The sequence below is a fragment of the Methylobacterium gnaphalii genome (assembly GCF_007992215.1).
GTDB classification, from domain to species: Bacteria; Pseudomonadota; Alphaproteobacteria; order Rhizobiales; family Beijerinckiaceae; genus Methylobacterium; species Methylobacterium gnaphalii.
Window position 1 is genome coordinate 1 of the sequence record NZ_BJZV01000028.1, and the last position, 49,296, is coordinate 49,296.

The 49,296-nt window shown below is 63.3% G+C and carries 41 protein-coding genes; 23 read left to right on the plus strand and 18 right to left on the minus strand.

Going from position 1 to position 49,296, the window contains the following annotated elements:
* Nucleotides 1-934: universal stress protein (locus MGN01_RS19180; protein ID WP_210246088.1), on the plus strand; the 934-nt coding region annotated here is incomplete at its 5' end.
* A 398-nt stretch (nt 935-1,332) separates the two neighbouring features.
* Here MGN01_RS19180 and MGN01_RS19185 read toward each other — a convergent pair.
* Complete coding sequence (locus MGN01_RS19185) at nt 1,333-2,796, minus strand: carbohydrate porin (RefSeq protein WP_147048442.1); 1,464 nt, start codon at nt 2,794-2,796, stop codon at nt 1,333-1,335.
* Between the two features lie 512 nt (nt 2,797-3,308).
* Here MGN01_RS19185 and MGN01_RS19190 point away from each other — a divergent pair.
* The 5 genes from MGN01_RS19190 to urtE (MGN01_RS19210) all read left to right on the plus strand — a co-directional run bounded on the left by MGN01_RS19190 (nt 3,309) and on the right by urtE (MGN01_RS19210) (nt 8,195).
* On the plus strand, nt 3,309-4,619 hold the full coding sequence (locus MGN01_RS19190) for a transporter substrate-binding domain-containing protein (protein ID WP_147048478.1): 1,311 nt from the start codon (nt 3,309-3,311) through the stop codon (nt 4,617-4,619).
* Between the two features lie 103 nt (nt 4,620-4,722).
* Complete coding sequence (gene urtB, locus MGN01_RS19195; protein WP_373866605.1) at nt 4,723-5,607, plus strand: urea ABC transporter permease subunit UrtB; 885 nt, start codon at nt 4,723-4,725, stop codon at nt 5,605-5,607.
* A 26-nt stretch (nt 5,608-5,633) separates the two neighbouring features.
* Nucleotides 5,634-6,743, plus strand: a complete 1,110-nt coding sequence (gene urtC, locus MGN01_RS19200) for an urea ABC transporter permease subunit UrtC (protein ID WP_147048443.1) — start codon at nt 5,634-5,636, stop codon at nt 6,741-6,743.
* Between the two features lie 10 nt (nt 6,744-6,753).
* Nucleotides 6,754-7,494, plus strand: coding sequence for an urea ABC transporter ATP-binding protein UrtD (gene urtD, locus MGN01_RS19205; RefSeq protein WP_147048444.1), 741 nt, complete (start codon nt 6,754-6,756; stop codon nt 7,492-7,494).
* A 2-nt stretch (nt 7,495-7,496) separates the two neighbouring features.
* On the plus strand, nt 7,497-8,195 hold the full coding sequence (gene urtE / locus MGN01_RS19210; RefSeq protein ID WP_147048445.1) for an urea ABC transporter ATP-binding subunit UrtE: 699 nt from the start codon (nt 7,497-7,499) through the stop codon (nt 8,193-8,195).
* Nucleotides 8,196-8,247: 52 nt separating this feature from the next.
* Here the strand turns inward: urtE (MGN01_RS19210) and MGN01_RS19215 are convergent, their stop codons facing one another.
* The 3 genes from MGN01_RS19215 to MGN01_RS19225 are packed head-to-tail and all read right to left on the minus strand — an operon-like array spanning nt 8,248 to nt 11,784.
* Entirely contained in the window at nt 8,248-9,558 is a 1,311-nt protein-coding gene (locus tag MGN01_RS19215; protein ID WP_147048446.1) for an ABC transporter substrate-binding protein, read from the minus strand.
* On the minus strand, nt 9,555-11,102 hold the full coding sequence (locus MGN01_RS19220; RefSeq protein WP_238258404.1) for a hybrid sensor histidine kinase/response regulator: 1,548 nt from the start codon (nt 11,100-11,102) through the stop codon (nt 9,555-9,557). The genes MGN01_RS19215 and MGN01_RS19220 overlap by 4 nt, the downstream gene beginning before the upstream one ends.
* Entirely contained in the window at nt 11,095-11,784 is a 690-nt protein-coding gene (locus MGN01_RS19225) for a response regulator (protein ID WP_147048448.1), read from the minus strand. Before MGN01_RS19225 ends, MGN01_RS19220 begins: the two co-directional genes overlap by 8 nt.
* A 570-nt stretch (nt 11,785-12,354) precedes the next feature.
* Between MGN01_RS19225 and MGN01_RS19230 the strand changes: the two genes are divergently transcribed.
* The 11 genes from MGN01_RS19230 (at nt 12,355) to MGN01_RS19280 (ending at nt 22,769) form a co-directional block, all read left to right on the plus strand.
* On the plus strand, nt 12,355-12,795 hold the full coding sequence (locus MGN01_RS19230) for a N,N-dimethylformamidase alpha subunit family protein (RefSeq protein WP_147048449.1): 441 nt from the start codon (nt 12,355-12,357) through the stop codon (nt 12,793-12,795).
* A gap of 116 nt (nt 12,796-12,911) precedes the next feature.
* On the plus strand, nt 12,912-15,335 hold the full coding sequence (locus MGN01_RS19235; RefSeq protein WP_238258406.1) for a N,N-dimethylformamidase beta subunit family domain-containing protein: 2,424 nt from the start codon (nt 12,912-12,914) through the stop codon (nt 15,333-15,335).
* 133 nt (nt 15,336-15,468) lie between these two features.
* A complete protein-coding gene (locus MGN01_RS19240; protein ID WP_147048451.1) occupies nt 15,469-16,596 on the plus strand; it encodes a Rieske (2Fe-2S) protein in 1,128 nt (375 codons plus the stop codon).
* Between the two features lie 4 nt (nt 16,597-16,600).
* Nucleotides 16,601-17,299, plus strand: a complete 699-nt coding sequence (locus tag MGN01_RS19245) for a tetratricopeptide repeat protein (RefSeq protein ID WP_306437186.1) — start codon at nt 16,601-16,603, stop codon at nt 17,297-17,299.
* A 4-nt stretch (nt 17,300-17,303) separates the two neighbouring features.
* The gene (locus MGN01_RS19250) at nt 17,304-17,597 is read left to right on the plus strand and encodes a hypothetical protein (RefSeq protein ID WP_147048452.1); all 294 of its coding nucleotides are present in this window, start codon (nt 17,304-17,306) and stop codon (nt 17,595-17,597) included.
* An 85-nt stretch (nt 17,598-17,682) separates the two neighbouring features.
* Nucleotides 17,683-18,147 carry an urease accessory protein UreE gene (gene ureE / locus MGN01_RS19255; protein ID WP_147048453.1) on the plus strand — a complete coding sequence of 155 codons (465 nt, stop codon included), beginning with the start codon at nt 17,683-17,685 and terminating at the stop codon, nt 18,145-18,147.
* Nucleotides 18,147-18,833 carry an urease accessory protein UreF gene (locus MGN01_RS19260; RefSeq protein ID WP_147048454.1) on the plus strand — a complete coding sequence of 229 codons (687 nt, stop codon included), beginning with the start codon at nt 18,147-18,149 and terminating at the stop codon, nt 18,831-18,833. The genes ureE and MGN01_RS19260 overlap by 1 nt, the downstream gene beginning before the upstream one ends.
* A gap of 14 nt (nt 18,834-18,847) precedes the next feature.
* Nucleotides 18,848-19,543, plus strand: a complete 696-nt coding sequence (locus tag MGN01_RS19265) for an urease subunit gamma (protein ID WP_147048455.1) — start codon at nt 18,848-18,850, stop codon at nt 19,541-19,543.
* Between the two features lie 10 nt (nt 19,544-19,553).
* The gene (gene ureC, locus MGN01_RS19270) at nt 19,554-21,266 is read left to right on the plus strand and encodes an urease subunit alpha (RefSeq protein WP_147048456.1); all 1,713 of its coding nucleotides are present in this window, start codon (nt 19,554-19,556) and stop codon (nt 21,264-21,266) included.
* 23 nt (nt 21,267-21,289) lie between these two features.
* The gene (ureG, locus tag MGN01_RS19275) at nt 21,290-21,919 is read left to right on the plus strand and encodes an urease accessory protein UreG (protein WP_238258409.1); all 630 of its coding nucleotides are present in this window, start codon (nt 21,290-21,292) and stop codon (nt 21,917-21,919) included.
* 1 nt (nt 21,920) lies between these two features.
* Nucleotides 21,921-22,769 (plus strand): urease accessory protein UreD, encoded by an 849-nt coding sequence (locus tag MGN01_RS19280; protein WP_147048458.1) that lies wholly within the window; start codon nt 21,921-21,923, stop codon nt 22,767-22,769.
* A 17-nt stretch (nt 22,770-22,786) separates the two neighbouring features.
* Here the strand turns inward: MGN01_RS19280 and MGN01_RS19285 are convergent, their stop codons facing one another.
* From MGN01_RS19285 to urtA, 10 genes are all read right to left on the minus strand, one after another.
* Nucleotides 22,787-23,818, minus strand: coding sequence for an aliphatic amidase (locus MGN01_RS19285; protein ID WP_147048459.1), 1,032 nt, complete (start codon nt 23,816-23,818; stop codon nt 22,787-22,789).
* A gap of 80 nt (nt 23,819-23,898) precedes the next feature.
* The gene (locus MGN01_RS19290; RefSeq protein WP_147048460.1) at nt 23,899-25,347 is read right to left on the minus strand and encodes a carbohydrate porin; all 1,449 of its coding nucleotides are present in this window, start codon (nt 25,345-25,347) and stop codon (nt 23,899-23,901) included.
* A gap of 235 nt (nt 25,348-25,582) precedes the next feature.
* Nucleotides 25,583-25,912, minus strand: coding sequence for an FmdB family zinc ribbon protein (locus MGN01_RS19295; RefSeq protein WP_147048461.1), 330 nt, complete (start codon nt 25,910-25,912; stop codon nt 25,583-25,585).
* Nucleotides 25,913-25,914: 2 nt separating this feature from the next.
* Nucleotides 25,915-27,144 carry a formamidase gene (gene fmdA, locus MGN01_RS19300; protein WP_147048462.1) on the minus strand — a complete coding sequence of 410 codons (1,230 nt, stop codon included), beginning with the start codon at nt 27,142-27,144 and terminating at the stop codon, nt 25,915-25,917.
* Between the two features lie 107 nt (nt 27,145-27,251).
* Nucleotides 27,252-28,307, minus strand: a complete 1,056-nt coding sequence (locus MGN01_RS19305) for an alpha/beta fold hydrolase (protein ID WP_147048463.1) — start codon at nt 28,305-28,307, stop codon at nt 27,252-27,254.
* 11 nt (nt 28,308-28,318) lie between these two features.
* On the minus strand, nt 28,319-29,008 hold the full coding sequence (gene urtE / locus MGN01_RS19310) for an urea ABC transporter ATP-binding subunit UrtE (RefSeq protein WP_170246071.1): 690 nt from the start codon (nt 29,006-29,008) through the stop codon (nt 28,319-28,321).
* Nucleotides 29,009-29,084: 76 nt separating this feature from the next.
* Nucleotides 29,085-29,870, minus strand: coding sequence for an urea ABC transporter ATP-binding protein UrtD (gene urtD, locus MGN01_RS19315; protein WP_147048465.1), 786 nt, complete (start codon nt 29,868-29,870; stop codon nt 29,085-29,087).
* A gap of 10 nt (nt 29,871-29,880) precedes the next feature.
* Nucleotides 29,881-31,050: an urea ABC transporter permease subunit UrtC gene (gene urtC, locus MGN01_RS19320; protein ID WP_147048466.1), complete on the minus strand. Its 1,170-nt coding sequence runs from the start codon at nt 31,048-31,050 to the stop codon at nt 29,881-29,883.
* Between the two features lie 15 nt (nt 31,051-31,065).
* Nucleotides 31,066-31,992 carry an urea ABC transporter permease subunit UrtB gene (gene urtB, locus MGN01_RS19325; protein WP_147048467.1) on the minus strand — a complete coding sequence of 309 codons (927 nt, stop codon included), beginning with the start codon at nt 31,990-31,992 and terminating at the stop codon, nt 31,066-31,068.
* Between the two features lie 93 nt (nt 31,993-32,085).
* A complete protein-coding gene (gene urtA / locus MGN01_RS19330; RefSeq protein ID WP_147048468.1) occupies nt 32,086-33,345 on the minus strand; it encodes an urea ABC transporter substrate-binding protein in 1,260 nt (419 codons plus the stop codon).
* A 353-nt stretch (nt 33,346-33,698) separates the two neighbouring features.
* Here urtA and MGN01_RS19335 point away from each other — a divergent pair, with 353 nt between their 5' ends.
* Nucleotides 33,699-37,070, plus strand: coding sequence for a hybrid sensor histidine kinase/response regulator (locus MGN01_RS19335; protein WP_147048469.1), 3,372 nt, complete (start codon nt 33,699-33,701; stop codon nt 37,068-37,070).
* A complete protein-coding gene (locus MGN01_RS19340; protein ID WP_147048470.1) occupies nt 37,063-37,986 on the plus strand; it encodes a response regulator transcription factor in 924 nt (307 codons plus the stop codon). The genes MGN01_RS19335 and MGN01_RS19340 overlap by 8 nt, the downstream gene beginning before the upstream one ends.
* A gap of 252 nt (nt 37,987-38,238) precedes the next feature.
* Here MGN01_RS19340 and MGN01_RS19345 read toward each other — a convergent pair whose 3' ends face one another.
* The 4 genes from MGN01_RS19345 to MGN01_RS19360 all read right to left on the minus strand — a co-directional run bounded on the left by MGN01_RS19345 (nt 38,239) and on the right by MGN01_RS19360 (nt 45,027).
* The gene (locus MGN01_RS19345) at nt 38,239-39,594 is read right to left on the minus strand and encodes a sensor histidine kinase (protein ID WP_147048471.1); all 1,356 of its coding nucleotides are present in this window, start codon (nt 39,592-39,594) and stop codon (nt 38,239-38,241) included.
* Nucleotides 39,581-40,261 carry a response regulator transcription factor gene (locus tag MGN01_RS19350; RefSeq protein WP_147048472.1) on the minus strand — a complete coding sequence of 227 codons (681 nt, stop codon included), beginning with the start codon at nt 40,259-40,261 and terminating at the stop codon, nt 39,581-39,583. The genes MGN01_RS19345 and MGN01_RS19350 overlap by 14 nt, the downstream gene beginning before the upstream one ends.
* Nucleotides 40,262-40,393: 132 nt before the next feature.
* Nucleotides 40,394-41,761 (minus strand): efflux RND transporter periplasmic adaptor subunit, encoded by a 1,368-nt coding sequence (locus MGN01_RS19355; RefSeq protein ID WP_238258411.1) that lies wholly within the window; start codon nt 41,759-41,761, stop codon nt 40,394-40,396.
* The gene (locus MGN01_RS19360; protein ID WP_147048473.1) at nt 41,758-45,027 is read right to left on the minus strand and encodes an efflux RND transporter permease subunit; all 3,270 of its coding nucleotides are present in this window, start codon (nt 45,025-45,027) and stop codon (nt 41,758-41,760) included. Before MGN01_RS19360 ends, MGN01_RS19355 begins: the two co-directional genes overlap by 4 nt.
* 439 nt (nt 45,028-45,466) lie before the next feature.
* Between MGN01_RS19360 and MGN01_RS19365 the strand changes: the two genes are divergently transcribed.
* From MGN01_RS19365 to MGN01_RS19380, 4 genes are all read left to right on the plus strand, one after another.
* Nucleotides 45,467-45,805: a hypothetical protein gene (locus MGN01_RS19365; RefSeq protein ID WP_147048474.1), complete on the plus strand. Its 339-nt coding sequence runs from the start codon at nt 45,467-45,469 to the stop codon at nt 45,803-45,805.
* Nucleotides 45,806-45,936: 131 nt separating this feature from the next.
* The gene (locus MGN01_RS19370) at nt 45,937-46,221 is read left to right on the plus strand and encodes a hypothetical protein (protein ID WP_147048475.1); all 285 of its coding nucleotides are present in this window, start codon (nt 45,937-45,939) and stop codon (nt 46,219-46,221) included.
* A 305-nt stretch (nt 46,222-46,526) separates the two neighbouring features.
* Nucleotides 46,527-48,017 (plus strand): hypothetical protein, encoded by a 1,491-nt coding sequence (locus MGN01_RS19375; protein ID WP_147048476.1) that lies wholly within the window; start codon nt 46,527-46,529, stop codon nt 48,015-48,017.
* Between the two features lie 711 nt (nt 48,018-48,728).
* Nucleotides 48,729-48,980, plus strand: coding sequence for a hypothetical protein (locus tag MGN01_RS19380; RefSeq protein ID WP_147048477.1), 252 nt, complete (start codon nt 48,729-48,731; stop codon nt 48,978-48,980).
* Nucleotides 48,981-49,296 lie beyond the last annotated feature (316 nt).

Here is a 49,296-nt window from a genome sequence, read left to right on the forward strand (position 1 = left end):
CGGAAAATCGAACTATATTGACAACGTGTCCGTGACTTCTCCGATCGAGAGAGGGTCAGGAACGCATGAACACCGCCATTGCGGACAATGGCACGCTTATAAAAGGCAGATCGCCCGAATGACGTTGGCCAACATTGCAGTCGGCCTGGACCCCAGCGCCGGTACTCCCGATCGGGTACGCCTAGCGAGAAAGCTCGCCGATCGATTCGATGCCAACCTTACCGGGTTGGCAGCACATGACCCTTTGCCGATAGCGCTATATGGCAGAGGCTCCCATCTCGACGGACGGATTGCAGCGCTGGCGTCGAACAACGCGTTGGCCGAACTCGAAAAGTTGCGGTCGGTCTTTCACGCGATCACATGCGACCGAGCAAGAGTGCACTGGCGTTCGGCGCAGAAGGATCCGCTTTCGTGGTTGCTGGCCGAGAGCGCGGCGTTCGACCTTCTGGTCATGCGCAGCCAGGAAGGCGACGACCCCCAAGAGACGTGCGCGCCCCTGGATCTGGCGGAGTTGATCCTGCGATCGGGACGGCCCGTCCTAGTGACGCCTCCGCATGTCGACGATCTCCCACTGCGATGCACTGTCGTCGCCTGGAAGGACACACGCGAAGCGCGCCGAGCCGTGACGGACGCAATACCGCTATTGAAGTGCAGCGAGCGGGTGCTGCTCGTCTCGGTCGATCTAGCCGGGACCGCTTCCGACTTCGAGGCTGTTAGTGCGCATCTTCATAGTCACGGCATCAACCACGACGCGATCAGACTTAGAACCTCTCCGCACATCGCTGCTACGATATCCGAGTTCGCCCGCAAGGAAGGCGCAGACCTCGTCGTGGCCGGAGCCTACGGACATTCGAGAATGAGAGAACTGGTCTTTGGGAGCGTGACCTATGGTCTCCTGACCTCACTCAGATTGCCGAGTTTGTTCAGCCATTGACCATGATCCGTGTGTTGCTCTCGCGCCTATTCCCGAGCCCGCCCTGATGGGCAAATTTTGGGAAGTATATCGTTCGCACGCAGGCCTCGTCAGGCTCGAGCGCTTGACGGCTCGGCGATGAGAACGAGGCCCGGCCCCTTCATGCGGTGCCGCAGACAGAGACACCACGCCGAAGCCAAAGGAGCTATCCCATATCCGAGACCCCGCAAGAAGAATTGCCGGGAGGAGATGAGACCAAGCCGCCGAGCTTCAACGTCATGCTCATTGATACGTCGATTGCGTCCTGCGGAATGATCGCTTCCATCGGGATGAAGGCGATGGAAACGGCATCGATCGGGCAAACCGTCTCGATGCCGAATGTCTCAGGGTAGGGGCCAGGTTGCCCTTCGAAAGCGGACTCAGCCTGGTGCGAGGCCGAGGAGTGTTCCGAGCGGCACGATGAGTGTGAATCCGCCGTACCAGCCGTCCTTGGGGCGGCGTGCGGTATAGGGATCGAAGTAGCTGTTGCCGTTGACGAGGTACTGGACGGCCGGTTCGAGAGCGATGCCGCGGCCGAAGTCGAAGTGGGCATTGGCCTCGAAGATGAACTTGTCGCGGGAGAAGCCCCGGCCCGAACCGCCGGCTGTGAGGTTTGCCTGGGACAGGAAGGTCGCGTAGTCGTCGGCGATCCGCTGGTAGTTCATCTTCAGGCCGTAGGTGTCGTTCGGCCGGCTCTGGTCGGGCGCCTGCAGCATGACGCCGAAGAACGAGTTGAACTGGATTGGGATCGTCGAGTCGAGTGCGCCACCCGTGCCGGTATAGAGCACCAGCGCGGTGGGGTGCGGGTTGAGCTCGAGGCCGCCATCGGCCCGCCAGACCGTCTGGCTAGCGGTCAGGACGATGCCCGAGGTGCCCTGCCGCTGCAGGACCGGGGCGCCGGGGTTGAGGCCCTTGGCCGTGCCGAAGATCGTGCGGTAGTTATCGTCGTGATCGGCGCTATTGTAGAAGCCGGTCAGCGAGATCCGGGTCGGATAGGCTTCCTGGGTGTAGTCGGTCTTGTAGCCGATCTCGGACATGACCAGCACGCCGGCAAGCTTCTCGTAGCCCCAATCGTATCCGGATAGGTAGTTGGTGCCGGGGTTCACGCTGAAGGCGCCGGCCTGGATGTATGTATTCTCGGAGAGCTTGTAAGCGACGTTGCCGCCCCAGACGCCGAAGAGCGGCGAGGTGAAGCCGGCATTGAAGTAGAACAGGTCCTGGAAGCAGGTATTGATCGAGTTGCAGTTCGGGAGCCCGTAATAGCGGCCCGGATGCGTGCGGCCGACCTCGACCACGAGACGGTCCTCGAGCAGCTTCTGCTGATAGGTGAACAGCGATAGGCGGGTGTCGTTCGGTGTGAAGGGCGGCTGGTAGCCCATCGTGGTGTCGCCGATGGCGCCGGCGAGGTTGGTGTTGCGCACCAATCCAAAGAAGGTCTCGGTAAAATTGATCGAGCCGCCCGCGATGCCGGCGAGCTTCTGCATGTCGGCGGTCATGCTCAGCACGAAATAGGCCGAGTTCGACTGGTTTCCGGGTCGCAGGCCGGCAGAAGGATTGGCCTGATAAAAGTCGTACATGTTGATATCGAAGGTGAAGCCGGCGGCGGCCATGGCGCTCGCCCAATCGGCTAGCGGGCCGACCCTCACCGGCGATACGGCTTTCTCGGCGATGGCCGGATCCGTACGCGCCTGTGTCCTGCCCACGAACCTACCCACCGCAGACGCCGTCTGCGCCGAAGCGTTGCTTGCGCCGAGCGCACTGAGGAGCAAGGCGGCGGAACAGATCAGAGTCTTCTTCCGCAGTAAATGCCGCGAGCGATGATCGATTTTTCGACTAAACTTCATTGTCTCATGCCCTCCAGAAGATCACCGGACAGCCGTGATCAGTCCTCGATGCCGCGCAGCGCAGCATCGGGCCGATCCGTCTCCCCATTGGTCGCTTGGTGCTTCGCTGGATGGCTGCCCCGTCACATCTGACTTCGCGGGCTGCGCAAAATCAGATGTGAACACACATCCGAGTTGATTCCACCTGTGGCTGCAAGACCCAGGTACACATTGCGTCAAGCAATGCGCCACCCGGCCAGCATGACTTTAAAGCTTGCTTGCAGAGCTTGAGCGGTCAACTACCAACCTTCGCTTTCCAAAGGCCACGGCGTCATTCTTGTAAATATGCCACGCTCTATTTGATGCTGCCTTCTTTTCGCGCAGCGAAAGCATAGAGATTCTCCAGGCGATGCGTTGACGCCCCCAGGCCGCCGTGTCAGCCTTTCTCGTCAGGACAAAATAGTGCCGGAAGCGCAACAACTTCGTCGCTCGCATTGCGCGAGCAGCGGACGGCTGTCTTGCAGGAGACCATGATGGACATCACGCGTCGTAGAATATTGAAAGGGTCGACGCTGGCCGCGGCGGCCGTTGCGGCACCGCATTTGTGGTTGCCGACATCGCGTGAGGCCTGGGGCGCCACACTGAAGAAGGGCGAGCCGATCAAAGTCGGCCTGCTGTTCTCCCTGACCGGTCAACTTGCCGTACCGGAAGAAGACTCAACCCTCGTGATGCAATACGCGATCGAGGAAATTAACAAGAACGGCGGCATTGCCGGCCACGAGATCAAGCCGATCATTATCGACGCGAAGTCAGACTTCAATGTCTATTCGGAGAAGGCAAAAGAACTGATCCTGCGCGAGAAAGTGATAGCGCTGTTCGGCTGCTACACGTCGGCGAGCCGCAAGGCGATCCTGCCGATCGTCATGCAGCAGAACAACCTGCTCTACTACCCGACCTGCTACGAGGGCGCCGAATGCACCCAGAACACGATCTGCACAGGTCCGCTTGCAAACCAGCATTCGAAAGACCTGATCCCGTTCATGGTCAAGAACTTCGGCAAGAAGTGTTTCTTCGTCGGCTCGAACTATGTCTGGCCGAAGGAGTCAAACAAGAATGCCAAGCTCTGGCTCCAGAACGCGGGCGGTGAGCTTCTCGGAGAGGAGTACATCCCCCTCGGCAGCTCCGAGTTCGGACCTGTCCTCAACAAGATCCGCGACGCCAAGCCGAACTTCATCTTCTCGACCGTCGTCGGCGCCTCCGACATCGCCTTCCACAAGCAGTTCAAGCAGGAAGGCTTCAAGGTCGACTCGATGCCGATCGCTTCGCTGACCACCGGCGAGATCGAGACCAAGGCGATGGGCGCCGATGTCGGCGCGGGCCACTTCCTGTCGGCGCCGTACTTCCAGACGCTTGAAAACGCGACGAACGCGACGTTCGTCGAGAACTTCCTCAAGAGCAAATACGGGAAGAACGGCAGCACGCACTACAACATGGAAGAGACGTATCTCTCCGCCTACGTCTTCAAGTACGGCCTGGAAAAGGCTCTCAAGAAGACCGGCAACATCGAAGAGGTCACGTCTCGGATGATCCGCGACGTTAGCGGCGGCATTCGGGTCGAGGACGACGTCTCGCCGGAAGGTCTGATCTGGATCGACGGCGACAACTTCAACACCTGGCTGAAGCCCAAGATTGGTCAGTGCCAACCCGATGGCAGCTTCAAGACCGTCTACCAGGCTGCCGAACACGTCGCTCCAGACCCCTATTCGATCTACCCGAATTCCGGGAAGTGCACGGCCGACGGGCTCGTCGCGCCCGACGGTAAAGCACGCAAGAACGTGATTTGACCGCAGACCGACGGCCTCGCGGGAAGCTCTCCCGCGAGGATGGCGCAGACCCGACCGGCATCATTCTTGCCGGCCAAACTCAAGATGAAACTGCGGAGGCATCGTGCCCCACATCGAATTCGCGTCCGTCGTGAATGCGCTGATCCTCGGTCTGAGCATCGCCAGTATTTGGCTGATCGCAGCGATCGGACTGACGATCATTTACGGAACCGTAGGTGTCATTAACATGGCCCACGGCGAGTTCCTCATGCTCGGCGCCTACACATCGTACGTGCTGCAAAGCTTCTTCGGATTGCCGTTTCTGCTCTGCATCCCGGCCTCGTTCTTCGTCGTGGCGGCAGTCGGACTGGTGATCGAAAGGGGCCTGATCCGATACCTCTACAACCGCCCACTCGATACGCTTCTGGCGACCTGGGGCGTGTCGCTCATCCTGATGCAGGGCGTGCGCATCCTCTTCGGCAGCGATCCGAAATACGTCTCCGTTCCCGACATCTTCCAGAGCAATGTCGAGATCGGCTTCGTGAGCCTGTCAGTGTTCCGGATCTTCGTCTTCGGTTTCACTGCGACGGTCGTCGCCGGCACCGTCTATCTCTTCTACCGTACCCGGTTCGGCATGCAGGTGCGTGCCGTGATGCAGAACAAGGAGATGGCAGCCTCCTTCGGCATCAACGCGGATCGCGTCTACATGACAACCTTCGCCATCGGGGCTGGCCTCGCAGGCATGGCCGGTTGCCTGTTCGGCGTACTGGCAATCGTCCTCCCGACGATGGGCACAGCCTATGTGGTTCAAGCCTTCCTCGTAGTTGTCGTCGGCGGCGGAACCCTGATCGGAAGTGTCGCGGCCTCTGGCTTGACCGGTGAATTGCAGTCCATCTTCGCGATGGTCTCGAACGACACCTTCGCGCGCTTCCTCCTCTACGTGCTCATCGTCGTCTTCCTGCGGTTTCGTCCGCGCGGCCTCTTCGCCGTCGCCAAAGCGCGTCGCTGAGTTCTCGGAAAGATCAGTATAGATCGATGACAAAGAACCTCTTCCACAACAGGTCGGCTCAGTGGACGGTCTACGCCGTCTTCTTCCTCGGCCTCGCCATCATCCCGACCTTCGTCAGCGATGGCTTCCTGCTCAATCAGTTCGCGACCTACGGCGTCTACGCGATGCTGGCCCTCTCGATCAGCCTGTGCTGGGGCTTCGGCGGCATCCTGAACCTCGGTCAAGGCATCGCCTTCGGCTTGGCCGCCTACGGCATGGCGATGACCATGCAGATGCAATCTCAGGATGCTTCGAACCCGCTGCCTCCCTTCATGGCGAACAACAGCCTCGAACATCTGCCGTTCTTCTGGGAGCCGTTCTGGAGCACGGGCTTCGGTATCTTCCTGGCGTTGTTCGTGCCGACGCTGTTCTACGTGATCTTCGGAAGCTTGATGTTTCGCGCCCGCGTCTCGGGCCCGTTCATCGCGATCATGACGCTCGCGATGCTCAGCGCTCTCAATACGCTGATCCTCGACATGCAGCCCTACACCAACGGTGTGAACGGCATCTCGCCGCCGGCCGCCCTGCAGATCTTCGGCACCGAGATCGATCCGTATAGCCCCAAGGCATATTGGATCGTCCTCATCCTGCTCATCCTGACGACCGTCGCCTCGAAACTGCTGACGCACAGCAAGTTCGGGCTCGTCGTCCAGGCCCTGCGAGGAGACCCGGAGCGCGTGCGCTTCCTCGGCTACAACGTCGCCCTCTACGAGACGGTCATCTACACCATCTCCGGATTGATCGCGGCGATTGCGGGCTGCCTCTGGGTGATGCTGGTCCAGTACGTGTCGCCTGCGCAGCTCGACGTCACCTTCAGCATCACCATGGTGATCTGGGCCGGGATCGGCGGACGGCTGTCGCTGCTCGGCTCCATCTTCGGTGCGCTGATGATCCAGGGCGGCCAAAGTTATCTGGGCGACCAGTTCCTCAATACCTGGCTCCTGCTGCTCGGCGGCTTCTTCATCCTGGTCGTCCGCTTCCTGCCGCGCGGGCTGGCCGGGTTGCTCGAAAAGGTTCTCGGCATGGTGGCCAACCGCCAACTCAGGGCCTCCGATCCCATTGCGCCCCCCCACGCCGTCGGCGCTCCAGCCAAGTGAGGACAAGACAATGGGCGTTCTCGAAATCCACAATCTGCACAAGAGTTTCGGTGGCACGCACGTCATCAACGACTTCAGCCTCGACGTGACGGAATTGACCCTGTGCTGCCTCGTCGGTCCGAACGGTGCCGGCAAGACGACGACGATGGACCTGATTACCGGGCGCCAGAAGCCCACCTCGGGGAAGATTGTCCTGCGCAACGACGACATCACAGGTCTGGGCGAACACGAAATCGCCCAGCGCGGAATCGGGAGGAAGTTCCAGGTTCCGGCCGTGTTCCGTGAGCTGAGCGTGCGCCAGAACTTCGAGGTCTCGTATTCGCAGGAGGTCAATCCCTTCCGAAACATGCTCCGCCGCCAGCCGGCGGGCTTTAAGTCGCGGCTCGACGAGGTCGCGACGTTGACCGGGTTGAAGGACCGACTCGACGTGGAGGCAGGCTTTCTTTCCCACGGCGAAACGCAATGGCTCGAGATCGGCATGGTGCTGATGCAGAACCCAGCCATCCTGCTGCTGGACGAACCCGTTGCCGGGATGACCGAGTCCGAGATCGAGAAGACGATCGTCTTCCTCAACCAGCTCAAGAAGAACCACACCCTCATCGTCGTCGAGCACGACATGGGTTTCGTGCGCGAAATCGCCGACGTCGTGACGGTGATGCACATGGGAAGCTTCCTCGCCCAGGGGAAGCTCAGTGAAATCGAGAACAACCCGAAGGTGCGGGAAGTCTATCTTGGCGAACCGGAGATCTGACCGTGCTGCTCTCTCTCGGAAACGTCACCTCCTATTACGGCAAGACGCCCATCCTGAAGGATATCGGCTTCGATCTGCCGGAAGGCCAGTGCCTGTGTGTGCTCGGTCGCAACGGCGTCGGCAAGACGACTCTGTTGCGCACCATTATGGGCCTCACGGACCGCTCGAACGGCGAGATTAGAATCTCCGGCGATGCGATCGGCGACGCGCCGACTTACAAGCGCGCGAAATACGGCCTCGGCTACATCCCGCAGGGCCGCCAGATCCTGCCGCACTTCACGGTGAAGGAGAACATCCTGCTCGGCACGTTCGCGCGCACCGACGGCAAGGAGGAAGTGCCGGAGCTCTGCCTGAGCCTCTTCCCCTATCTCGCCCAGAACCTGCATCGGAAGGCAGGTCTACTGTCGGGCGGCCAGCAGCAGCAACTTGCGATTGCGCGTGCCCTCGCGACGAACCCACGCATCCTTCTGCTGGATGAGCCAACGGAAGGCATTCAGCCGAACATTGTTGCCGAAATCGGCCATACGCTCGGGCGCCTGAACAAAGAATTCGGCATCACGCTGATCCTGACCGAGCAGCACATCAAGGTTGCGCGAAAGCTCGGCGATGCCTTCCTGATGATGGAGAACGGTCGCATCGTCGCGCGTGGTCCCATCGGAGACATGACGGACGAGCTGATCGATCGACACATGACGATTTGAGCGGGGTTGCCGTCCTGTCGGGACGGCGAGTGCCAGGGACCAGCGGCGTCGATCACGCGCTGCTGGTCGGTCTTCCCGTCTTGGGGCTACTCGCAGGAGCGGGCTTTTGTGGGCCGCGGCGTCGGCTCATCCAAGGCGGCAGGATGAACCGCTCGGTGTTGTAGGGTTCCGGCGCGATCATCGAGAGCGGTTTCCGGTGATCGTGGATCTGATAGAAGATGTGCGGCATGCCGAGCGACGGGTCGTGGGTCACGACCGGGTATGGAACGGCGGCCTGCCAGTCGGGATGATAGCGGATCGTGCCGTGCACGCTCCTATAGATCATGCCCTTGAGTGCCTTTGCGACCTTGCGGTTCTGTTCGAAATCGCCGGGCGGCCCAGATCCCCCGGCCATGGCGGCGGCTACGGCGTAGTGGTGCATGTTGCTGTACGATTGGCATCCGATCGTCGCGCTGGCGCCCTCACCGAAGCGGGCATTGTAGCGAGCCTCGAAGCTCTTCCCGACCTCGTCGCGCAAGAGGCCAATGACGGAGGAGACGATGATGCCGACGCTCGATTCCTGGGCAATGTCGGCGAAGGTGCGGTGCATCGCGCCGTATTGCAGGTAGACGAGGCAGTCGATCGGGTTCTCCATGAACTGCCGCTGGAAATAAGCGAGATCTGCCGCGTAGAAATGCGTGTTGGCAACGACAGCCGGATTTGTTGCGCGAACCTCTTCGATGACCTCGCGCCACTGCGTCGTCGGCGTCTGCACGATCCTCGGGCCGAAGCAGAGGCGCCAGCCGTAATCGGCTGCTGCGGCCGCCATCGATTGGGCAATGACGATGCTGTACGGCTTCGACCCGGCGATGATGGCCAGCCGGTCTGAACTCGGCGTCCATTGCCCGGTATCGCGCAGCCAGGAGAGGAACTTGATGAAGCCCGGCCCGTACCAATAATCCGCCGGGTCGGCCATGAAACACCCGAAGTAGCGCTCCGGATCGCTCATCACGGTGTCGTGGTGCTGCAGCAGCGTGTTGGCGTGGACGTAAATTATCCCCGCATCGGCGATCGGCTCGTATTCGGAATTCTGCGGACCAATGTTGTAGCCGCAGACAATCGCATGGACCTGATGCTTCTCGATCAGCATGCGTGCCGCGGCTACGACCTCTTCGGCCGTCTGCCGGCAGGTATCGGCGAAGATCGGCCGGAACCTGCGACCGAGCAAGCCGCCTTGGGCGTTCAGTTCCTCGACCGCGAGGATCATCCCATTGCGGAACTCTGCGCCGTCGGCGGCGGAGGGCCCTGTCAGCGGGATCATGCTCCCGATCGGAATCGGCGGCAGTTCGACGGACACTCGCTTAAACCTACCTTGATTATTCATTCCGGCCGGCGCACTTGCCCCGGCTCGAACAGGAGATTGTGCATCAAGACGCGCAGACGCGGCGGGCTCGCCGGCTTGATCAGGACCGGCAGACCCGCCTCGCGGATACCCTGGAGAACCTTAGGCTCGGCATCGGCGGTGACGATGAAGGCGGGCGTCTCCGCGCCAAACGCCTTTCGCAACTCGCGCACCACGTCGACGCCGGTCCGGCTGGTCAGGTTGTAGTCGGCCACGATCAGGCGGACCTGCGTTCCGGAGCGCGCCAGTCGCAAGGCCTCTTCCTCGTTGGCGGCGGCGTGAACCTCGATGCCCCATCGTTGAAGGAGCTGCGTCATGCTCCGGCGCAGGATGTCGTCATCTTCCACGAGCAGAACCGGAATCCCGACAAACTCACCGGCGACGGTCTCGCTGATCTCAGCGTCCCCGCCTTCACTGTGCCAGATGTTGCCGAACGGGACCGTCACGGAAAAGATCGAGCCGCGCTTCGGCCAGGATCTCAACCTCACGGGAAGTTCGAGCAGATCGGCGAGCCGTTTGACGATGTTCAGGCCGAGGCCAAGCCCGTTCTTCTCGCTGCGCCGCTCGTCTGTGACACGATAGAACTCATCGAAGACACGCTCGTGATCCGCGTCTTTAATGCCGCGACCGGTATCGACGACCTCGATGCGCAGGAATTTTCCCTCCTTGCGGCAGCCGATCAAGACCCCTCCGACCTCGGTGAATCGGATGGCGTTGGCGACGAAGTTGCTCAGGATACGCTCAAGCAAAGCCCGATCGGTGGCAATCGTGTCGCGCGGAGTGACGAAGCGCAGCCGCAGGCCTTTCGCCTCAGCCTGGTGCCGGAACTGGATGTCGAGCCGCTCGAAAAGTTGGGAGAGCTGGAAACTCGTAATGCGCGGCTTGATCCGACCCGCATCGAGCTGCCCGATCTGGAGGAGCGCGCCGAGCAGGTCCTCCATGATCAGCGCCGCCACGCTCATCGCGTGCAACATTTCGGCGCGCGCATCCTGGTCGGTTTCGCGGAGGCAACTGTAGATAAGAATCTTGAGAGAGGCGAGCGGCTGGCGCAGATCGTGGTTGGCAGCTCTCAGGAAGCGCGACTTCGCCTCGTCGGTCGCCTCCGCGGCTTCCTTCGCCTCGCGCAGAGCCTGCTCGTTGCGCTTCATCGCGGTGACGTCGGAGTAAGTCGCCGATAGGCCGCCGTCGCGCGTCGGACGCTGCGTCACGTTCATGACGAGGCCGGCGGCGAGGATGTAGTCGGCCGACTTCTCGAGCCCGAAATTCGCGATTTCCTCCCGAACCCAGAGATCCGGATCTGCAAGCACGACTTCCCGGGAATGGGCGAGGCGACCTACAAAATCGTCGAAGAGTTCGCCTGCCGTCGGTGTGACGCCAAGCGTGCGCCGTAGGGTTTCGTTGGCATAGGCGAGGCGGCGATCGGAGCGCCAGATCGCGATTCCGCTCGGCAGCGCATCCAGTCCCGCCAGAACCGTCGGATCTAGGGCAGGCCGGATTTCCGCTGTGAGATCTGGCTCGTCAGCCACGTTCCGTCGCCGCCAGCGGGCCGAAATACTTGATCGCATAATGCACGGCTTCGGCACGATCGCGCATGTTCAAGCTCTTCATGACGTTGCCGAGGTGGACACGGACCGTATGGCTGCTGAGATCGAGTTCCGATGCGATCCGCTTCACGGAGTAGCCCTGGCCCAGCAACAGGAGGATGTCCCTCTGACGCTCCGTCAGCACGCCGACGTCGCGTTCGGCTGCCGCCCCTTCGTTCAGATGCTGGCCGTTCTGCAGCGGCACGGACGGTGCGACGGCACCGCCCGACCGCTCGATGATGCGACGAGGAAATGAAACCTCGCCCTCCAGCACGCGTTCGAGCGCGCGCTCGATCTCCTGACCGCCGGATGATTTCGGGATGTAGCCGATCACCCCATGTCCGAGCGATCGCATGACGTGGTCGACGTCTTCGTGAACCGAGATTACGACGACTGGAACGTCGGGAAAAGAGGCGCGAAGACGACGAAGGCCGTCGAAATCCGAGAAACCGGGCATGACGAGATCGACGAGCATCAAGTCGACATCGGGATGACCTTCGAGGATTGCTTGAGCCTCGTCGAACGTCTCCGCCTCAAACAAATCGAGAGATTGCCGCAAGCCTCGCAATACTTGCTTGAGGGATTCTCGCACGACCCAGTGATCGTCGGCGATGAGGATCTTCATGCGAGCAGGACCGCCCCTGTCATGCGCTGCGCCCAATGTGACGACGGCACCTCCCCGGAACCGCCAATCCAACAGCCTTACCCGTCATGACGGTAAGCTGCCAAGGGGCGCTGAGCGCTATCCGGATGAATTGGGTCGCAATATGCGAGCCAGATTACCAATGCGTCTAGTCATATTTGTTAGACGTATCGGCGTAGAGCAGGATCCTTGTTTTGCGCGCACCCGCGCCGACTGATCTCACCAAGAGAAAGCCGGATATAGGTGGCATCACCGCGTATCAGATCGGATCGAAGCCGTCGCAGGAAGCTCGGCCAACCGGTCGATATCATGTCACGCAGCGAAGCTGCTCGCGCATCGAGCCTGCTGCACACATTCTAAGCATGATGTGCCGACAAATAGGTCTAGACGAAACATCTAGACGTATTGACGCCCAATCGGAACGGAGCGTAGCTTTTACGTCGCAGAGATAAACAGAAGGAATCATCTCCTCTGCAAGCAACGGCCGCGCTTTGCCAAGTCGTCCGATGATTGCGCCTCGTATTGGGGGGCGCCTCAGCCAAGAGGATTGTAATGGAACCGATTCCGAAGAAGGGCACCCCGGAGCGCCAGCGTCTGATCGACGAGCACAAGGCGTGCATGGATTCCATGAAGGGGGTGGCCGGAAACTCTGTCCTGCTCTGCGAAACGCCCGGCGACACCACAGTAGTGACCGGTGGCGTGCACGCCGACCCTGTCCTCAAGCGGGTTCTGCTCCGCATGCGGGGCGAGAACCCGAAGGGCAAACTAATCGTGATCTGCACGAAGATCGATGCGGAATGGCGGATCGGTCGGTTGTCGGGAATTCGGGGTGTTCCGCCCGAATTCGTCAACGACAAGATCTATACCGATGAGCAGGAGATTCAGCACGACATCTTCCTGATGCGTCTGGATGAACTCTCGGACAGCTACGGCTTTCCGGAAGATTTCCACGAAGGCTGGAAACGCAAGGACGACAACTGGCCGGTCACCTGATCCGCCGCCCGTCTTCACCTCCGCCACCTTAACCGAATTCGGCCGCGCTCAAGGCCGGCGAAGGCGCGCCCGCGAGGCAAGTCCGCGCTTCATCGAGGATTGGTCAGATGAGTTACATGAGGTTGACCGGATACGCTGACAAATTCGGCGTCCATCCCGGTGATACGATCAAGTTCTACGTCAACTGCGATGGCCCGGCCGAGTACAAGGTCGAAATCGTCCAGATCATCAATGGCGACACCAACCCACGTGGCCCAGGCTACATCGACAAGCCGATCGAGGCGTCGGTGAATGGCACCTACAAGGGCCGGAAGCAGATCATCCACGGTGGCTCGTACGGCTATGTGCCGGATGCCAAGGCCTTTCACGTCGAGAGCTTCACGCTCCAGTGCTGGATCTGGCCGACTGCACCCAAGACCCACCCGCGCTACTGGAAGCACGGTGCCCAGGGCCTTGTTACCAAGTGGTCGGACGATTGCGGCTACGGCCTGTTCATCAACGAGGATGGCTGCCTCGAGCTTCGCATCAACGAGCACCGGATCACCACTGGCGTCCCGATCCGCGATCACGCCTGGCACTTCTGTGCGGCCACCTTCGATGCCGAGACCGGCGACGTCGTTCTCTATCACGAGGCGCAGGTCGTCTATGCGCTCGACCCGGAGATTGCGCCGGTCAAGACGAACCTGAAGCTCGCCATAGCTCATGCGCCGGTCCCCGTCGCCCTCGCGGCATATGTCGAAAAGCTGGCGCCGGACGATCCGCTTACGCAGTCTTCGAAGCCCGCCGGCGTGGTCTTCGCGGGCAAATACAATGGCAAGATCGACAGCCCTCGCATCTGTAATCGTGCACTTTCGCGTGCCGAGATCGAGATGATGAAGGCCGGTGCCCAGCCGGGCCTGACCGAGCGCCGTAACTGCGGCCCGACAGGCAAGCTCTCCGAGTGCATCGTCGCCGCCTGGAACTTCTCCGTCGGCATCGACACGCTGTTCTGCAAGGACGAGGGTCCATACCGCTTCGACGCGACCCTGGTGAACTGCCCGAACCGGGCCATGACCGGCTACAACTGGTCGGGCCAGAATTTCGATTGGAAGCACGCTCCGCAGGAATACGGCGCGATCAGCTTCCACGACGACGATGTCGACGACGCGCGCTGGGTGTCCGACTTCGAATGGACGGTGCCCGAGACCGGCGTGAAGAGTCGCTTCTACGGTGCCAAGTTGACCACCGCTGAGGGTGACGAGGACTTCATCCCGTTTTGGGTGGTCCCGCGCGTCGGCCAGGAGACGGCCAAGATCGCCGTCATGGTCCCGACCATCAGCTACATGGCCTATGCGAACGAACACGTGGCCTGCAACGCCGGTGGCGCAGAACTGTTCGTCTATCGCGTGCCGATCATGCAGGAGCAAAACATGTTCCTGTCTGAGCACCGCGAATACGGCGGCTCGATCTACGACACCCACACCGACGGCACCGGCATCTCGATCTCGTCGCGCCTGCGGCCGATCCTGTCGATCCGGCCGAAATACGATCACTTCCTCGCACAGGCGCCGTGGCAATACCCTGCCGATCTACACCTCATCTACTGGCTCGAGACGATGGGCTACGATTATGATGTCTTCACTGACGAAGACATCACCTATGACGGGCTTGCTCGGATCGAGAATTACAACGTCATCATCACGGGCTCGCATCCGGAGCACAACTCCGGCGCACAGCTCGATGCGCTCCACAACTATACGCAGCGCGGCGGTCGCCTGATGTATATGGGCGCGGACGCCTGGTACTGGGTCCACTCCTACCACCCCGGCTATGCCGACAAGGGCCGCGGCGTCGTCACCGAGATGCGCCGCTGCGAATCCGGCATCCGGACCTGGCGGGCCGATCCCGGCGAGTACTATCACCAAGGCACCGGTGAACTCGGTGGCATGTGGCGCTTCCGCGGCCGCTACCTGCATTCCGTCGCGGGTGTTGGCATGTCCTCGGAAGGCTTCGACGTCTCGTCCTACTTCTCGCGGACGCCGGACAGCCTCGACGAGCGAGTGGCCTGGGCCTTCGAGGGCATCGGCTACGATGAGAAGCTCGGCAATTTCGGTCTCGTCGGCGGCGGCGCTGCTGGCCTCGAGTTGGACATCGTCGACACCATGCTCGGCTCGCCGCCCCACACTCTGGCGGTGGCGACCTCGGCCGGCCGGCACACCGAAGCCTACCTCCTCGTCATGGAGGATTTCGGCTTCAACCAGCAGGGTCTCGATGGCACCACGCATCCGCGTGTGCGGGGCGACATTGCCTTCCACGAGACCCCGAACGGCGGTGGCTGCTTCGCCTTCTCGTCGATCGCGTTCTGCGGTTCGCTGCCCTGGAACAATTGCGACAACAACATCTCGCGGCTCGTGAAGAACGTGCTCGACCGCTTCTCTATGGACGGGCCGCTGCCCGCTCCACCGGCAGGCGCCATCAAGCATCGTGGCCGGGCGGATTACGATCCGAACCCGATCGAGCACCAGAGCCGTAGGGCCCGCGGCGAGCCTCTCCCGGCCTGACCCCCTCACGATCGATCTCCGGACCCTCTTTGGAGGGCCCGGAGTGAGGACGAGGGGTGTGCAAGCCCCGCACGCCTCTCGTCCAATTCCATGCGCCAGCGATGTCCTCCGGATAGCTCCTCCAGGATCGCCGATGTCTGTCAGATCATACCCCGCTGTCTCTCACGCTATGCCCGCGGCAGGCTTCATCACGGATCGCCCCGATCTCGGCCACGCCGCGGATGGACGGGATCTCTCCGATGCTTCCTTCTTCGCCGAGGCGCTGGATCCTTTAGAGCCACGCTATCTTCCGCCGACGGCCTATCGCTCCCTCGCCTTCGCCAACCTCGAGGACGATGCTGTCTGGACACGCAACTGGGTGTGCATCGGGACGCTGGAAGAAATCCCGAAGACGAACGACCTTCTGCCCTTCACGGTCGGGCATCACGGTGTCCACGTTCAGCGGCGCGCTGACGGCGGCCTCGTCGGACGGTTCAACAAGGCTCAGCATGGAGGTTGCCGAGCCGTACCGCTTCAATGCCAGACGGGCACCAAGACGCGGTGCTCCTTTACCGCCTGCGGCTACAGCCGCGACGGCCTGCCCATCCCGGCCACGCCGGATGGCGGCCCGACACCCGCCATGCATCAGTATCTCGGTTTGCGACCGGAGCGGCTATTGCCGGTCGCGGTGCGAACCTCGGGCTCGATGATCTTCGTCAATCTGGACGTCGGCGCGACCTTCGAACCGATCCAAAACCTCGCCTTCGAGGACGAGACGTCCGGCCCCGTCGGCACGACCCAGACCTTTCGCCGTGATTATGCGGCCAACTGGAAACTGCTGCTGGGAGCGCTGGCAGCTGGCGAGGTCGCGTTGCCGACCAGCGACAGCCTCTGGCTTACGACGAAGCTGAAGGATGGCACGGCGGCCGAGGCCCGGATCCTGTTTCCCAATCTGATTCTGTTTTCAGCGCGCGGCGAGACCTGCGCCGTCATCGTCCAGCCGACCGCTCTCGGCGAGACTCTGTGCCGGATCGCCCTGTTCGGAAACCGGACGCGCAGCGCGGTCGACTGGCTTGCCGAACTCGATGCGCGTTCTCGTCGCGCGACCGAGCTGCAACGAGACATATCGGAGGCTTGGGACACGAGCGTGGCACCCCATCACACGCCTCCGAATGCGGCCGAGCGCTGGCTGTACAAGCGGCTCGCCGCCGCGGTCCGAGCACGGCCGCAGGTCGAGATAACCGAACCCCTCTACGCGACAGCTTTAGGCAGGAGACGCTAATTCCATGAGCATGTCACCCGTACGGGCAGGTCCGGCACGATCCGCCGTCGAAGAACTCGCGGCCGCCATCGAAGCCTTTCGCGCCGGCTCCTACGCCGAGTCCATCGCGCGATTGCGGCCTCTCGCCGAGGCCGGTGTCGCCGAAGCGCAGGCATGGCTCGGAGCGCATTACGCCAATGGCTTCGGCGTCGAGTCGTCCCTAACCGAGGCGTTCACCTGGTATCGGCGCGCTGCAGAGCAAGGCAACGTGGCGGCTGCGACCAATGTCGGTGCCATGCTGGCGATGGGGCAGGGGGTCTCGCAGGATCGCGGAGAGGGCGCGCGCTGGCTCGATCGCGCCGCCTCAGGCGGGGATGTGATGGCTCAGTACAACCTCGCGACGATGCTGGCGAAGGGCGACGGCCTCCCGGCTGACCCGGTGCGCGCTGCCGCGCTCTATCGGTCCGCGGCCGAGGCCGGGCACTATCCCGCTCAGGCACGTCTCGGGCATCTCTATGCAAACGGCATCGGTGTCGAGAAGGACAGGGTCGAGGCCTTCGCTTGGCTTTGGCTGGCTGCGCAGCACGGTGTCGGCACGGCGCTCAACGCCCTCGAGGCCATCATCAAGGAGATGTCGGCGGATGAGAAGCGCGCTGGCATGACGCGTGCACAAAGCCGCCGCATCGGTCCGGTCGATGCCCGCATCAATCCAATCCCGGGCTGAGCCGATGGTCTACAGCGTCCAACAGATCAAGTTCGAGTTCGTCAGCTATGTCAAAGAGTTCGGCGCCGATTTTCGCGAGTGGTCTGTCGGCGTCGCGGACGATGCCCGTCGGGCACTCTTCGTCGAGAACGGCGTCGATGAAACTGGCGACGTCTGGCTCTGGAAGCCGGCGCTCACGCCGGCAGCCGCCGCCATGATCCGTTCGTGGCTGGTCGATCGCCACGGGGTTGCGAATGTCTCCGCCGACGCTTCGGGCCCCGAAATCTATCTATTCAAGCGGCGCAGCGCAGAATCTTGACAAGCATTCTACGAGGTGCGTGCCTTTGGGCTCGCTTTGCGGACAACGCCGCATCCCACTCGATCAAGCGAAGAAGAGGCTATCGATGCGGTTGATCGACCGGATCTTGGGAAGGCGGGACGACACCGAAATTGCCCACCGACTGCATCATCTTGAACACCACCATGCGGTCGATATCCTCACGATCCCGAGCGGCGATGTCGCCCGTCGACGGCTACGGGCAACGACACTCGGTGGCGAGGAGGTCGCAGTCGCTCTTCCGCGAGATCAAACGCTATTCGACGGGGCCGTCCTCGTCCTCGATGAGGCCCATGCCCTGGTGGTCCGGGTCGGAGAACAGCACTGGCTTCGTCTGGTCGCACGCGACAAAGCCGATGCGCTAGAACTCGGATACCACGCGGGCAACCTCCACTGGCGCGTGCGTTTCGACGGAGAGGCGCTGCTCGTCGCCCTCGACGGCCCAGTTGATGACTACCTTGTCAGACTGGGGGCGCTCGCGACGGAGGGCCGGGTGAGCCATTCCATTGTCGATCCAGTTCAGGCGCATTGATGCTGGCAGGTTTGCTCGCACTTCAGCATGCGGATTCGGCTTTTCCGAGTGGGAGCTTCGCGTTCTCGAACGGCATCGAAGGGCTCGCCGCCGTCGACCCGAATTTCGGCGCGGACGGGCTGATCCGGGCCGTCTCCGCAATTCTGCACCATCGATGGGCGGGCAGCGAGCGCGTCGCCCTGACTCTCGCTCACCGTGCCGCCGGCGACCTCGCCCAGCTCGCAGAGATCGATCACGCCATTGAAGCCGCTACCCTGGCGGAGACGATGCGCCAGGGCAGCCGGCGAAACGGGGCCTCACTCCTCGTCACGCATGTGCGTCTCGGGACACCGGGTGCCGCCGAACTACGTTCAGCCCTAACGGCCGGCACGGTCCTCGGTCATCTGCCGGTGGTCCAAGGCGTCCTTTGGCGCGGGTTGGGGCTCGACGAGGTCGCGGCAGCTCAGATGTCCGGCTACCAGACCGTGGCAGGGCTGGTGACTGCCGCGATCCGCCTCGGCGGGGTCGGAGCCATCGAAGCGCAGCGCATCGTCGGTGCCGTATTACCCGTGCTCGCCGAAACACTTGCCGAGCCCGTCGAAAGCCCGACTAGGCCGGATGCAATCCGGCTAGAATCCTTCACGCCCCTCGTCGAGATCGCAGCCGCACGTCATGCGCGGGCCGATCTGCGCCTGTTCGCAAACTAGGAGCACCGTCAGCGATGCTGCTCACGCCGACCGAATTGGAACGCCTGACCATCTTCACGGCGGCCGAACTCGCGCGGAAACGCCGCGCACGTGGCCTGAAGCTCAACTACCCCGAGGCCGTGGCAATCATCACTGACGAGATCCTCGAAGGCGCAAGGGACGGCCGCAGCGTCGCCGACCTGATTGGCTGGGGCTCGACCATCCTGACGACCGACGATGTCATGCCCGGCATCGCTGCGATGATGCACATCCTGCAGGTCGAGTGCGTTTTTCCCGACGGCACCAAGCTCGTAACCGTGCACGAGCCGATCCGGGCTTCGGAGGGCGCCGAAGCGGACAGCCTGCATCCGGGCGAGATCCTGCCGATGGACGGCGACATCGAGCTCGCCGCGGGCCGGCCCCGTACGGAGATCGAGGTCGTCAATACGGGGGACCGGCCGGTCCAGATCGGCTCGCATTACCATTTCTTCGAGGTGAATCGCGCGCTCGATTTCGACCGCGCGAAGGCGCTCGGCTTTCGCCTCGATATTCCGGCCGGCACCGCCGTGCGCTTCGAGCCGGGACAGCGAAAGACCGTTCCGCTCGTCGGCTTCGGCGGGGAGAGGGAGCTCACCGGGCTCAACAACCTGACGCAGGGTCGTGTCGACGGCGATCCAGCACGCGCCGCCGCTCTGGCGCGCGCGAAGGCCCGCGGCTTCAAAGGCGCCTGAGGAGGACGCGATGGTTTCGATCCCACGGCGCGACTACGCGGCCCTCTACGGCCCGACCACCGGCGACGGCGTCCGCCTCGGCGACACCTCGCTCGTCGCCGTCGTGGAGAAGGACTACGCGGTGTACGGCGACGAATGCCTCCACGGCGGCGGCAAGACATTGCGCGACGGGATCGGGCTGGCGCCCGGCGTGACGAGCGCCGAAGGCGCGCTCGATTTCCTGCTCTGCAACGTCATGGTGATCGACCCCGTCATCGGTATCGTGAAGGGCGATCTCGGCATCAAGGACGGGAAAATCGTCGGCATCGGCAAGGCCGGCAATCCGGCGATCATGGATGGCGTCGATCCGCGCCTGATCGTGTCCGCAGGCACCACGGTCCGGGACTGCGAGGGACTGATCGCCACCGCCGGCGCCATCGACGTCCACGTCCATTTCGACTCCGCCGGCCTGCCGGACCACGCCATCGCCTCGGGCATCACGACGCTGCTCGGCGGCTCGCTGGGCCCGATCACCGTCGGCATCGATTCCGGCGGCCCCTTCAACACTGGCAAGATGCTTCAGGCGGCCGAGGCCTGGCCCGTGAATTTCGGCTTCCTGGGGCGTGGCAATACGCACCGGCCGGTCGCGCTGAAGGAGCAGCTCGAAACCGGCGTGCTCGGCCTGAAAATCCACGAGGACTGGGGCGCGATGCCCGCGGCAATCGATGCCTGCCTCGGCTTTGCCGACGAGTACGACTTCCAGGTCCAGCTGCACACCGACACTCTGAACGAGTCCGGCTTCGTCGAGGACACGCTAGCGGCCATCGGCGGCCGCACCATTCACATGTACCATACGGAGGGCGCCGGAGGAGGGCACGCGCCGGACATCATCCGGGTCGCGGGCCTGCCGCACTGCCTGCCCTCGTCGACGAATCCGACCAATCCCTACACGGTCAACACCTTCGACGAGCACCTCGACATGACGATGGTGTGCCACCACCTCAATCCGGCCCTACCGGAGGACGTGGCCTTCGCCGAGAGTCGGATCCGCGCGCAGACGATCGCAGCCGAGGATGTCCTCCACGATATCGGCGCTATCGCGATGCTCGGCTCGGACAGCCAAGGCATGGGACGGATCCATGAGGTGATCTGCCGGACCTGGCAGCTCGCCTCCAAGATGAAGGACCAGCGCGGCCAGCTGCCCGAAGACAAGCCCGGCTTCGGCGACAATGCCCGGATCAAGCGATACATCGCGAAATACACGATCAACGCCGCTCGGACCTTCGGCATCGCCGACCACATCGGCTCGCTGGAAGATGGCAAGATGGCCGACATCGTCGTGTGGCAGCCTGCCTTCTTTGGCATCAAGCCGGAGTTGGTGATCAAGGGCGGCTTCATCGCGTGGGGCGCGATGGGCGATTCGGCCGCCTCCCTGATGACCTGCGAGCCGATTCTGATGCGCCCGCAATGGGGCGCCTTTGGACTCGCCAAGCAGGGCCTGTCCGCCTGTTTCGTGCATCCCCTGGCGGTCGAGGGTGGCCTGAACGGCAGGCTCGGCCTGCGCAAGGCGCTGCTTCCGGCGCGCGGCACCCGCACGCTGACCAAGGCCGACATGCTCTGGAACGATCTCTGCCCCGACATCCGGGTGGACCCACAGACCTTCGATGTCTTCGTCGATGGGCAACTCGCGACCTGCGAGCCGGCCCGAGAGCTTCCTCTCGCCCAGCGCTACATGTTGCGATGAATCAGATCCGGACAATCGAAGCCGTGCCGTCCTCGAAGGGGACGGCCACGGCCGCCCGCATCGGCATCGGTGGCCCGGTCGGCTCGGGCAAGACCGCGTTGATCGAGCGCCTCATCCCAGTGCTCGCCGGACGCGGCGTCGATCTCGCCGTGGTGACGAACGATCTCGTTACCAAGGAGGATGCCGAGCGTCTGCGCCGGTCCGGTCTGATCGACCCCGAGCGCGTCTCTGCCGTCGAGGCCGGAGCCTGCCCGCACACCGTAATCCGCGAGGATCCGACGCTCAATATCGCCGCCGGGGATGTACTTGAGAGCCGCTTCCCAGGCCTCGAATTGCTGATCTTAGAATCCGGCGGCGACAACCTCGCCTCGACCTTCTCCCTCGACCTCGTCGATTGGTGGATGTTCGTCATTGACGTCGCTGGCGGCGACGACATCCCGCGCAAGCGCGGCCCCGGCGTTCTGCGCTGCGATCTGCTCGTCGTGAACAAAACCGACCTCGCGCCGCATGTCGGCGTTGATCTGGACTCCATGCTCTTTGAGGCGAGGAGCGTGCGAGGCGATAAGCCGGTGCTCGCCACGAACGCGCGATCCGGACAAGGCGTCGAGGCCGTCGTGGACGCGATCTGCCGCGCTGTGCTCTTCGCGCCCTGAGATGCTTCATACCTCACCGGCTGTGGCGGGAACGGGTCGACGCTCGCAGGCGAGCCTCGTCTTCGCGAAGGGCGGCGGCAAGACAGTGCTAACGGGCCAGGTCGTGCCATATCCGTTTCACATCACACGGCTTTTCCAGTTGCATCCACAGAAGCCGGATCTGGCGACGCTTTTCCTGCAATCGGCTTCGGGCGGCCTCTATCGCGCGGATCGGCTCGGCCTCGACATCGAAATGCGAGGCGAGGCCCGTGCACACGTCACCACCCAGTCGGCCACCGTCGTCCACGACACCGGCGCATCACCGGCGCGGCAAGAGACGCGGCTCGACCTCGCATCGGGGAGCCTTCTGGCCCTCCAGCCCGATCCTCTTGTTCTGTTTCCGGGTGCTGCTCTCGAACTCGACACGCGGATCGTGCTGGACCACGGAGCCCGTGCGGTCGTCACGGAAAGCTTCGCGAGCCATGATCCCCGCGCCGAAGGACGACCCTTTGAGAGTGTCTCGATCGCGCTCGATATCACCGACCGTTTGGGCCAGCGGCTGATGACTGAGAACGCATTCCTGAGCGGCGAGAAATTCGCCGGGCCATTTTCGCCCCTTGGGGCCTATCGTGCCTACGGATCGATGCTGATCTTGGCACCCGAGGATGTTTTGCCAGACATCAACGCCCTTCACGAGGCAACGAGCGTGGCGGAATGTCTCGGCGGTGCCAGCCGATTGCCGAACGGTGTCGGCCTCTCGCTGCGGCTTCTCGCTTCCGATGGTGGCCGCCTCGCAAGGGGACTTGAGGCGGCCTTCGTGGTGGCGTATGCGGCGCTAGCGGGTGTTGTGCCCGGCCGGCGCCGGAAATGACGACTTAACCGGCACGCTCAGTCCACTGAGACGTTGGGAATGCCCTCGATCGGGCATTCCGCCGTCCCGACGCTCGTGCGGGTGATCTCACGGACCTGCTGTTGCACGGCATCGGGATCCTCGATCCAGCGACGATAGAAGTCGTAGGGGCATTCCGCCTTGCCGTGCCGGTTCTCCTTCGAGTTGATCATGCCCGTGTAGCCGCGGTGCAGCAGCTTGAAGAGGTGGTTCTCAGACTGGCCATGGGCACGGAAGTCGCGGATCAGGAATTTTGAAAGGGCAGCATACTGGATGCCCATCTCCTCCTCGCCGCATTCGCCAAGCGTGCGCCCATCGAAGCCGATGATCGCGGAGTGACCGAAGTAGGTGTAGACGCCATCGAACCCAGCAGCATTCGCCACCGCGACGTAGGTGTTGTTAGCGAAGGCCATCGCCTTCGAGATGACGATCTGCTGCTCCTTGGCCGGATACATGTAACCCTGACAGCGGATGATGAGCTCGGCGCCCCGCATGGCGCAGTCTCGCCAGATCTCGGGATAGTTGCCGTCATCGCAAATGATCAGGCTGATCTTGAGACCCTTCGGGCCGTCCGAGACGTAGGTGCGGTCACCCGGATACCAGCCCTCAATCGGCGTCCACGGCATGATCTTGCGGTATTTCTGTACGATCTCGCCCTGGTCGTTCATCAGGATGAGCGTGTTGTAGGGAGCCTTGCGCGGGTGATCCTCGTGCCGCTCGCCGGTGAGCGAGAACACGCCCCAGACTCCGGCCTTGCGGCAGGCCTCGGCGAAGATCTCGGTCTCGGCGCCGGGAATGGCGGAAGCCGTCTCGTACATCTCCGCGGTGTCGTACATGATGCCGTGCGTCGAGTATTCTGGGAAGATCACCAGGTCGAGCCCTGGCAAGCCGGCCTTCATGCCGATGATCATGTCGCCGATCTTCTTGGCGTTCTCCAAGACTTCGGCCTTCGTGTGCAGGCGGGGCATCTTGTAGTTGACCACCGCCACGCCGACGCTGTCGTTACTCGACGAGATGTCACCGTGCATCATGGCATTTCTCCCTGAGTCCTATCGATGGGAGCGGGCCGCGGAGCGTCCGCGGCCCGCCTCTGGTGCCTTGCCTGTTGTCCTCAGCCCGGCGCGAGACCGAGCAGCGTGCCGAGGGGCACGACGAGGGTGAAGCCGCCATAGACGCCATCCTTCGCGCGGCGGGCCGTGTAGGGGTTCCAGAACGAGTTGGGGTTCACGACGTACTGGACGACAGGCTCCAGGATTACGCCCGCGCCGACGTCGAGATGAGCGTTGGCCTCGAAAATGAACTTGTCGCGCGAATAGGGTGCACCCGACCCGCCCGAGAAGCGGTTCGCGTCCGCGAGGAACTGCGTGAAGCTGTCGTTGAGCCTCTGCCAGTTGACCTTGAGCCCGAAGGTGTCGTTCGGGCGGCTCTGATCGGGCGCTTCCAGCAGGACGCCGAAGAACGAGTCGAACCGGATCGGGATGGTCGAATCGAAGGCGTAGCCGGTTCCGGTGTAGAGCGAGATCGCCGTGGGATGCAGGTTCGGCGAGGTCAAACCTGCGCCACCGTCATCCGCGCGCCAGACGGTCTGCTTCGCCGTGAGTACGACGCCCGAGGTGCCCGAGCGCTGCTGGACCGGTAGCCCGGGATTGAGCCCCTTCGACGCGCCAGTGATGGTGCGGAAGTTGTCGTCGTGATCGGCCGTATTGACGAAGCCGGTGAGCGAGACGCGACCCGGATACGCGGTCATGCCGTAATCGGTCTTTGTACCGATCTCGGTCATAATCAGCGCACCGGCGATCTTCTCGTAGCCCCAATCGTAGCCGGAGAGATAGTTCGTCGCCGGGTTCACTGTGAAGGCGCCAGCCTGGATGTAGGTCGTCGGCGACATCTGGTAGGCGACATTGCCGCCCCAGACGCCGAAAAGCGGCGAGGTGAAGCCAGCATTGAAATAGAACATGTCCTGGAAACAGGAATTGATCGAGTTGCACGGCGGCAGCCCGTAGTAACGGTTCGGATGCGTCCGCCCGAATTCGACGACCAGCCGATCGTCGAGCAGCTTCTGCTGGTAGGTCAGCAGCGACAGACGGTTATCGTTCGGCGTGAAGGGCGGCTGGTAGCCGACAGTGGTGTCGCCTATGTCAGCGGCGAGGTTGGTGTTCCGCACTAGGCCGAAGAAGGTCTCGGTGAAGTTGATCGAGCCGCCCGAAATGTTGGCGAGCTTCTGCATGTCGGCCGTCATGCTGAGCACGAAATAGGTGGAGTTGGATTGATTGCCGGGCCGAAGGCCCATGCTCGGGTTTGCCTGGTAAAAGTCGTAGATGTTCACGTCGAAGGTCAGTCCGCGCGCGGCCATCTCGGTGGCCCAGGCCGCGAGCGGTCCGGTTCGGACAGGGCTTAGCGGCTTGGCCGCGATCTTGGGATCGGTGCGCGGCTGGGTCTGCTCGTTGAATTCTCCCACGGGGGATGCCGTCTGCGCCTGAGCGCTGGTCGCACCCAGAACGAGGCCGACTGCCAGCAGCGCCGAGCCGGCCTTGTTACCTCGGCTCGTCTCCGCCTTCATGCCGGCACGCTCACCGGCCTCGCCACATCGTCTGCTCACCATCATCGTCAGCCCCCAACCTCGTTCTCTGCGTCGGCTCGCCATGGGCTGCTTGCCCCTTGTTCTGTGGCGGTCGACGGCTCCCTCGCGGAGCGATGTCTTCGGATTGCCCCTCCCGATCGAGATCGACGGACATTCGTGAGCCCGTCGTTGGAGGACGGCCGGATCGCCTGGCCGTCCCCGTTTGCGCCGCGCGTCAGTGGCTGATCATCCAGGGACGCGCGTTCGGGAAACTTTTGGCCGCGGCAGCCGCGCCACCCGTTCCGGCCACCGTCTTGCCGGGCGAGCAGCACCCGCAGCCGGCACCGTGGCCGCCGGAGCGCCGCGGCTCGTGCCGGCTGCGCTCGTTGGTGGCGTGGGCCGCCTTCAGGCCGGCATCCATCCCCGCGATGCGCGGCGCGGTAAGGAAGGCGCGGCGGCAGGTGCCGCCGCAACTGGGGCAATCGTGCGGGTCGGCGAACTGCGCCATCGGGCGCAACACCGTGAACGGACCACAGGACTCGCAGGAGTAATCGTAGACCGGCATGGTCAGAGATCCGGCGAGAGCGGCATCTGGACGGAGCCGTCCAGGAATTTCGTCGGGCCGGCCGCTGACGGGTTGATGTCGAAGTCGAAGATCCCGGTCGGAATCCAGAGCGTTGCACAGGCGTTCGGGATGTCGACGACGCCCGAGATGTGGCCCTGCACGGGTGCCGTGCCGAGAATCGTGTAGGCCTGTGCGCCCGAATAGCCGAACTTCTTCAGGTACTCGATCGCGTTGAGGCAGGCCTGCCGGTAGGCGACGGTAACGTCGAGATAATGCTGCTTGCCGTACTCGTCGACCGAGACGCCCTCGAAGATCAGATGATCGTCGTATTTCGGCGTGATCGGCGACGGCTTGAAGATCGGATTCTTGATCCCGTACTTCGCCATGCCGTCCTTGATGACCTCGACCTTGAGGTGCACCCAGCCGGCCATCTCGATGGCGCCGCAGAAGGTGATCTCGCCGTCGCCCTGGCTGAAATGCAGGTCGCCCATGGAGAGGCCGCCGCCCGGCACGTAGACTGGGAAGTAAATCTTCGAACCGCGCGACAGATCCTTGATGTCGCAATTGCCGCCGTGCTCGCGGCCCGGCACCGTGCGGGCGCCCGTGGCAGCCGCCGCGTCCTTCGCATCGCCCTTGAGCCGGCCCATATGCGCCGTCGGGCCGAAGGGCAGGGTGGCGAGCGCCGGCACGCGGGACGGATTGGTGTCGTAGAGCGCCTTCTCGCGGGTGTTCCAGGTCTCCAGCATCTTCGGATCGGGCAGGCAGCCGATTAGGCCGGGATGGATCAGGCCGGGGAAGCGCACGCCGGGGACGTGGCGCGACTTGGTGAACATGCCCTCGAAGTCCCAGATCGACTTCTGGGCCAGGGGGAAGTGCTCGTCGAGGAAGCCGCCGCCGTTCTTCTTCGAGAAGAAGCCGTTGAAGCCCCACTGGCTCTCGGCCTTGGCGCCGATGTCGAGGAGGTCGACCAAGAGCAGGTCGCCCGGCTCGGCGCCCTCGACGCCGATCGGGCCCGACAGGAAGTGCACGATCGACAGGTCGATGTCGCGCACGTCGTCGGCGGAATCGTTGTTCTTGATAAAGCCGCCTGTCCAGTCATAGGTCTCGACGATGAAGTCGGACCCCGGCTTCACATAGGCGACCATCGGGATGTCGGGGTGCCAGCGGTTGTGCACCATGTCGTTGTCGTAGGCCGACTGCGTGAGATCGACCTTGATCAGCGTCTCGGGCATCGTTCTGGCTCCCTTTACTTGGACGAAGACGTGTTTTGCCGTTCACGCGAAGGGTGGCTTCCCTTCGCGCGTGAGGTGTGGTCGGACGTGGCGCGCGGCCGGGCCGGCTAGCTGGCAAGCAGTTCCTTGAGCGCGGCGTCGACGAAGGCGATGTCGGGGCTGGTTCCGCGCGGGTCGCCCGCGAAATGGCCCCAGTCGCTCACGCAGACGCGCAACTCGGCGTTCGGCATGTGGGCGACCTCGTATTCGCTGTCTTCCGGCGGGAAGTAGAGATCGGTCGAGCCCGGCATCACGATCGCCTTGGCCTTGATGCCGGCCAGCGCTTTCTCGAAGTCCCCGCCATATTGCGGGTCGCCTGAAATGTCGGCGTGCTGCCAGGTCCAGAGTAGCGAGAGCAGGTCGTTCGCGTCCTTGGGCAGGAAGAAGCCTTCCCAGAAGTAGACGAGGAAGTCTTCGAGCGACGAGTAATTCCAGGGCACGTCCGCCGGCCGTCCGCCGAAGGGCCGCTCGGGCAGCTTCAGGTCGAGCTCCTTGCGGTAGAAGGTCTGCGAGAAACCCCAGCCGGCATAGACGCGGGCCATGGCGCGCAGGCCCCGGCGCGGCGGCTCGTCGTAGAAGCCGTCCTTGAAGGCGGCATCCGCGGTCAGCGCCGCCTTGACGCCTTCGAGGAAGACGAAGTTGTGCCGCGAGCAGCGCGCTGCGCCCATGAAGGGCAGGATGCGCTCGACCATGTCGGGATAGGACGCGCCCCACTGGAAGGACTGGGCCGAGCCCATCGACCAGCCGGTGACGAGCCTGATCTTCTCGATGCCGAACTTTTCCGTGACCAGCCGATGCTGGAGCCGGACCTGGTCGTAGACCGTGACCCGCGGGAAGCGGCCGCGATCATACGGCTCCGGCGTGTTGCTCGGCGACGACGAGACGCCGTTGCCGAGCATGTTCGGGATGATGATGAAGTATTTGGTCGGGTCGAGGGCCATGCCCTCGCCGATCAGCCACTCGTTATCCTTGTGGTTGGCCGAATACCAGGTCGGGTAGACAATCACGTTGTCCTTGGCCGCGTTCAGCGTGCCGTAGGTCTTGTAGGCGAGCCGGGCATCCCGGATCGTCAGCCCTGACTGCAGGACGATGTTGCCGAGCTCGAAGATCTCGTAATCCGCCACGATCGCCATCCTCAGACCGACAGGAAGCGCGAGACTTTCGCCTCGTCGACATCCGCACGCAGGGCTTCGTGGACGATCGAGCCGTTCTCGATCACCAGGACGCGGTCGGCGACGTCGAGAGCGAAGCTCAGCACCTGCTCCGAGACGACGATCGACAATCCCCGCTCGTCGCGGATCTTCTTCAGGGTGCGGCCCATCTCGCGGATGATGGAGGGTTGGATGCCCTCGGTCGGCTCGTCGAGGAGCAGCACCTTCGGCTTGCTGGCGAGCGCCCGGGCGATGGCGAGCTGCTGCTGCTGGCCGCCCGAGAGGTTGCCGCCGCGCCGTCCCTTCATCTCCAGGAGCACCGGGAACATCGTGTAGAGGTCCTGCGGCACCCGACGTGAGCCGGTGACCGTCAGCCCCGTCTCGATGTTCTCCTGGGCCGTCATGGTCGAGAAGATCATCCGGCCCTGCGGCACGTAGGCGAGCCCGGCGGCCACACGGGCGTGGCTCTTCATCGTCGTAACGTCAGTGCCGTCCACGGAGATGGTGCCCGACTTCGTCGGCACGATGCCCATGAGCGTCTTCATGAGCGTCGACTTGCCCATGCCGTTGCGTCCCATCACGGCAACGATCTCGCCGGGCGCCACGGAGATGTTGATGCCATGCAGCACCTCGCTCTGGCCGTAGGCGGCGTGCAGATCGGAGATTGCGAGCATCGGCTGCGCGCCGGCCACAATCGGCGGAACAAGCGGGGAGGGGGAGGCGGCTGTCTGGAGCATGATCGGTTCGCCCTCAGTGGCCCAGATAGACTTCGATGACCTTGGGGTCGTTCTTGACCCGATCCATCGATCCTTCAGAGAGCACCTTGCCCTGATGGAGCACGGTGACCCGGTGAGCGATGTCCTCGACGAACTTCATGTCGTGCTCGATCACGAGCACCGAGCGGCCCTTGATGATCTGGTTGAGCAACTCTGCGGTCTTGATGCGCTCGCCGACGCTCATGCCGGCGACCGGCTCGTCGAGCATCAGCAATTCCGGGTCCTGGATCAGCAGCATGCCGATTTCCAGCCACTGCTTCTGCCCGTGGCTCAGGAACTCGGCGCGCTCATCGAGCTGGTCCTTGAGAAAGATGGTCTGCGCGATCTCGTGGATGCGGTCGCGCACCTCGGCATCGCGCTTGAAGGTTAGCGCGCCGAAGACCGAGCGGCCGCGAGGGAACGAGATCTCCAAGTTCTCGAACACCGTCAAATCGTCGTAGATCGACGGGGTCTGGAACTTGCGGCCAACCCCGGCCTGGACGATGGCGCTCTCGGAGAGCTTGGTGAGCTCCTGGCCCTTGTACTTGATCGAGCCGCCGCTGGCCTTGGTGCGTCCGCAGATCAGGTCGAGCACCGTGGTCTTGCCGGCGCCGTTCGGGCCGATGATGACCCGGATCTCGTCCGGGTCGACATAGAACGAGACGTCGTTGACTGCCTTGAAGCCGTCGAACGAGACCGTCAGCGCTTCAACCGAGAGCAGGAAGTTCTTCTCGTCCGGTGCGGCGCCGATCAATGACGAGGGGAGGATGCCGGCATTCATCGTGGGATCCTCACTCGGCGGGAGCGCTTTGGGGCAGGACGGGCGCGGGCATCGGGGCGAGGCCCTTGGCCTTGCGGAACAGGCGAGGCTCGACATGCTCGCGCCAGAGGCCGGCGAGGCCGTTCGGGAAGGCGAGCACCACGGCGATGAACAGGCCGCCGAGGCCGAAGAGCCAGAGGTCGGGGAAGGATTCCGAGAAGCTCGTCTTGGCCCAGTTGACGAGCAGCGTGCCCCAGACCGCGCCGAAGAGGGACATGCGTCCGCCGACGGCTGCATAGATCACCATCTCGATCGAGGGCACGATGCCGACGAAGGAGGGCGACATGAACCCGACCTGGAGCGTGAACATCGCGCCGCCAATCGCCGCGAAGACCGCTGCCAGACAGAAGGCGAAGACCTTGAAGCCAGCGACCGAGTAGCCCGAGAAGCGGACCCGGTCCTCCTTCTCGCGCATGGCGACGAGGATGCGGCCGAGCTTCGACTTCTTCACGTACTGCGCCATCAGGATGCAGGCGATGAGCAGGCCGCCATTGACGAAGTAGAGGATGAACTTCGCGCTGTCGGTGCGGATGTCCCAGCCGTGGAGGGTGCGCAGGTCGGTGATGCCGTTGATGCCGCCGGTATAGCCCTGCTGGCCGACGATCAGGATGGTCAGGATCGCGGCGATCGCCTGGGTGATGATCGCGAAGTAGGTGCCGCCGACCCGGCGCTTGAACATCGCGAAGGAGATCAGGAAGGCGAAGGCCACCGGCACCGCCACCACGAGGAGCACCGTCGCGGGGAAGGAGTGGAAGGGCTGCCAGAACCAGGGCAGCGACGTGATCTGGTTCCAGTCCATGAAGTCGGGGATGCCCGGCGTAGACTGGATCTTCGTGTTCTCGATGCTCGACGCCTCGAGCTTCAAGTACATCGCCATGCAGTAGCCGCCCAGGCCGAAGAACACGCCCTGGCCGAGCGAGAGGATGCCGGCATAGCCCCAGCAGATCACCAGGCCGAGCGCCACGAAGGCGTAGGTCAGGTACTTGCCGACGAGGTTGAGGCGGAAGCCGTCAAGGGCGAACGGCAGGACCACCAGGATCACGCCGGCGAGCAGCGCGAGGCTGAGCCACTCCACCGGCTTCATGAAGGGATTGTCGTTCACGGTGACGGCCTTCGAGAGGCTCTGGACGGGGCTTGTCATCGCTCGAAAGCCTCCTCAGCGACGCACTTTGAGGGTGAAGAGCCCCTGCGGCCGCAGCATCAGGATCGCCACCACCGCGAGCAGCGTGAGCACCTTGGCCATGGAGCCGGAGAGAAAGAATTCCAGCGTCGACTGGGTCTGCGAGATCGAGAAGGCCGAGGCGATGGTGCCGAGCAGGCTCGCCGCGCCGCCGAAGACCACGATCAGGAAGGTGTCGACGATGTAGAGCTGGCCCGAGGTCGGCCCGGTGGAGCCGATCATGGTGAAGGCGGAGCCGGCGATGCCGGCGATGCCGCAGCCGAGGCCGAAGGTGTAGCGGTCGACCTTCTCGGTATCGATGCCGACGGCGCCCGCCATGGACCGGTTCTGCATGACCGCGCGGACCTGGGCCCCGAAGCGCGAACGATAGATCAGCAGGGCGACGGCGACGGTGATGACGACGGTGACCGCCATCACGAAGAGGCCGTTGATCTGCACGTCGATGGTGCTGGTGACCGGGATCGAGCCCATCATCCAGGATGGCAGCTCCACGCCGACTTCGCGCGGGCCGATGATGGAGCGGTAGGCCTGCTGCAGGATCAGCGAGAGGCCCCAGGTCGCGAGCAGCGTGTCGAGCGGGCGCTTGTAGAGGTGGCGGATCAGCGCCCATTCCACGAGCATCCCCAAGGCGCCCGAGGCCAGGAAGGCCAGGGCCATGGCCACGAAGAAGTAGGCCGGGAACAGCGTGGGCAGGTGCGCCTGGAAGAAGGTCGAGCACAGATAGGTGACGTAGGCACCCAGGATCATGAACTCGCCATGGGCCATGTTGATCACGCCCATCTGGCCGAAGATGATCGCCAGCCCGAGGGCCATCAGCACGTAGACCGAGAACAGGATCAGGCCCGCGAAGCCCTGCATCACGAAGATCGAACTGAGATCCGCGATCGAATAGTCACCGAACATGACCGCTCTCCGGTGTGCGCTCGTTTTGCGGCGCAGCAAGCTTCGGACCAGTTTCGGCCCGGCGGAAAATCCGCCGGGCCGAAGGACTCGGGTCTACTGGTAGCCCTTCGGGAAGGGGTTCGGCTCGATCAGGCTCGGGCTCTCGTAGACAACCTCGAACTGACCATCGAGCTTGGCCCGCGCGACGCGGGTCTTCGACCAGAGGTGATGGTTCGGGTGGATCTTGACGTAGCCTTCCGGAGCCTCCTTGAACTCGATGTCCGGGGAGGCGGCGACGACCTTGTCGACGTCGAAGGAGCCGGCCTTCTCGACCGCCATCTTCCACAGGAACGGACCGAGATAGGCGGCCTGGGTCACGTCACCGATGACGGTCTTCTCGCCCCACATCTTCTTGAAGGCCGGGACGAACTTCTCGTTGTTCGGGTTCTTGAGCGACTGGAAGTACTTCATGCAGGAATAGGCGCCGGCGATGTTGTCGCCGCCGATGCCGTCGATCTCGTCCTCGGTGACGGAGATCGTCAGCAGGGTCTGCTTGCTGAGATCGATGCCCGCGGCCTTGAGCTGCTTGTAGAAGGCCACGTTCGAGCCACCGACGACGTCGGCAAAGATCACGTCCGGCTTGGTCAGCTTGAGCTTGTTGATCACCGAGTTGAACTGGGTGTGGCCGAGCGGGAAGTATTCCTCGCCGACGACCTTCGTCTTCAGGACGTTCTCGATGTGCTTGCGGGCGATCTTATTCGAGGTGCGCGGCCAGATGTAGTCCGAACCGATCATGAAGAAAGTCTTCGCGCCCTTCTCCTTTGCGACCCAGTTCAGCGACTCGAGGATCTGCTGAGTGGCTTCCTGGCCGGTGTAGATGACGTTCTTGGACTGCTCGAGACCCTCGTAGAAGGTCGGGTAGTAGAGCAGGCCGTTATACTGCTCGAAAACCGGCAAGGCGGCCTTGCGCGAGGCCGAGGTCCAGCAGCCCATCACCGCGGCGCAGTGGTCGTTGACGAGGAGCTTCTTGGCCTTTTCGGCAAAGGTCGGCCAGTCCGAGGCGCCGTCTTCCTGGATCACCTTAATCTTACGGCCAAGAACGCCGCCGGCCTCGTTGATCTGGGCGATGGCGAGCTTCTCGGCCTGGATGGAGCCCGTCTCCGAGATCGCCATCGTGCCGGTGGCGGAGTGCAGGATGCCGACCGTGACCTCGGTATCGGTCACCGCGAGACCCGTCGTGTTGACAGCCGAGGTCGGCGGTGCCGCCGCGAAGGCCATGCGCGGCATCACCGCGAGGGCGGGAAGTCCAGCCAGGCCCATAAGAAGCCTGCGCCGCAGGGCTGATTCCAGACCCTTCTCGTGATCGTCCGCCATCGTGCCTCAACCCCTGTCTTCGGATCGGCAAGGCTCTGCCGCTCGGCGGCCGTGCTCGAATTCACGAAGGCTAGGCTTGATGTTGCGTCGCGGCATATACGCTGTTTTGCGTATGTTGAGCGCGGGGCTCTCCTCCTAGGGTGCGCCCTGCGATACGACTGGATAAAGCATTATGCGGCGGGCGATCGGCTGGGCCGACGGCGGTCGCTCTTGTCGCGCGCGGGCGGCACGCTCATTGCACGCCGGTCCAGGCCTCAGGCACCCCACACCCACGATCGACCCCGGTCGGCTCTACCCACGCAACCGATCTCGATGACGCAACAGGCTCAACGGGCAGCCCGGAGGATGGGAGCGTGAACGCCCGGCCGATTCTGCCGAACCGGCGCGCCTACAATCGTTTCGTCGCCGACGAGACCCTCGAGGATTACGCGCTCCGCTTCACCGCCAAGTCGGCGCGGCTCTGGTCGCCCTTCCGTATCGCGCAGACGGCCCTCGGCTCAATCTCGTTCCTGGCCCTGGAGGCGATCGGCGGCACCCTGGTTCTGGCCACGGGCTTCACCAATACGCTCGCCGCAGTGCTCGTCGTCGGGCTGATCATCTTTGCCACCGCCGTGCCGATCTCGGTCTACGCGGCGCGCCATGGCGTCGACATCGACCTGCTCACGCGTGGGGCGGGTTTTGGCTATCTCGGCTCGACGATCACCTCGCTGATCTATGCCGGCTTCACCTTCCTGTTCTTCGCCATCGAGGCGGGAATCATGGCGCTCGCCCTGCAGCTCTGCCTCGGCCTACCGCTGTGGATCGGATATGTGGTCAGCGCCGGCGTGGTGATTCCGCTAGTGATCTACGGGATCCGCCTGATCAGCCGCTTCCAGCTCTGGACGCAGCCGCTCTGGATCGGCCTCAACCTGCTGCCGCTCGTCTACATCGCGGCCTCCGGTCCGCCGCCGCTGGAGACGCTTCTGAGCTTTTCCGGCGCGCAGATGAAGGGCACGGGCTTCGATCCGACGCTGTTCGGACTGGCCTCGGGCATCCTGCTGGCTCTCCTTGCCCAGGTCGGGGAGCAGGTCGACTTCCTGCGGTTCGTGCCGCCCCCCAAGGAGAAGAACGACTGGCGCTGGTGGACCGCGGTGCTGCTGGCTGGCGCGGGCTGGATCGTGCCGGGAATGCTCAAGATCCTGCTCGGCGCTTTCCTGACGGTGCTGGCGCTGCATCACGGCGTGCCACCGGACCGCGCCGCCGAGCCGACACAGATGTACGCTGTGGCCTTCGGTTATGTCTCCGCCTCGCCGGGCGTCGCCCTGGCGTTGACCGGGCTGTTCGTCGTGGTCTCGCAGCTGAAGATCAACGTCACCAACGCCTATGCCGGCTCGATTGCCTGGTCGAACTTCTTCTCGCGGCTGACGCACAGCCATCCGGGCCGCGTGGTCTGGCTCGTCTTCAACGTGGCCATCGCGCTCCTGCTGATGGAGCTCGGCATCGACAAGACCATCGAGAGCACGCTGCCGCTCTATGCCTGCGTGGTCTCGGGCTGGGTCGGGGCGCTCGCCGCCGATCTCGCCGTCAACAAGCCGCTCGGGCTTTCGCCGCCGGGAATCGAGTTCAGGCGCGCGCATCTCTACGCCATCAACCCGGTCGGGGCGGGGGCGATGGCGCTCTCGCTGCTTGCCGGCTGCCTCGCTCATGCCGGGCTGCTCGGCGGCACCCTGCAGCCCTTCGCACCGATGCTCGCACTGGCGGTCGCTTTCACCGCGGCGCCCGCCATCGCCCGGACCACGGGCGGACGACACTACCTCGCCCGACAGCCCGAGACCCACTGGCCGACCTCGGAGATCGTCTGCCGGGTCTGCGATCACCCGTTCGAGGCCGAGGACATGGCGCGCTGCCCGGCCTATTCGGGGCCGATCTGCTCGCTGTGCTGCTCGCTCGACGCCCGCTGCCGGGACATGTGCAAGCCGCACGGCCGGCTGGAAGCCCAGGCCCGCGAGGCGATCGAGCAGGTCGCCCCGGCCGCCGCAGCCGCCTGGATCGGCGCGCCGCTCGGGCGCTACGTCGCGCTGATGCTCGCCCTCGTCACGGTGGTCGGGCTGATCCTCGGCGTCGTCCATGCCGGCGCGGCCGCCACCCATCCGGAGCACCGGGACAGCCTGCGGGCCGCGCTGACCAGCGTGTTCTTCATCCTCATCGTGATCCTCGGCGTGGTCGCCTGGCTGTTTGTTCTGGCCCAGGAGAGCCGCCGCGTCGCGCAGGAGGAGACCGCCCGGCAGACCGCGCTCTACGAAGGCGAGATTGCCGCTCACAGGATCACTGACGCCAAGCTGCAGGAGGCCAAGGACACCGCGGAGGCCGCCAACCTCGCCAAGAGCCGCTACGTCGTGGGCATCAGCCACGAGTTACGCACACCCCTGAACGCCGTCCTCGGCTACGCACAGCTCCTGGAAGCCGACCCGGAGATCCCCGCGCAGCGGCGACGCGGAGTCCAGGTGATCCGGCGCAGCGCGCAGCACCTATCGGGCCTCATCGACGGGCTTCTTGACATCTCGCGGATGGAGGCCGGCCGGCTACAAGTCTATCGCAACGAGATCAGGCTGAACGACTTCCTCGACCAGATTGTAGACATGGTGCGGCTTCAGGCCGAGGCTGCCGGCCTTGCCTTCCGCTTCACGCGGCCCGAGAGCCTTCCCGCCGTGGTCGCCACCGATGAGAAGCGCCTGCGCCAGATCCTGCTCAACTTGCTCTCCAACGCGATCAAGTTCACGCCGTCCGGCGAAGTTGCCCTCGACCTGCGATACCGCAATCAGGTCATGGTGTTCACCATTAGCGATACCGGGCTCGGCATCCATCCGGACGACCTGCAGCGGATCTTCGAGCCCTTCGAGCGCGGTTCGATCGCCGCCGCGCGCAACACGCCGGGGACGGGCCTTGGGCTGACGATCGCCCATCTCCTGGCGCAGGTGATGGGCGGCGAGATCACCGTGAAGAGCGAGGTCGGGACGGGCACGCGCTTCCAGGTGCGCCTGATGCTGTCCTCGGTCTCACGGCCTGCCGCGGCCCCCGCCGCCATCGCGGCCTCGCCAGTCTCGAAGGAGGCCGCGCGCAACTATGCGGGCCGCCGGCGCAAGGTGATGATCGTCGACGACGACGAGGCCCATCGCGTCCTGATGCGCGATGTCATGGAGCCCTTGGGAATCGAGGTCACCGAGGCACCTGACGGGGCGACCTGCCTCACGCGCTGCGCGGCAGAGCCACCGGACCTTGTCCTCCTCGATATCTCCATGCCCGGCATGAGCGGCTGGGCCGTCGCCGAGCGCCTGCGCGCCCTCGCGCCGTCGACCCGCATCGCCATGATGTCGGCGAATGTCCACGAGATCAGCCCGACGCGCGGCGCCGACGCACCCCACGACGCCATCATCGCCAAGCCATTCGACCTGCGCGACTTCATCGATCAGCTCACCCGGATGCTTGACCTCGACTGGATGGAAGCGGCACCCACCGCGCCACCAGAGGCGCCTCCGCCGGCTGGGACGCCGCCGCCCCGGCAGGCGGTGGAGGAACTGCTGCGGCTCGGCCGCATCGGCCATGTACGCGCCATCGAGGCCAAGCTCGCCGACATCGCACGCGAGGATACGGCGTCGGCCGCCTTCGCCGCACGTCTCCAGGGCCTCGTCGCCGCTTACGACCTGCCGACCTACATGCGCGTCCTCGAGGAGGTCGCCGATGCCTGAGGCGACACTTCCGGTGCATCGCGACACCGTCCTCGTCGTGGACGATTCACCCGACACGCTGAGCTTCCTGACCGAGGCGATCGAGCGCTCGGGAGCGACTGTCCTCGTGGCGGTGTCGGGTCAGGCCGCCCTTGCGCTCGTCGACGAAATCACCCCCGACGTCATCCTGCTCGACGCCGTCATGCCAAGCATGGATGGATTCGAGACCTGCCGGCGCCTCAAGGCGAAACCGGCAGTGGCGAGCGTGCCGATCATCTTCATGACGGGGCTTGCCGAGACCGAGCACATCGTGAAGGGGCTGGAGGCAGGCGGCGTCGATTACGTGACGAAGCCCATTGCTCCCGACGAGATCCTCGCCCGCGTCCGAGTGCACATCGCGGGCGCGCGGGCTGCGCAGAGCCTTCGGGCGGCACTCAACACCACGGGCCGCAGCCTCTTTGCCGTCGACCCGTCCGGCAGCCTGCTCTGGGCGACGCCACAGGCGTCGCAGGTCCTGGCGGCCTGTGTCTCGGAAAATGGCGCTGCCACCTCCTTGCCGGCCGCAGCGCGGGCCTGGCTGCGCGCCTGCGTCGAATCCGGAAAGACGGAGCCCTACGCCCTAGCGAGTCCCTCGGGCGCGATGCACACGATCAGCTTCGTCGGCCGCAGCGGAAACGAGGTGTTGCTGCGCCTGTCACGAGACGTCACCGCGGCCGGGATCGGGATCCTGCACGAACGCCTGCCGATCACCGCGCGAGAGGCGGAAGTGCTGTTCTGGCTCTCACGCGGCAAGTCGAGCCGGGATATCGGCGAAATCCTAACGCTCAGCCCCCGCACAATCACCAAGCATCTCGAAGGCATCTACGCCAAGCTCGGCGTCGAGAATCGCACGGCGGCTTCATTCATCGCCACGCACCACCTTCAGGATCTCGGCTGAACCCGCGCAACGGAAGCGGCACCGACAAAGCAATCACCGCCGCTACCTGCGGATCGCAAGTCCGCGGATCTGCAAACCGGTTGGCCAGGGTTCGCAACCAAAACAGCACCGGTGCTAATTTCACGGCACTTCGCTTTCACGGAAATCTGGCATGTGACCTAAAGTTTTCAGTGAGCTCGAAGGCGTGGCAGCAGCGAGTGCCGACTTTTGCTCCTAGGTACAAAGCCAGTCGCTGTTACCTCAACGCATATACTAAATAGGAGCAGAATTTTCTGATGAGCATTGAATGCTTGCGCGGCAACCTGGCGCATTATCTTCAAGGATAAAATTGAGATTATGAAGTCGAGCAATCGATTCGACGAGGCTTAGCCCGATCCCAAATCCGGAATAGGAGCAGACTCGGTTGCTTCGCTGATAGCGTTGCTTGACCCGATCGACTTCCTCTGGCGCAATCCCGCAGCCATTGTCCGCAACGCTGAGCCCCAACGGCTCGGCCGTCGCTGCCAGTTGCACCCATCCGCCGCGCGGTGTGAACTTGATGCCGTTGTCGACGAGGTTGCTAACGGCCTCGAACAGCAGGCTCGCATCGCCGTCAACAATCACCGCCGCCGCCGGCTTGGTCCAGATCAACGATACACCTTTGTCGGCTGCGATCGGCGCATAATATTCGAAGGCGTCGTCGAGGATGCGAACGAGGTCCACGCTGCCGAAGCCCGATCGCCTGACCCGGTCCTCCAGCTCCGAGATTCGAAGGAGCGCCGAGAACCGAACTACGATCTGCCGGAGCTCTCCCAGTACGTCCTCGTTCACGACCCGGAAGTCGTCCGCTGTCTCGGCGTTGCGCAGCGACCGCTCGAGGCTCGCCATCACCCGCGTGAGTGGCGTGCGCAGGTCGTGAGCGATGTTCTCGTTGACGCCCTTGACCTCTTGCATCAGCCGTTCGAGCTGGTCGAGCATCTCGTTGACGACGTTCGTCAGGTGCCCAAAATCGGCCGACAATCCGCGTTGCGGCAGCCGCTCCGAAAGGTCGCCGCGCATGATTTGCTCGGCGGAGAAGGTAATGGCCTCAATCTGGCGCAGGGAGCCAACGCCAAAGATGATGGCGCCAACAATCCCGATAGCGACCGTGCCGCCGGTGCCCCACGCGAAGGTGTCGACGAGCGCCGTCTCCAGGGCTTCGAGTACTTTGGCGGATCGGCTAACCAGAAGTAGGTTGCCGTCTGGCAGCCGGCTGAGCATGCTGTAGAAAGGGAGCGTCTCCCCATTCACCGTCTGCGTCAGCTCGAAGGGCTTGTCGATTGGCGCGGACTGGGGAAACGGGAGGTCGGCGCCGGCGATCCGCTGCCCCTGAGAATTGAACACCGTCAGCGGCCGTCCGCCCCGTTCGAACGCCTCCCAGGTATCCGTGCGCTCGCGCAGCTGTGCGCTCGTCAGGCGGCTCAGACGTGCGGATTCCCATTGCACCCATTCATAGGCGGAGGTGCGCCCGTAACTCCGGGTTTCGAGGTACAGAAAGCCGAACAGCGCGAGCGAGGCCGCCCCGAACGTAGCGAAGAACAACAGCGCGACATGAAACCCGCTGGTGCGGTGCAGGTCACGCAGCCGCACGGAGGATGAAGCCCGTGTTGCGCACCGTGTGGATGCAGGGATTCAATCCATCCGGATCGAGCTTCTTTCGGATCTTCCCGATGTGCACGTCGATCACGCTCGATTGGTGGTTGAAGCTGTAGCCCCATACGGATTCGAAGATCATCGTCCGGCTGACCAGCGTGTTCGGGTTCCGCATCAGAAACTCGACGATGGCGAATTCCTTAGGCAGCAACTCGATCTCCCTATCGCCGCGGAACAGGATGCGGTCGATCAGGTCAAGCCGGAGGTCGCCGACCTTCAACTCGCTGACGGCCTCCGCTGCCACCCGCCGGCGTGCCAGGGCATCGACACGCGCCGTCAGCTCGATGAACTCGAAGGGTTTGGCGAGGTAGTCGTCGCCTCCGGCGCGCAGGCCGTCGACGCGCTCGTTCACCGCCGACAGCGCGCTGAGGATCAGCACGGGCGTTGCTATCTTCGCCTCGCGCAGGTGGCCGAGGACCGAGAGGCCGTCGATCTCGGGCAGCATGCGATCGAGGACGATTACATCGAATTCGCCCTCCATCGCCTTCTTCAGGCCCGTCGAGCCGGTGGGCGCGTCGTCGACGCGAAAGCCGTGGTCCGACAAGGCCGACCCGATCTCGGCAGCGACACGCTTGTCATCCTCAATGATCAGTACGCGCGCCATAGCACGTCTCCTGTTGCCGTCAGGCTTATTGCGCATGGGCTTAGATAGGCAGTCGTCTAACGAAGCCATGCCGCGAAGTACGCGGTTGCCGTGTCCACGGCGCAGACCAGTTCGGCGTCCAATGTCGGTCAGTCATTCCGCCTTGGCCTCCACCGCGGCCACGGGCCGGATCGCGGCCGGGTGAGCCACGGCAACCCTGCTTCCGTCCTGCAAATCGGCCGGCGGGCTGAGCACCAGCGTCTCGCCGCCATTGAGCCCCTTGCGCAGTTCGAGGGTCGTGCCGAGGTCGCGTGCGATCTCCACCGGTTCGAGCTTCACCGTGTCCCCGGGCTCGACGACTGCAACTCGTGTGCCGTTCGCATCGAACACCAAGGCCTCCGACGGAATAACGACGCTGGGCTGGTTGCGCGGGATGTCGAATCTCACAGCCACATACAGGCCCGGGCGCAGGACGCCGTTAGGATTTGATACATCCACTTCTGTCGTCAGCGTGCGGGCCGACGACTTGAGGGCAACGGAGCTGCGCGAGACGGTCCCGGAAAACGTTTTTCCGGGCATCTGCGGCACGGCGATGCTGGCGGCTACGCCATCGTGGATGCCGATCGCAGCGTATTGCGGGATCTGGACGGCAACACGCAGCACCGCTTCGCTCTCGATCGAGAAGAGCGACGTGCTCGAGCCGGTATCGGCATGGACCAGGTCGCCGACATCGACCTTGCGCTCGGTGATGATCCCGTCAAAAGGCGCGGTGACGTTCTCGAAGCCGGTCAGGGCAGTGAGCCTGTCCACGGTAGCCTGCTGGGCGGCGAGGTTAGCTTCCGCCACCTTCACGCGCGCCTCCGCTGCGTTGAGGGTCGCGTTCGCGGTCAGTACCTTGGCGCGGCTCGTATCGGCGGTCTGCTTCGAAGCCCAGCCCTGGCCAGCCAGAGTCGAGGTTCGCGTATCCGTGACACTGGCGAGCGTCACGTCGGCCTTGGCCTGGTCGACGTTCGCCTTCGCCTCGACGACCTGCGCCTTCATCTGGCCGAGCTGCGCCTGCGACTGGTGGAGTTGCTCATCGAGATCGGGCGCGGCGATCCGCACGAGCAGGTCACCCTTCTTCACCCGCGAGCCGATATCGACCTTGCGCTCGGCGATGTAGCCAGTGGCACGGGCGAAGATGTCGGCCTTGTCGAAAGCCTCGGTCTGCCCCGGCAGAGTCAGCTGCATCGGCGTGTCGTCGCGGCTGGCAGCGATAGTGCGGACCTGCGGGATGAATTCGACGGCTTCGGCCTGCGTCTCCTCGGCCGCCCTGACCTCGCCCCAGTGATGCCAGCCGCCAAGGCCCATCAGCCCGCCCAGCGCGAGGACGGCGACCGCGAAGGGGAGCTTGCGCGGCGGCGGAACGTCCTGATGTGCCTGGGCCGCATTGGCATGATCCGTCCCCAAAGGGTCGGTTTCGATCGCTCGCCGTGCGGCCTCGGTCGGGCCGTGGACGTTGCAGTCCATCATGTCACTCATGCGTAGTCCTTGAGGGGCTTGACCGCGCCGCGCCGGAGAAGGGCGTAGAGGAAGGGGACGAAAATCAGGGTCGAGCAGGTGCCCATGGCGATGCCGCCGAGCACGGCGCGGGCCAGCGCAGCGTTCTGCTCCGAGCCTTCGCCCGAGCCGATCGCCATCGGGATCAGGCCGAGGAACATGGCCGCGGCGGTCATCAGCACCGGCCGCAGGCGGGTCTGGCCAGCCATCAGAGCGGCCTCGATTGCCGTACAGCCGGTCGCCTCGCGGTGCTCCTTGGCGAAGGTCACGAGCAGGATAGAGTTGGCCGAGGCGACACCCACCGACATGATCGCGCCGAACAGGGCCGGGATCGAAAAGGTCGTGCCAGTGATGAACAGGCTCATCACGATGCCGCAGAAGGCCACCGGCAGCGCCGCGAGCACCACGAAGGGGTCGCCCCAGGTCTGGTAGTTGAGGACGAGCAGCAGGTAGACGGCGACAAGCGCGATCCCGAGGCCGATCTCGAGGTGGAAGAAGGCACTCTCCATGCTCTCGATCTGGCCGCGGATGCGGATCTTGTCGGGGGCCTGCAGGCCCGCCTGCTCCTGCTCGACGATCTGCTCGATCGCGTTGCGCACGGAGCCGAGATCGGAGTTCTGGACACTCGCAAGCACGTCGTAGGTCGGCTGCGTGTTGACGTGGCTGACGACGGTCTGCTCGGGCTTGCGCTCCATGGAGGCGACGCTGGAGAGCAGGATCGGGATGCCCGCATCGCCATGATCGGCGTCGCGCACGGCGAGCGGCGTGTTCATCAGGCTCGTCATGCTGGCGTTGCGGTACTCCGGCGTCTGCACCCAGAGCTGGTAGGGTGTGCCGGATTTCGGATCGGCCCAGAAATTCGGGCTGACCTGGAAGGAGCCGGAGAGCGAGATGTTCAGGTTCTGCGCGATATCCTGCTCGCTGAGCCCCATCTCGGAGGCGAGCTTGCGATCGACATTCACGTAGAACTGAGGCGCGTCGACGATCTGGTGGAGATGGACGTCGACCGCGCCGCGCACCTTCGAGATCCGCCGGACGAGATCCTGCGCCGTGGCAAGGTCCTTCTCGTCGTGGCGGCCGATCACCTGGACGTCGATTTGCGCGATCGTGCCGAAGTTCAGGATCTGCGTGATGATGTCCGAGGGCTGGAAGTAGAAAACGACGTCGGGGAAGTCCTTGCGCAGCTCTTTGCGCAGCACCTTCTCGTAGAACGAGATCGGCTTGTGCTCGCCCTTGAGGTTGATGAGCGTCTGGCCGTCGTTATAGGCGACGAAGGATGCGTCCATGAACGCGAAGTTATAGTTCGAGGCCGGCAGGCCGATATTGTCGAGGATCAGCCCGAGCTCGCTCTTAGGCACGGTCTCTCTGACCACGTCCTCGACTCGCGCAAAAACCTTCTCGGTCGTCTCGATCCGCATGCCCGGCCGGGTGCGGACGTGCAGCGTCATCTGGCTCGACTCGATCTGCGGGAAGTAATCCTGTCCGACGAAAGGCAGCAGCGTGCCCGCGAGAACAAAGACGCCGGCCACACAGGCGAGCGTTGCTACGCGATGGGCAATCACTACCCGCAGCAGCCCAACATAGCCGGTATGGAAGTGCGTGAAGCCACACTCGAAAGCGGTGCAGAATCGGCTCGCCGCGCGGCCGATCGGCCGGAACGGGAAGGCAATCACGGCTAGGACTGCCCTGAAAACCCGGCTCAGGATCGAGCGCGGCTTGTCCACCTCCACCGTCTCGGCGGCGTGAGCGCCGGCATGGTGCAATTCGTACTCGCGCGCCACGAACACGTCGATCAGGATCGGCACAAGCGTCAGCGACAACACGTAGGAGGCGAGCATTGCGAACACGACCGCCTCGGCCTGCGGCGTGAACAGGTACTTCGGCGCGTCGGTCAGGAAGAACACTGCGACGAAGGCCGCGCAGATGGCGAGCGTCGAGATCAAAGCCGGCTTGGCGATGCCGGAGACGCCCATCACCACCGACTTCCGGAAGGGCTGGCCCTCCTCAAACATCCGGTAGGTATTCTCGATGGCCACCGTCGCGTGATCGACGAGGATGCCGACTGAGAGCGCCAGGCCGCCGAGCGTCATGATGTTGATGGTCTCGCCCATCGCCGTCATCACGCTGAGCGAAGTGAGGATCGCCAATGGAATGGTGATCAGCACGACGAGCGTCGAGCGCCACGACCCGAGAAAGAGCAGGATGGTCAGGCCAGTGAGCCCGGCCGCAATCACCGCCTCACGCACCACGTCCTGGATCGCGTCGGAGACGAAGACCGACTGATCGAAGAGCGGTGTGATCGACATGCCGGCCGGCGCCGCGGCGCGGATGTCGGCGAGCGATTTCTTGACATTATTCACGACCTCGAGCGTCGAGGCGGACCCGTTCTTGAGGATCTGCAAGAGCACCGAGTGATGGCCATCGGCTCGCACGATGTTGAGCTGGGGCGGGGCACCGTCGCGGACATGGGCGACGTCGCGCAGCAGCACCGGCTGACCGTCGACGACCTTCACCGGGATGCGGTTGAGTTGGTCGACGAGCTCGGGCGAGGCGTTGAGGCGGATCGCGTATTGCTGCTCGCCGATCTTGGCGAGGCCCGAGGGCACCGCGAGGTTCTGCTTCAGTACCGCATTGGTGACGTCGAGTGGCGTCATGCCGACGGCACGCAGCGCCGCAAGGTCGAGATCGACCATGACCTGGCGGGGCGCGCCGCCATAGGGCGATGGCAGCGTCGAGCCCGGCACCTCGGCGAGCCGCTGGCGAGTGCGGTACTGGGCGTAGTCGAAGACCTTGGTCAGCGTGTCCTTGGTGGAGGACAGAGCAAGCTGGATCACCGGCACGGATGAGGCCGAGAAGCGCATGATCACCGGGGGCTGCACGCCAGGCGGCATGCGCGAGCGCGCGGCGTTCATCGCCGAGTCCACCTGCGTGATCGCGAGATCGATGCTGACGCTCGGATCGAAGTAGATCCGCTCGGTAACGGTACCCTGGATCGAGGTGGAGTCGATCCGCTTGATGTTGTTGACGTTCGAGGAGAGCGAGAACTCGCTGTAATTGGTGATGCGCTGAACGATGTCGGTCGTGTCGAGGCCGTTATAGGTCCAAACCACCACCACGACGGGGATGTCGACGGCCGGGAGTACATCCTTGGGTGCGACGACGATCGAGCCCGCACCGGCGAGCAGCATCAGCACGGCCAGCACGAAGAAGCTGTTGCGAAACTTCAGGGCAAACCGAACGACACCCATCGCGATACGCCGACTCTGACTGTGGGGGCTGCGGCCGCCCGAAGGCGTCCGCACAACCACGATCCGGGGCCGAAGGCTCATCGCCGGCACCCGATCGATCGCAGTGACACCATTCGAGTAAGTCGAAGGCTCGGCCGTCACCAATGAATTCGGCTTCAATGTTGAAAATGGATTTTGGTTTTAAGAACGCATCCCCCTCTCGGAGGCGAGATCGGCGCTCCATCTCCATCGGAAACAAGGGAAAAACCATTCCAGGTATTTTGAATATGCTTGCAAAAATAAAACCGATTTCAAAGACCGAATATTTATAAATTAAATAAATCGCTATTCATTTGATCGTTTTGAAAATCACCCGCATTGTTGTCTCAAGCGATCGGCAACGAGTATTCTCACACCGGCCGCTGACACAAACAGAGTATAGATTTCCGGAGAATATCGAATGTCCTTTTCTTCTCGCTCCGTGCTGACGGCGGCCTTCGCCTTCGGATCCCTCTGCGCGCTTTCGATCGGCGCCAATGCCCAGCCCCTGCTGCATCACGCCATCCATCACACCAGCGAGCAAGCGCAGGCCGTGCGCGAGGAGCAGCCAAGCTCCTACGTGAATACCGGCTTCGCCGAGACGCCTCGCGAATACGAAGGTGCTTCGCGCCGTGCCTGGATCGGCGGCGAGCGCGACGATGACAGTGCGAATGCCAAGAACCCGGCACTGCCCTGGTACGAGCGCGGCCGTGGCGGCGAGACCGGTGGCCCGGCCCGGATGCTGATCGGCGGCGAATAAGCCCACTCCACCCCGTCAGCAGACCCCGCCCGCGGTCGGTTCGGACGGGGTCTTCCGATTCAAGATGTCTCCGCGTTGCCGCGAGCCCGCTCGCCGAGGCGGCCATCCTCTCGTGATTTGGATGTCAGACCATGCGCATCGCGCTCCCGGCCGCTCTGGCAGCCGCTCTCCTCGGCTGCGCCGGCCCAGCACTTGCCGAAAGCCGCATTCCGGCGGGCGGCGCCTTCATGAACAGCTACACCTCGGATCCGTATTTCGATCCGAAATCGGTCTGGTCCCAGGAGCATTCGAGGGGCGATATCGGCGGCCAGGTGATGCTGGCGGAGCCGCCCGGCTATCCGCGGGCCTGCGACATCTTCGATGCCGACTGCGCCGCGCGCCGCCACAGGCTGCTCTCGCATATGGGGCACCGTTGAACGCCACCTCTTTCCGTAGTCAGAGATCGGCCCGCACAAGTATCGATTGCAATACAAAGTCCACAAATAAAATCAGGATTTCGAAAATAAAATATGTTTTAATTGATGATTACGAGCATCATCTCTTAAAGCTTAACTGTAAATGTCGATCGACCCATTGAAACGACATTACAACAACTTGGGCTGGGGCTGATTTCGCCATGAACCGTCTTTCCTGGATGCTCCGATCATGCGTCGGGGCAACGATCTTCTGCGGCCTGCTAACAGGGCCCGCCTCTGCGGCGGGTGACACGACGGATGCGAGATTGGAGGCGCTCCAGAAGCAGATCGCCGCCATGCAGCACGAGATCTCGGTGCTTAAGCATCGGCCGGCTAGGCCCATCGTGAACACCGCGATCGGCCCCGACCATCAGTCGCGCATGGCGCGGCGGGAAGAGGCCGTGCAAGGTATTCCAGGCTCAGAGGGCCGGTCACCCGCCTTCTTGCAAGCTGAGGCTCTCTGCGAGGGTCCAGCGATCCCCGTTGGGCATGCCTGCTTCACGCCAGGCGGCTTCATCGAACTGGCCGGCTTCTACCGCAACCCAAACGAATCAGCGGATATCGGCAGCAATTTCGGCGGTATCCCCTTCCGGAATTCTCCGTTGGCCCATGAGGGCGAATTCCGCTTCAGCGCCCGGCAAAGCCGCATCTCCGGCCTCGTCACGGCCATGATCGATCCGAGTCTGAAGGTGTCTGCCTATGGCGAGGCGGACTTCCTCGGAGCCGCGGTCACATCGAACAATCGTGAAACCAACAGCTATGTCCCCCGCATCCGCCAGCTATGGGCAGCCTTCGACGACAAAGATCTCGGCATCCAGGTCCTGGCGGGTCAGGCCTACACGCTCCTGACCACCAACCTCTCGGGCATCACGGCGACGAAAGAGCAGACTCCCCTGACGATCGACGCTCAGTTCGTGCCGGGCTTCAACTGGGCCCGCATGCCTCAGGTGCGGGTCGTTGATAACGTCGCGCCCGGCATCTGGGCAGCCGCAGCGCTTGAAGCTTCCCAGACGCTCGTACCCGGCGGTGCGTTTGTGATCCCGGCCAACGTCAATCTGACCAATGCCGGCGATCCGGCCGGTCTGAACAATTCGACCACCACCTACTCTGTCAACAAAGCGCCCGACATTTCGGCCAAGCTCGCCTTCGAGCCGGGCTGGGGCCACTACGAGATCAAGGGTATCGCCCGGTGGTTCAACGATCGCACCATCGGCCGGTCCTACGACGACATGGGCTTTGGGGTCGGCGCATCGGCAACCATGCCGATTATCCGCGACACGCTGGATCTGCAGCTCAGCGGCCTGTTCGGGCGCGGCATCGGCCGGTACGGTTCGTCTCAATTGCCGGATGTCGCCCTTCGCGCCGACGGATCGGTGGTGGCGATCCCGATGTTCCAGACCCTCGCCGGCGTCATCGGTCACGTCTACCCGGGCTTCGACGTCTATGCCTATGCCGGCTGGGAGCATGCCGAACGCACCGGAGCGCTCAGTCTCTCGGGCTATGGATCGCCGACGCTCGATAATTCCGGCTGCGACCTCGAAGGAGCGACTGCATCGACCTGTCAGGCCGAGAGCCGCGATGTGAAGCAGATCACCGGAGGCTTCTGGCACGATCTCTACAAGGGCAGCTTTGGGCGCGTCGCCGCGGGCGGACAGGTGTCCTACACCACCCGAGACGCTTTCCGCAGCGTGGCCGGCCTCGACCCCTCGACCCACATGGTCGTCGGCCTCGCCTCCCTTCGCTACTACCCGTTTTGAGGCACTAGCAGCTTCCTTCCAATTCGTCTGAACACATCCAGTCTCTCACTTCGAACCTGTGTTCGAAGTGAGAGACAATCGCGTCGAATCTGTAGAGTAGCGTTCTGCCGACGACGAACATGACGTCTATTGCGGATGTCGTAGTTGCGCTCTGGACTACTCGAGTGTCCCAGGCGCTTCTCGGAACATCGGCGAGCCTAGCCTTCGTCCGCCTCCCATTGCGGAGGTGCTCGTCGACGACATCTTGCGCTCAATCTCGCGGATCGCCCAAGCCACGCTTCCGTGCCGCAGATCCAGGAAATCCGCTTGCCGATACTTTACGCCGATCGGCACCGCTTGCTTCCAACTCACCCGCCCCCTTTCCTCGCAAACAAAATGGGCCAGCCGGAACACCGACTGACCCGAGTCGCGTCAGGTCTCGAAAAAGCGGTGGGTACCGCTCGACCAATGGACTTCGGAGTTGCTCCATTGGGTATTCAACAATCCGGCGGGATCGGATTGTTCTTCTTATTAGCCTCTGGAATAATGAGAGACAATTAAATTCCGATTTCATTTCTAAATCTGCGATTAGGTTGATTTTAAAGAGGACTATTTTTATAATCTGAAATATTATTCAGAAAACTCCACTTGTACTCAGCATTATTCGGGAAAATACTCGGTTTCATTGAGGCAATGGCTACCAGCAATCTTTGCCTGAGACAGGAGCCGATCATGAAACACATTACCATTCCTGCTACTCTGCTATTTGCGGCGCTAGGGATTTCAACCGCCTTGGCAAATGGGTCGGGAGATTCTGGTCTTCGGGCCGAGCTTCAGAATCCGTCGCTGATCGGACCGGGCCACAACGCTTACAGTATCGAGCGCGGCTATGCCGGCGAGCACATGGGAAGCTACTCGCCCTACCGCACGCGCGGCACGTGGGCAGCCCATCCCGGCTATCACCGCCGGCTGCCCTCCTTCTAGTAGGGAACGGCGTTTTTCGAGAGCCACTTAATTTGCCGTTCTGATCTCGCCAACGTCAAGTACGAGGTGATCATAGGTTTGAATCCGCGACTATACCCATGTCGCCAAGATACATGAGAGCGCGTTAATCTACTATTCGATCTCGTTTACTTGATGAGACAACCTTCTTCCTCAACGTCGGTATCGTGACCGGCGTTCTCGCTGTCCCGCAATCGTCCCGCGCACCGGGCGAAGCCACTACCGCGCGTTCGGCTTGAGGGATTGGGCGATCTGGTTCACTTTTCAACGAAGGCCTTTTCGATGACGTAGTGGGCGG

What these genes read in the sequence shown, in the direction of transcription:
- MGN01_RS19185 (WP_147048442.1), bottom strand. Translation starts at nt 2,796, where the DNA reads ATGAAGTTTAGTCGAAAAATCGATCATCGCTCGCGGCATTTACTGCGG.
- MGN01_RS19190 (WP_147048478.1), top strand. Translation starts at nt 3,309, where the DNA reads ATGGACATCACGCGTCGTAGAATATTGAAAGGGTCGACGCTGGCCGCG.
- urtC (WP_147048443.1), top strand. Translation starts at nt 5,634, where the DNA reads ATGACAAAGAACCTCTTCCACAACAGGTCGGCTCAGTGGACGGTCTAC.
- urtD (WP_147048444.1), top strand. Translation starts at nt 6,754, where the DNA reads ATGGGCGTTCTCGAAATCCACAATCTGCACAAGAGTTTCGGTGGCACG.
- MGN01_RS19215 (WP_147048446.1), bottom strand. Translation starts at nt 9,558, where the DNA reads ATGAATAATCAAGGTAGGTTTAAGCGAGTGTCCGTCGAACTGCCGCCG.
- MGN01_RS19225 (WP_147048448.1), bottom strand. Translation starts at nt 11,784, where the DNA reads ATGAAGATCCTCATCGCCGACGATCACTGGGTCGTGCGAGAATCCCTC.
- MGN01_RS19230 (WP_147048449.1), top strand. Translation starts at nt 12,355, where the DNA reads ATGGAACCGATTCCGAAGAAGGGCACCCCGGAGCGCCAGCGTCTGATC.
- MGN01_RS19235 (WP_238258406.1), top strand. Translation starts at nt 12,912, where the DNA reads ATGAGGTTGACCGGATACGCTGACAAATTCGGCGTCCATCCCGGTGAT.
- MGN01_RS19240 (WP_147048451.1), top strand. Translation starts at nt 15,469, where the DNA reads ATGTCTGTCAGATCATACCCCGCTGTCTCTCACGCTATGCCCGCGGCA.
- MGN01_RS19245 (WP_306437186.1), top strand. Translation starts at nt 16,601, where the DNA reads ATGAGCATGTCACCCGTACGGGCAGGTCCGGCACGATCCGCCGTCGAA.
- MGN01_RS19250 (WP_147048452.1), top strand. Translation starts at nt 17,304, where the DNA reads ATGGTCTACAGCGTCCAACAGATCAAGTTCGAGTTCGTCAGCTATGTC.
- ureE (WP_147048453.1), top strand. Translation starts at nt 17,683, where the DNA reads ATGCGGTTGATCGACCGGATCTTGGGAAGGCGGGACGACACCGAAATT.
- MGN01_RS19260 (WP_147048454.1), top strand. Translation starts at nt 18,147, where the DNA reads ATGCTGGCAGGTTTGCTCGCACTTCAGCATGCGGATTCGGCTTTTCCG.
- MGN01_RS19265 (WP_147048455.1), top strand. Translation starts at nt 18,848, where the DNA reads ATGCTGCTCACGCCGACCGAATTGGAACGCCTGACCATCTTCACGGCG.
- ureC (WP_147048456.1), top strand. Translation starts at nt 19,554, where the DNA reads ATGGTTTCGATCCCACGGCGCGACTACGCGGCCCTCTACGGCCCGACC.
- MGN01_RS19280 (WP_147048458.1), top strand. Translation starts at nt 21,921, where the DNA reads ATGCTTCATACCTCACCGGCTGTGGCGGGAACGGGTCGACGCTCGCAG.
- MGN01_RS19285 (WP_147048459.1), bottom strand. Translation starts at nt 23,818, where the DNA reads ATGATGCACGGTGACATCTCGTCGAGTAACGACAGCGTCGGCGTGGCG.
- MGN01_RS19290 (WP_147048460.1), bottom strand. Translation starts at nt 25,347, where the DNA reads ATGAAGGCGGAGACGAGCCGAGGTAACAAGGCCGGCTCGGCGCTGCTG.
- MGN01_RS19295 (WP_147048461.1), bottom strand. Translation starts at nt 25,912, where the DNA reads ATGCCGGTCTACGATTACTCCTGCGAGTCCTGTGGTCCGTTCACGGTG.
- fmdA (WP_147048462.1), bottom strand. Translation starts at nt 27,144, where the DNA reads ATGCCCGAGACGCTGATCAAGGTCGATCTCACGCAGTCGGCCTACGAC.
- urtE (WP_170246071.1), bottom strand. Translation starts at nt 29,008, where the DNA reads ATGCTCGCAATCTCCGATCTGCACGCCGCCTACGGCCAGAGCGAGGTG.
- urtD (WP_147048465.1), bottom strand. Translation starts at nt 29,870, where the DNA reads ATGAATGCCGGCATCCTCCCCTCGTCATTGATCGGCGCCGCACCGGAC.
- urtC (WP_147048466.1), bottom strand. Translation starts at nt 31,050, where the DNA reads ATGACAAGCCCCGTCCAGAGCCTCTCGAAGGCCGTCACCGTGAACGAC.
- urtB (WP_147048467.1), bottom strand. Translation starts at nt 31,992, where the DNA reads ATGTTCGGTGACTATTCGATCGCGGATCTCAGTTCGATCTTCGTGATG.
- urtA (WP_147048468.1), bottom strand. Translation starts at nt 33,345, where the DNA reads ATGGCGGACGATCACGAGAAGGGTCTGGAATCAGCCCTGCGGCGCAGG.
- MGN01_RS19340 (WP_147048470.1), top strand. Translation starts at nt 37,063, where the DNA reads ATGCCTGAGGCGACACTTCCGGTGCATCGCGACACCGTCCTCGTCGTG.
- MGN01_RS19350 (WP_147048472.1), bottom strand. Translation starts at nt 40,261, where the DNA reads ATGGCGCGCGTACTGATCATTGAGGATGACAAGCGTGTCGCTGCCGAG.
- MGN01_RS19355 (WP_238258411.1), bottom strand. Translation starts at nt 41,761, where the DNA reads ATGAGTGACATGATGGACTGCAACGTCCACGGCCCGACCGAGGCCGCA.
- MGN01_RS19360 (WP_147048473.1), bottom strand. Translation starts at nt 45,027, where the DNA reads ATGGGTGTCGTTCGGTTTGCCCTGAAGTTTCGCAACAGCTTCTTCGTG.
- MGN01_RS19365 (WP_147048474.1), top strand. Translation starts at nt 45,467, where the DNA reads ATGTCCTTTTCTTCTCGCTCCGTGCTGACGGCGGCCTTCGCCTTCGGA.
- MGN01_RS19370 (WP_147048475.1), top strand. Translation starts at nt 45,937, where the DNA reads ATGCGCATCGCGCTCCCGGCCGCTCTGGCAGCCGCTCTCCTCGGCTGC.
- MGN01_RS19380 (WP_147048477.1), top strand. Translation starts at nt 48,729, where the DNA reads ATGAAACACATTACCATTCCTGCTACTCTGCTATTTGCGGCGCTAGGG.